At 66.0% G+C, this 57,671-nt stretch carries 17 protein-coding genes (1 of these 17 running past the window's edge); 10 read left to right on the top strand and 7 right to left on the bottom strand.

Features of this window, described 5'->3' with window-relative positions; genetic code table 11:
• From IAE33_RS15500 to IAE33_RS15490, 3 genes are all read right to left on the bottom strand, one after another.
• Nucleotides 1-193 carry the start of an NAD(P)/FAD-dependent oxidoreductase gene (locus IAE33_RS15500; RefSeq protein WP_201164158.1) on the bottom strand. The gene continues 1,103 nt to the left of window position 1, outside the view, so 193 of the gene's 1,296 nt are visible here — the first part of the coding sequence; its start codon is at nt 191-193; its stop codon lies off the left edge, out of view.
• Nucleotides 194-206: 13 nt separating this feature from the next.
• Entirely contained in the window at nt 207-1,295 is a 1,089-nt protein-coding gene (locus tag IAE33_RS15495) for a polyamine ABC transporter substrate-binding protein (RefSeq protein ID WP_201164157.1), read from the bottom strand.
• A gap of 66 nt (nt 1,296-1,361) precedes the next feature.
• Nucleotides 1,362-2,720 carry a glutamine synthetase family protein gene (locus IAE33_RS15490; RefSeq protein WP_201164156.1) on the bottom strand — a complete coding sequence of 453 codons (1,359 nt, stop codon included), beginning with the start codon at nt 2,718-2,720 and terminating at the stop codon, nt 1,362-1,364.
• A gap of 152 nt (nt 2,721-2,872) precedes the next feature.
• Between IAE33_RS15490 and IAE33_RS15485 the strand changes: the two genes are divergently transcribed.
• Together IAE33_RS15485 and IAE33_RS15480 are read left to right on the top strand one after the other, a co-directional pair.
• Entirely contained in the window at nt 2,873-3,781 is a 909-nt protein-coding gene (locus tag IAE33_RS15485) for a helix-turn-helix domain-containing protein (protein ID WP_201164155.1), read from the top strand.
• Between the two features lie 62 nt (nt 3,782-3,843).
• Nucleotides 3,844-5,754: an AAA family ATPase gene (locus IAE33_RS15480; RefSeq protein ID WP_201164154.1), complete on the top strand. Its 1,911-nt coding sequence runs from the start codon at nt 3,844-3,846 to the stop codon at nt 5,752-5,754.
• A 36-nt stretch (nt 5,755-5,790) separates the two neighbouring features.
• Here the strand turns inward: IAE33_RS15480 and IAE33_RS15475 are convergent, their stop codons facing one another.
• Nucleotides 5,791-7,176 (bottom strand): aldehyde dehydrogenase family protein, encoded by a 1,386-nt coding sequence (locus IAE33_RS15475; RefSeq protein ID WP_201164153.1) that lies wholly within the window; start codon nt 7,174-7,176, stop codon nt 5,791-5,793.
• 106 nt (nt 7,177-7,282) lie between these two features.
• Between IAE33_RS15475 and ptrR the strand changes: the two genes are divergently transcribed.
• The gene (gene ptrR, locus IAE33_RS15470; RefSeq protein WP_201164152.1) at nt 7,283-8,152 is read left to right on the top strand and encodes a putrescine utilization regulator PtrR; all 870 of its coding nucleotides are present in this window, start codon (nt 7,283-7,285) and stop codon (nt 8,150-8,152) included.
• Between the two features lie 225 nt (nt 8,153-8,377).
• A complete protein-coding gene (locus IAE33_RS15465; protein ID WP_028634057.1) occupies nt 8,378-8,899 on the top strand; it encodes an acyloxyacyl hydrolase in 522 nt (173 codons plus the stop codon).
• A gap of 48 nt (nt 8,900-8,947) precedes the next feature.
• Here IAE33_RS15465 and IAE33_RS15460 read toward each other — a convergent pair whose 3' ends face one another.
• Nucleotides 8,948-11,086, bottom strand: a complete 2,139-nt coding sequence (locus tag IAE33_RS15460) for a TonB-dependent siderophore receptor (RefSeq protein WP_201164151.1) — start codon at nt 11,084-11,086, stop codon at nt 8,948-8,950.
• A gap of 111 nt (nt 11,087-11,197) precedes the next feature.
• Nucleotides 11,198-11,977, bottom strand: a complete 780-nt coding sequence (locus tag IAE33_RS15455; RefSeq protein WP_201164150.1) for a helix-turn-helix transcriptional regulator — start codon at nt 11,975-11,977, stop codon at nt 11,198-11,200.
• 416 nt (nt 11,978-12,393) lie between these two features.
• Here IAE33_RS15455 and IAE33_RS15450 point away from each other — a divergent pair, with 416 nt between their 5' ends.
• The 5 genes from IAE33_RS15450 to IAE33_RS15430 all read left to right on the top strand — a co-directional run bounded on the left by IAE33_RS15450 (nt 12,394) and on the right by IAE33_RS15430 (nt 55,855).
• Nucleotides 12,394-18,732 carry a non-ribosomal peptide synthetase gene (locus tag IAE33_RS15450; protein WP_201164149.1) on the top strand — a complete coding sequence of 2,113 codons (6,339 nt, stop codon included), beginning with the start codon at nt 12,394-12,396 and terminating at the stop codon, nt 18,730-18,732.
• A gap of 280 nt (nt 18,733-19,012) precedes the next feature.
• On the top strand, nt 19,013-41,350 hold the full coding sequence (locus IAE33_RS15445; protein ID WP_201164148.1) for a non-ribosomal peptide synthase/polyketide synthase: 22,338 nt from the start codon (nt 19,013-19,015) through the stop codon (nt 41,348-41,350).
• Entirely contained in the window at nt 41,347-52,662 is an 11,316-nt protein-coding gene (locus tag IAE33_RS15440) for a non-ribosomal peptide synthetase (RefSeq protein ID WP_201164147.1), read from the top strand. Before IAE33_RS15445 ends, IAE33_RS15440 begins: the two co-directional genes overlap by 4 nt.
• Nucleotides 52,663-52,688: 26 nt before the next feature.
• Complete coding sequence (gene macA / locus IAE33_RS15435) at nt 52,689-53,846, top strand: macrolide transporter subunit MacA (RefSeq protein WP_201164146.1); 1,158 nt, start codon at nt 52,689-52,691, stop codon at nt 53,844-53,846.
• A 2-nt stretch (nt 53,847-53,848) separates the two neighbouring features.
• Nucleotides 53,849-55,855, top strand: a complete 2,007-nt coding sequence (locus IAE33_RS15430) for a MacB family efflux pump subunit (RefSeq protein ID WP_442967380.1) — start codon at nt 53,849-53,851, stop codon at nt 55,853-55,855.
• A gap of 14 nt (nt 55,856-55,869) precedes the next feature.
• On the opposite strand, the gene IAE33_RS15425 is transcribed toward IAE33_RS15430, so the two are convergent.
• The gene (locus IAE33_RS15425) at nt 55,870-56,502 is read right to left on the bottom strand and encodes a helix-turn-helix transcriptional regulator (protein WP_201164145.1); all 633 of its coding nucleotides are present in this window, start codon (nt 56,500-56,502) and stop codon (nt 55,870-55,872) included.
• Nucleotides 56,503-56,718: 216 nt separating this feature from the next.
• On the opposite strand from IAE33_RS15425, the gene hisN reads away from it, so the two are divergent.
• Complete coding sequence (hisN, locus tag IAE33_RS15420; protein ID WP_201164144.1) at nt 56,719-57,510, top strand: histidinol-phosphatase; 792 nt, start codon at nt 56,719-56,721, stop codon at nt 57,508-57,510.
• Nucleotides 57,511-57,671 lie beyond the last annotated feature (161 nt).

The following is a 57,671-nucleotide window of genomic DNA, read 5'->3' as shown; positions in this document are numbered from 1 at the left end:
CGATGCGCCGGCCTTCCAGCAGCACCACCGACAGCCCGCGCTCAGCCAGCTCCAGGGCAGTGTTCACCCCGGTGAGGCCGCCGCCGACCACGCACACATCGGCGCTCAGGTCACCCGCAAGGCTGGGGTAGGGCGCCGGTTGCCGGGCGCTGGCGGCATAGTACGAGGCAGTGTGTTGGCTCTGTGCAGACATGGGTATTCTCGGCTCAGCGGTTGGACTTGATCTTGGTCCAGGACCGGGTCATCAGGCGCATGATCTTCGGGCTCTGGGTGGTGGAGATGTACAGCTTGTCGAGCACCTCCTGCGGCGGATAGATCTCGGGGTTGTTTACCAAGGCTGCATCCATGAAGGCCTTGGCATCCGGGTTGCCGTTGGCGTACCCGATCGTGTCGCTGACCTTGGCGATCACCTTGGGGTCCATCAGGTAGTTGATGAAGGCGAGCGCCTGTTCCGGGTTGTTGGCATCCTTGGGGATGGCCAGCAGGTCGAACCAGAGGTTGCTGCCTTCCTTGGGGATGCTGTAGGCGATTTTCACACCGTTCTTGGCCTCGGCGGCGCGGTGAGCGGCCTGGAACACATCGCCGGAGTAGCCGAAGGCGATGCAGATGTTGCCGTTGGCGAGGTCTGACACGTATTTGGAGGAGTGGAAGTAGGTAATGTACGGGCGCAGCGCCAGCAGGCGTGCTTCAGCCTTGGGGTAGTCGGCCGCGTTTTCGCTGCGCGGGTTCATGCCCAGGTAGTTGAGCATGGCCGGGAACAGTTCATCCGGGGAGTCCATGAACGCCACACCGCACTGCTTGAGCTTTTTCAGGTTCTCGGGCTCGAACAGTACCGCCCACGAATCGATACGGTCGATGCCCAGGGCGGCCTTGACCTTGTCGACGTTGTAGCCGATGCCGTTGGTGCCCCACAGGTAGGGCACGGCATAGCGGTTGCCGGGGTCGTTCTGTTCCAGCAGCTTCAGTAACTTGGGGTCTAGGTGCTGCCAGTTAGGCAGCTTGCTGCGGTCCAGCGGCATGAACGCGCCGGCCTGGGCCTGGCGGGCGAGGAAGTGGTTCGAGGGCACCACCACGTCATAGCCGGTGCGCCCGGCCAGCAGCTTGCCCTCCAGGGTTTCGTTGGAGTCGAATACGTCATACACCACCTTGATGCCGCTGCTGGCCTGGAAGTCGGCCAGGGTGGTGTCACCAATGTAGTCGGTCCAGTTGTACACGCTGACGCTGGATTCGGCGTGGCTGGTGGTGGCGAACAGCAGGGTGAGTGCAGCCGCCGTCAGGCTGTGCAGATGACGCATGGGAACACCTCGTTGGTCTTGTTGTTCGAAGTCGGTGTGGCGGGGCTGCGGCGCAGCCCCGTTGGCTCAGACGCTCAGCATCAGGAACTCGCGCTCCCATGAGCTGATGACGCGCTTGTAGTTTTCATGCTCGGCACGCTTGACCGCCACATACCCCTGGACGAACTGCTTGCCCAGGTACTGTTGCACGGTTTCGCAGTCCTCCATGTGCTGCAGGGCGTCTTCGATGGTGATCGGCAGGCGCAGGTTGCGCCGCTCGTAGGCACGGCCCTGCACCGGTGCGCTGGGGTCGATCTGTTCGACCATGCCCAGGTAGCCGCACAGCAGGCTGGCCGCGATGGCCAGGTAGGGGTTGGCGTCGGCGCCGGGCAGGCGGTTTTCCACGCGCATCGACTCGGGGCTGGAGGTGGGCACCCGCAGGCCTGCGGTGCGGTTTTCTTCACCCCACTCCACGTTCACCGGTGCCGAGGTGTCTGGCAGGAAGCGGCGGAACGAGTTGACGTTGGGTGCGAACATCGGCAGCAGTTTGGGGATGTACTTCTGCAAACCGCCAATATGGTGCAGGAACAACGTGCTCATGCTGCCGTCTTCGTTGGCGAAAATCGGCTTGCCCGTGGCGATGTCCACCACGCTCTGGTGCAGGTGCATGGCGCTGCCGGGCTCGTCGGTGATCGGCTTGGCCATGAAGGTGGCGGCCACGTTGTGCTTGAGCGCAGCTTCGCGCATGGTGCGCTTGAACACCGTGATCTGGTCAGCCAGGTCCAAGGCGTCGCCGTGGCGGAAGTTGATCTCCATCTGCGCCGGGCCGTCTTCATGGATCAAGGTGTCCAGGTCCAGGCCTTGCAGCTCGCACCAGTCGTAGACATCTTCGAACAGGGGGTCGAATTCGTTGGCGGCGTCGATGGAAAACGACTGGCGGCCACTTTCGGCGCGACCAGAACGGCCCAGCGGTACCTGCAACGGCAAGTCTGGGTCTTCGCAGCGCTTGGTCAGGTAGAACTCCATCTCCGGAGCGACGATCGGCTGCCAGCCTTTGTCGGCGTAGAGCTTGAGTACTTTCTTGAGCACGTTGCGCGGCGACAGCGCAATGGGGTTGCCCTGTTTGTCGAAGGTATCGTGAATCACGATCGCGGTGGGTTCGATGGCCCAGGGTATCTGGTAGACCGCGGTGGGGTCGGGGCGGCACACCATGTCGATGTCGGCCGCGTCCAGCAGGCTGTAGTAGATGTCGTCATCCACGTAGTCGCCGGTCACGGTCTGCAGCAGCACGCTCTCCGGCAGGCGCATGCCACGTTCATGCAGAAACTTGGCGGTCGGGGCGATCTTGCCGCGGGCGATGCCGGTCAGGTCGCTGATCACGCATTCGACTTCGGTGATGCGGTGTTCTTTCAGCCAGGCGGACAGCTGATCGAAAGGGGCGTTCATACAGACCTCTTGGTTGGGTTTCAGGCGGGTAGCAACGCAGGCAGGTGCTTCCCAGGTGACGCGCTGAGGGCTATCTTGGCGACTGATGACTGGGTGATCTATCCACTTTTACCACTTACCAATGCACCAAAAGAGTGCAGTCAGGATATTGCGTGACAACCGCCAATGCGATGCAGGTTCAGGCGTTTCACACCACCGACGTCACTGAGCAAGTGCGTGCCACCCCTGGCTGGCAGCAGCAATACCGGCAGATGTCCCCGGGGCTTTTCAATGGTGAGCTGCGCAGCCTGGGCCTCGATGGCGTGCAGGTGTACGAGGAGCGCCTCAATACCCGGGTGGAGCAGTTTTTCCGTGCGCCGCCGGGTTCCCTCACGTTCTGTTTCGACCGCAGCGATGACAGCCTGTACCTGCTGAACGAGCACAGCCGCAACATCTGGATCACGCCAGAGAACTACCAGGAGGTGGCAGTGGTGTTCGACCAGGCCTTCCTGGCGCAGCAGGGGCTGCACCCATCGCGGCTGGACGGCCTGTACATGATGCCACTGGGCAGCAGGCAGAACGCGTTGTTCGGCAGTTGGCTCAGTGCCACATTGCGGCAACTGGCCGAAGCGGGCTGCCCGCACCAGGGCCAGGCCCTGGCGCCGCAATTGCTGGAGGACTGCCTGTTCATTCTGGACAACGCCTGCCAGCGCCTGCAGGGCGCGGCCCTGGGCCGGCGTGACGAGGCGCGGGCGATCATGCGTTCGGTCAGTGAATGGGCAGCCGATTGCCCTGAAGAAACGCTCAACCTGGTGGAGCTGGCAGACGTGGCCGGGGTGTCGCTGCGTCAGTTGCAACAGGCGTTCCGCGCATTTACCGGTATGCCACCTGCACAATGGTTGCGCTTGCGCCGGCTCAATGGCGCCAGGCGCGACCTGCTGCGTGACAGTGGCGTCACGGTGGCAGAGGTCGCCATGCGCTGGTCGTTTTGGCATTTAGGAAGATTTTCAGAGAGTTACAGGCAGTTGTTCAAGGAGTTTCCAAGCGAAACGTTGAAGCGGGTGAGGGTGGGGATGGCCTGACATTGGCCTGCATTCCCCCCTGAAAATTGCTATGGTGCCGCCCTGATCAACCCGAGGTGCCGATGTTCTATCTGCCTTTGTCCGGCGAACAGGCTGACCGCCTCGCCAACGACACCCCTGCCCACTTCCTGGCCACGGCCTCGCTGCTTCAGGCTGCGGCTGCCGTGTTCGTGCAGAACCTGCCGCGCCAGCCGGCTACTGCCACAGCAGACGCACAAGAGCGCAGGTTTGCCGAGGTGGTGCGTATCGCCAGCCAGGTCGAGGCCGCCGCACCTGGGCGTTTTCAAGGCCAGGTGCAGCAGCAGTTCGACCGCGAGGCGTTTGCCATGGGCCTGGGCATGCTGGGCGAGAACGGCATCGCCCTGCTGGCGGACGATGTGCCCTGCAACGCCGATGAACTGCTCGATGAGCAGGGTGAGTGGCGGTTCCAGTTCGCCGACCTGTATCGCCAGCGTGTGACACCGCTGCACCCCGTGTACCTGCCAGCCCTGGCCAGCGACCTGATGCTCAGTGACCAACAAAACCGGCTGTTGCGCGAGTTCCTCAGTGGCGTCGACGAATCGGTCGCCGTGCAGGGCTTCGCCGGTACCGGCAAGACCTTCCTGATCCATCAGTTCGCCCGCCTGCTCGACCCCAAGCGCACCCTGCTGCTGGCCTTGACCGAAGGCCAGTTGCGCGCATTGCAGGCACGGGTGAAGGATGCCGCCGCGTACACCGCGCTCACCTTCGGGCAACTGGCCGACGAGCTACTCAACCGCGACCTCACCAGCAATGGCTTCCGCCTGCGTGACGCCTACCGCACCAAACGGTCCTGGCGCCCCCAGGAGGCTCAGGTGGTGCGTTGGTTGGGGATTCCCGACATCGGCCCGCTGGCAGCCCGCGACGTGGTTGCGCTGTGCATACGGGCGGTACGCTCCTTCTGTTACAGCGCCGACAGCCAGCTGCAACTGCAGCACCTGCCCTGGGCCGGGGCGGGCACCACGCCTCTGGACCAGGAAGTGCTGCTGGAAAAGGCCCGCCTGTACTGGCAAGAGCTGATTCGCCCATCGGCGCGGGACATCCAGCTGCCCCTACGCGACTACCACCGGATCAAGTTGTTGTCGCTCACTGGCTACATGATTGATTCACGCTACACCCACGTTATCGTCGATGAGGCCCACGAGCTGTCCGCGCCCATGCTGGCTGTGCTCGACCGCACTCCGCAGTCGGTCATCGCGCTGGGCGACGAGTTGCAGAACCTCAATGGCCTCAGCCCGCACCATGGCGGTTTCATCCGCCAGCGCTACATCGATCATTCGCTGCGTGCGGGCCCCGCCATGGACAACGTGCTCAACCCGCTGATACAGGCGCACCCGGCGTCCATCCAGGCCGCGTTCAGCGGCAGTGCCGAGCACTACACCCGCGTCAGCTTCTTTGACACCGTGACGGTACCGGAGCAGCCCACCGCCTTGATCGTCGATGACGAATGGGGGCTGTTCGGCTGGTTCCAGCGCCTGACCCACCAGGGCGTGCCCTTTGTGCTGCTGCCAAGTGCGCGCAAGGATTTCGAACTGTTCGTCGAAGACTGCATCGAGCTGTACCGCCATGGCACACGCCCGCGCCACCCCATGCTGTTCCGCTATGCCAGCTGGCAGGCACTGGCCCAGGACAAGGGCGACGACAAGGCGTTCATCGCGGTGCACAACATGCTGGGCAAAGGCTACACGCCAGCGCATTTCGCCAAGGCCAAAAGCCGTTACCGCTGGGACAAGGCGCCCACGTTGTTCCTGGGCCGGGTGCGGGATGTGAAAAACAGGGAGTTCGCCCGGGTGATGGTGTCGCCGGAGCTGATGGTGCCCCCGCAGGTGGCGGGTAATCGCCATGAGCGGGCACGCATGCTGGCGGGGTTGTACACCGCCTGCTCGCGCGCCCGGCACGAGCTCATCGTGCCAGGTGGGATGCTGGACTGGGTCAAGGACCAGGTTCGCGATTGAGCCTCAGGGGCTGTGCCACAGCCCCTGAGGGAAGGGTCAGTTGCGGTCTAGCCAAACGGTTTGGGCGTTGGTGAACTCACGCACGCCGAAGTGTGACAGCTCACGGCCAAACCCGCTTTTCTTCACCCCGCCGAAGGCCACGCGGGGGTCGGACGCGCAGTAGCCGTTGATGAACACTGCGCCGGTATCCAGGGCCGTGGTCATGCGCTCCGCCAAGGCGTAGTCGGCGGTATAGATGGTCGAAGCCAGGCCAAAATCGCTGTCGTTGGCCAGCTCCACCGCATGTTCCGCATCGCGGGCCGTGATAATGGCGGCCACCGGCCCGAACAGCTCCTGCTTGAAGGCAGTCATGTCCCGGGTGACGTCGCCCAGTACCGTGGGCGCATAGACGTTGGCAACGCCTTCTACCTTGCTGCCGCCCAGCAACAGCGTGGCGCCCTCCGCCAAGGTAGCCTGTACCTGGCCGTCCAGCTCATCACGCAGGTCGTAGCGGGCCATCGGCCCGACGTAGGTGTCGTCCTGCAGCGGGTTACCGACCTTGAGTGCGCGGGTAGCCTCCACGAACTTGCGGGTGAAGGCATCGGCGATGCCCTGTTCCACGATCAGGCGCTTGGCAGCTGCGCACACCTGGCCGGTGTTCTGGTAGCGGCCGATCACGGCGGCCTGCACGGCAGCATCCAGGTCGGCATCGGCCAGCACGATGAACGGGTCGGAACCGCCCAGCTCCAGCACGCACTTCTTCAAGGCAGCACCGGCTTGTGCGCCGATGGCCATGCCGGCACGCACGCTGCCAGTCAGGGTGACCGCGGCGATACGCGGGTCGTTGATAGCGCGGGTAACACCGTCCGGGGTCACGTTCAGCACCTCGAACACGCCATCGGGCAGGCCAGCATCCTTGAACAACTTGCCCAGCAGGTAGGCGCTGCCCATCACGTTCGGGGCGTGCTTGAGGGCATAGGTGTTGCCGGCCAGAATGGCTGGCACGGCGCCGCGCAGCACCTGCCAGATAGGGAAGTTCCAGGGCATCACAGCCAGGATCGGCCCCAGCGGGCGATACTCTATACGGGCCTTCTCAACTTGGGTCGGTTCCGGGGCCAACATGGCCGGGCCGTGCTCGGCGTACCAGCGGCACAGGCCGACGCACTTGGCCACCTCGCCACGGGCCTGGGTGATCGGCTTGCCGATCTCACGGCTGATCATCTGGGCGAAGGTTTCTGCCTGGCGTTCCAGTGCGTCACCCAGCGCCAACAGGTATTCGCTGCGCTCTGCCAGCGATACCTGGCGCCAGTGCGCATAACCCACCTTGGCACGTTGCAGCGCCGCTTCCAGTGCGGCGTCGTTGTCGAACGGGTAGGCACCGATCTGCTCGCCGGTGAACGGGTCGAGGGAGATGGCGTGGGTCTGGCTGCTGATCGCACTCATGGCAAGGATCTCTCGCTGTTATTAGGCAGTGGAGCCAGACTAGCGGGCTAGGGGTTTAATGAAAACTGAATAATAATGAGCGAAACATTCACGTTTGGAGAATGCAGTGGACCTCGTGCAACTGGAAATTTTCAAGGCTGTGGCGGAGCAGGGCAGCATCAGCGCTGCCGCCCAGCACATTCACCGTGTGCCGTCCAACCTCACCACACGTATTAAGCAGTTGGAAGAAGACCTGGGCGTTGACTTGTTCATTCGGGAAAAAAGCCGCCTGCGGCTGTCACCCGCTGGCTGGAACTTCCTTGAGTACACCCGCCGCATTCTCGACCTAGTGCACGAAGCCCGTGCTGCGGTAGCGGGTGAAGACCCTCAGGGCACGTTTGCCCTGGGTTCGCTGGAAAGCACTGCAGCGGTACGTATCCCAGCGCTGCTGGCCGCTTATAACCAGCGCTACCCCAAGGTGGACCTGGACCTGTCCACCGGGCCCTCGGGCACCATGCTCGAGGGGGTGCTGTCGGGGCGGCTGGTGGCTGCATTTGTCGATGGCCCCATACTGCACCCCACGCTCGAGGGGATGCCGGTGTTCGAAGAGCAAATGGTGATCATCTCGCCACTCAACCACCCACCGGTCACCCGGGCCCAGGATGTGAATGGCGAAAGCATCTACGCCTTTCGCGCCAACTGCTCCTACCGGCACCACTTCGAGAACTGGTTTGTGCAGGACCAGGCGGTGCCAGGCAAGATCCACGAGATGGAGTCCTACCACGGCATGCTGGCGTGCGTCAGTGCAGGCGCAGGGTTGGCCATGATGCCGCGCACCATGCTGGACAACATGCCCGGGTGCAGCACCGTGAGCGCATGGCCCATGTGTGAAGACTTCCGCTACCTCAAAACGTGGCTGGTGTGGCGGCGGGGCACCGTGTCGCAGAGCCTGAGCGCATTTGTGAAATTGCTTGAGGAAAGTAGTACAACCAGCTGATATGAATGAATTATTTTTCAAACATCAGGTATGGTGGCTTGGCCACTCGTTCCTCAGGGAAGTTTTTTGGCGTCAATGATGGCATTTTCCTTTCTTCTTCCTGAACAAGTGGACAATAATCAGGAAAGTATTACTTGTTGTGACCAAAAAAAGCTTAAGGGTCACCCCATATTTCGAGGGGCCAAAGCCCCCGTTTGCCGTGTACACCATCAGGAGATGTCGTCGATGAAAACCCGTATTGCAGCGTCGCTCGCCGCCGCTTTGCTTGCGTTTGCGGGGGCCAACCTGGCCCAGGCCGCGCAGATTTCCGGCGCTGTAGGCGCGACCAGCCAAGGCGACATGACCTACCGCATCGGCTTGTCCTTCGACTGGGACAAGAAGTGGCTAGAGAGCAGTGTCGGCCACCTGACCGGCTACTGGGATGCCGGCTACACCTACTGGGAGGGCGGTGACGCCAGCGGCGCGCACTCCCTGTCGTTCGCCCCGGTATTCACCTATGAATTCAGCGGCTTCACCTACACCCCTTACATCGAGGCGGGCATCGGCATCGCGGCCTTCTCCAAGACCAACGTGGGTGACCAACACCTGGGTTCGTCGTTCAACTTCGAAGACCGCATCGGCCTGGGCCTGAAACTGCCGTCGGAGCAGAAGGTCGGCATCCGTGCCATTCACTACTCCAACGCCGGCATCAAGCAACCCAACGACGGCATCGAGTCGTACTCGCTGTTTTACAGCAAGGGCTTCTGATAGCAGCAGGCCTGTGGGTGGGCTCGCTGCCCACAGGCCTGGCGCACCTTAGAACGTGTAGGAAACCCCCGCCTGCAACGTACGCGGTGCACCCGGGTACACGTAGCTGTTGAATGAGCCTTCGTCGTAGCCTTTGTTGAACACGTTCTTCAAGTCCAGGTTCACACGTACGTGTTCGTTGACCTTGTAGAAGCTCAGCAAGTCGACCACGTTGTAGCGCTCCATGGTGTACGTGGTTGCGGCAGTCTGCCCGGCGCGGTCATCCACATATTTCACACCCACACCCAGCCCCAGGCCCTTGGCCACGCCGTCCTGGAATTCGTAGGTGTTCAGCAGGCTGAAGGTGTTGCGCGGAATGTTGGCCAGTCGCGTGCCCGAGGGCAGGGTGGTGTCCTTGGTGACCTCGGCATCCACATAGGAATAGCCGCCGATTATCCGCCATTCGGGGGTCAGGTTGCCGGCCACGTTGATATCCAGGCCACGGCTGCGGACCTCACCGGCCGCTACCTTGAAGGTGCCCGTCGGGTCGTTGGGGTCGTTGGCCAGCACATTTTCCTTGACGATATGGTAGATCGCAGCGTCGACGCTGAGCTGCCGATCCAGCGCTTCCCACTTCACGCCCAGCTCGTAGGACTTGCCTTTTTCCGGGTCGAAGCCACTGCCGCCACTGGCAGGGGTGCCGGTGTTGGGTTTGAACGAACGCGCCGTGTTGGCATACACCGCCACAGTGTCAGTCAGGTCGTAGAGCAGGCCCAGACGGGGTGTGACGCCATTTTCGCCCTTGCTGAAATCGCGGTTGGTCGGCAGCTTGTCGTCGTAGTCATGCTCGAAGCGCTCGAAGCGTACGCCGGCCAGGGCCTTCAGGCGGTCGGTGAGGGCAACCTGGTCCTGGATGAAGAACGCCCAGGTCTGCAGGTTTTCCTTGTCCCAGGTGGTGGTGCGGGTGAGCGCGGGGCGTGGCTGGCCCAGCACGGGGTGGTAGATATCGATCGGGTAGGTGCCATCTTTTGCCGACGAGCGCTGGATGATCGAGTTGTAGTCGTAATTTTCGTACTCCACGCCGGTGAGCAGCGTGTGGCTGAACGTGCCGGTGTCGAAGTGCCCGGTCAGGTTCAATTGCCAGTCGCGGTCGGTCCACTCCAGCTTGCGGTAGTTGAAGTTGCGCTGCAGGGTATGGCCGTCGGCGGGCGCCTTGTTGGCCTCTACCGCGTTGCCCTTCAGGCTGCCGTCCAGAAACTGGAAACCACCGGCCAGGGTCCAGTTGTCGTTGAGCAAGTGCTCGAAGCGGACCTGGGCCATGTTGTTGTCGTTGTGCAGCAGGTTGTCGCTGCCTTTTTCCCAGATGTAGGTGTCACGCGAGGCGCTGCGCGTCTGCGTGGCGTATCGGGTGAGGCCACGGTCCAGCGGGTGGTTGTTGCGCATGAAGTCGCCTTCGAAGACGATCTTGGTGCTGTCGTTCACCTGCCAGCTGAGCACCGGGGCCACGTCGTAGCGCTCGCTCTGCACATCGTCGCGAAAGCTTTCACCCCCTTCACCCAGCACGTTCAGGCGGTAGGCCAGGGCGCCGTCCTGAGTCAGTGGCCCAGTGGCGTCCAGCGTGGCGCGGTGCATGCCCTGGTCATCCACCTGGGTGCCCAGGGTTACTTTCGGATCTGCCAGCGGCTGCTTGCTGACCACATTGAAGGTACCGCCAGGGTCGCCACGGCCATACAGGCTGCTTGCCGGGCCGCGGATTACCTCCAGGCGCTCGACGGTGTTGGCGTCTGGCGCGTTGGGGTAGCCGCGGTTGATCGGGAACCCGTTGCGATAGAACTCGCCGGTGGTAAAGCCGCGAACGGTAAAGGTGGTAAGGCCCTGGCCACCAAAATTGTTGGCCCGGCCGACACCGCCGGCGTAGTCCAGGCCATCTTGCAGGCGGGTGGCACCGGTGTCCTGCAGCACATCCTTGGGCACCACGCTTAGCGACTGGGGCGTGTCGTGCAAGGCGGTGTCGGTGCGGGTGGCGCTGGCTGAGCGGCTGGCCTTGTAGCCGTCCACCGGGCCATCAGCCCGCTCGCTGTCGGCGCTACCGGTGATGCTCAAGGCCTGGAGTTCGACCTGGGCCGCGTCACCCGGGGCACCCGGTGCGGCAAAAGCCAGGGGGGAAATAGCATGAAGAACACAAAGCGAAACGAACGTGCGACGCATCGACAGTACGGTCCTGAAAGAGGGCAGTGAAGTGGAAGTTATAACTGCGCCGCGAAAGTACTACGAATCATTATCAAATGCATTATTTAGTTACACGATGCCGCTTTCAGGTTAGGAGGCCCCGGCCATCCACTTGGCCAGGCCATGTCGGCCACTCACACCGAGCTTGGCGGTGGCGCGCTTGAGGTAGGTCTCCACCGAGCTGTTCTTCACATTCAGGCGCTGGGCCATTTCTGGAACGGTGCCCCCGGTGAGCAGGCCCAGGCACACTTCCTGTTCCCGCACCGACAGCCTCACCGCTTCCTTGCTCAAGCGCTCGGCAAAGGCCTGGCGCAGCGCAGTGGGTTCCGAATCGTTCGGTGCGCTACCAGGAGGGCGAATACTGTGGTCCAGTAACTGGCCGTGGTGTTCCACCAAGGGCAGCAAGGTTTCGCACAGGTTCTTGAGCTGTGACAGGTCGCCGAGGGAGAAGGCCGGCTGGCTGGGCTGCCGGTGAAAGCTGATGACCCAGCGCTTGCTCCCGCTGCAGGACACCACATGGCACTGGTGGCTGTTGTGCTGCTGGCAACTGCCGTGAGAAGCCTTGAACTCGATCAGCAGCGGGTCGTGCATCTGCCGGATGCGTTGCAGCAGCGGCTGACGCAAGCAGCGGCCACTGTGCTGCACAGGATCCAGCCCGGCGCTGCCCAGTACCTGGATAGTGCTGGGCTCGGCCTGGGGCAGGTCGAGTGTCCATTCACTGAGCTCCAGCCAATGCACGAACACCTGGGCCTGCACCAGCCGCAGCATCTGCCCGGCAAAGCCTGCGCCACCGGTGCCGGCGATGAGTTCGCCCAACTGCAGGTACAGTTGCGGGTCGGGGCGGTGTTCGCGGGGGCTGCTCAGCATCATGTCTGTTTTCCTGTAGCCAAAGGTGTGCGGCAGGTGCGCGCTCAGGCGTTCCTCGACGTTGGGGCGGATGTGTGGTTGGCACCTATTCAAGCCCGCCAGGGCCTGGGCGTCTGTAATGGGAATCGGGGACAGAAAATGCCATGGTCTGCCGCTGATGAAAGGCCGGGCCGAGCGTGCGGCGACCTGTGAGGTTGCAAGATGCCAGCATTTTGACGTCAGAACTGCGACGGTTGCGACCGGATCGCGACGCATACGGTATGCCGTGCGCCATCACACGCGCAGGGTTATAGCCAATGTCCTACACAACATTAAGCCAACGGCTGCAACTGGCGGGATGTCCGGGTTTAACAGGCCATACAGCGCGCAGGGCCAGTGGTTGAATCGGCGGATGATCAATCAGAAGGACCTGCCGAATCATGCCCGTCGCCGACACTTTCGACCTGACCGTTGCCCAGCAGGACATCTGGCTGGACCAGCTCAGCCACGGGCCTTCGCCGCTGTATAACATTGGCGCCTACCTGCATGTGCACGGCCCGGTGGACCAGGCACGGCTGGAGCAGGCCATTGCGCACTTGGCGCGGCTGCACGATGGGCTGCGGGCTGCGCTGGTCACCGACCAGGGCATCGCGCGCCAGTGCTTTGCCGGCGCCACGCCTGTGCGCTTTGCAGTGGATGACGTGCAGGCCAGGCAAGACCCGCTACAGGCAGCACGCGCCCTGCTACAGGGCTGGATGCAAACGCCTTTCGAACTGAGCACAGCGCCTCTATGGGGGGTGATGCTGGTGCGCATCGACGAGCATCAACACCTGTTGGCGCTCAAGGCTCACCACCTGGTGCTGGACGGCTGGGGTGTCGATCAATGGTTCAAGCAGCTTGCCCACCTGTACCGGCAGCTTGAACTGGGCCAGCCCCTACCGGGCAGCGCACCGTCCTACACAACCTTCATCGAAGACGATGCCCGCTATCAGGCCTCTGCGCGCCACGCCAAGGACCGTGCCTACTGGCTGGCCCGGTATGCAAGCCTACCCGACCCGCTGTTGCAACCCCGCCAACAACCTGAGCACGCCCCCTCGCCGAGTGGCGCGCTGGAACTGGCGTTTGCCCCAAGCCTGCTGGCACGCATGCGCGGGCTGGCCGCGCCGCTGAACGCCTCGCCATTCCACGTATTGCTGGCCGCGCTGCACGTGTGTGTGAGCCGCACTTGGCAACGCGATGAATGGGTGGTGGGCTTACCTGTGCGCAACCGCAGCAATGCACAGTTCAAGGCCACGCTTGGGCTGTTCACGCAAGTGAGTGCATTGCGCATGGGCTTCGGTCGCGCGTTGGCGTTTGCGCCGTTGGTCCAGGGCATTGCCGAGGCGCTGAAACAGGACTTTCGCCATCAACGCTACGCCCTTAGCGCGTTGCAGCGCGAACTGGCAGTTCAACCTGGCGGGCGAGCACGGCTGTTCGAAGTGCTGGTGTCGTTTGAGGAGGACACCAACGCCCTGTGCATCGGTGACACCGCCAGCCATACCGTGATGATCAGCAACGGCCATGAACCTGCACCGCTGAGTATTCACCTGCGCTGCAACACCCACACCGGCGCAGCGCGCCTGCACCTGGTACATGACCGCGCATGGCTGGCGGACGACGAAGTGCAGGCCCTGGCGGCGCGTCTGCTGCATGTGCTGGAGCAAGGCCTGGCCCAGCCGCAGCTGGCGGTGGCTGCGTTCGAGGTGCTGACCGAGGCAGATCAACACAGCCTGCGGCACTGGAACGACACGGGGCGCACGCTGGCCACAGGCGACGCGGCGTTGATCCAGCGGCGCATCGAGTGGCAGGCCAATACCCGCCCGCACACCATTGCTGCGCGCTTCGGTGAACACCAACTGAGCTATGGCGAACTGGACCGCCGGGCGACCTTGCTGGCCCAGCACCTGGCAAGCCTGGGCGTCACCCCCGAGCAGCGGGTGGCGGTGGTAGGCCAGCGCGGGCTGGACACCTTGGCCGGGCTGCTGGCGGTGCTCAAAAGCGGGGCTGCTTACGTACCGATTGATGCCACTCACCCCACAGAGCGCATTGCCTACCTGCTGCGCGACAGCGCGCCGCAGGTGGTGCTGACCCTGTCGCGCTTCAGTGAGCGCCTGCCTGCCCATGGCCGGCCGCAGATCGAGTTGGACCGGTTTGCATGGCAGGGCCAGCCCGCCGCCGGCTTCAGGTTCCTGCCGCAGTCACCCGAGCACCTGGCCTACGTCATTTATACCTCCGGCTCGACCGGGCAACCCAAAGGCGTGATGGTGGAGCAACGCATGCTGGCCAACCTGGTGGATTGGCATTGCAGCCGCTTCGACCTCGGCCCAGGTCGCCATCAGTCCAGCGTCGCCGGCTTTGGCTTCGACGCCATGGCCTGGGAAACCTGGCCGGCACTGTGCTGCGGGGCGACCTTGCACCTGGCGCCTGTGCGCGACGGCGCCGAAGACATCGATGCATTGCTGGCCTGGTGGCGTGCCCAGCCACTGGACGTTAGTTTTCTGCCAACCCCTGTGGCCGAGCACGCCTTTGCCCAAGGCCACCAGCACCCGACCTTGCGCACCTTGCTGGTGGGGGGCGACCGCTTGCGCCGCCTTGGCCGAGAGCGCGGCTACCAGGTGATCAACAACTACGGCCCCACCGAAACCACGGTGGTGGCGACGTCGGGCCTGGTAGTACCCGGCGGCCCGTTGCACATTGGCGGCCCGGTAGCCAACACCCGGCTGTACGTGCTGGATGCGCAGCGCAACCTGCTGCCGGTTGGCGCGGCTGGTGAGTTGTACATCGGTGGCGAAGGCGTTGCCCGTGGCTACCTGAACCAGCCGCAGATGACCGCCGAGCACTTTCTGCACGACCCGTTCAGCCCGCAGCCGGGGGCGCGTATGTACCGCACCGGCGACTGGGTGCGCTGGCAGCCAGATGGCGCATTGCAGTACCTGGGGCGCAACGACGACCAGGTGAAGATCCGCGGGGTACGGGTAGAGTTGGCCGAAATCGAGGCGGCGCTGTGCAGCCACACAGCAGTGGGCGAAGCAGTAGTCATGCTGCGTGACGGGCAGTTGCAGGCCTGGTTCATGGCAGACCAGGCGGTCGCGCCCCGCGAACTGCATGATTACCTGCGTGACCGCCTGCCCGTCGCGTTGCTACCGGCGGCCTACGTACGCGTTGCTCGCTGGCCGTTGACGGCCAACGGCAAGCTGGACCGGCGCGCCTTGCCGGCAGCAGACGAAGCCGCCAGCGTACGGCGTGAACATGAGCCGCCGCAGGGCGAGGTTGAGTGCTGCCTGGCACAGTTATGGGCCGAGCTGTTGCAGGTTGAACGTGTGGGCCGGCGTGACCACTTCTTCGAGCTGGGCGGCCACTCGCTGCTTGCGGTGCAATTGATCGAACGCATGCGTCAGCAAGGCCTGCAAGCCGATGTGCAGGTGCTCTTTGGCCAATCCACCCTGGCCGCGCTGGCGGCCAGCGCTCGCCCCATCGACACCGTGGCCACGCCGGCGCCCGCCGTACCCCCGGGGTGCCAGCGCATTACCCCGTCGATGTTGCCGCTCACCTCCCTGGGCCAGGCCACCATCGACCACATCGTGGGCACCGTGCCGGGCGGCGCCGCCAATGTGCAGGAAATCTACCCCCTGGCGCCCTTGCAGCAGGGGCTGCTGTACCACCATGTGACCGATGTGCGGGACCCGTACCAGCAGCAGGCGCTGTTTGCCTTCACCACGGCCGAGCAGTTGCAGGCGTTCGCCGAGGCGCTGCAGCAGATCATCGATCGCCACGACATCCTGCGCACCAGCCTTGTCTGGGAAGGCCTGCAGGCACCCCAGCAGGTCGTGTGGCGATCCGCTCGCTTGCCGGTGCAGCATTGGCACGGACCGGCTGAACGGTTGCGCAGCCACTTTGACCCACAGCTACAGCCGTTGTCGTTGCTGGCAGCGCCCATGCTGGCCCTGGTGTATACCGAGGATGCCGCGCAAGGCCGTTGGCTAGGCCTGCTGCGCTTCCATCACCTGGTCAACGACGCGGTTTCGCTCCAGGTGCTGCTGGGCGAACTGCGGGCCTGCATGGCCGGGCAGGCGCAACAGTTACCAGCGCCGGTGCCCTACCGCGACTACGTGGCCGTCAGCACCCGCCCCGAGCGCCAGGCCGCCCATGAGGCGTTTTTCCGCAAGCAGCTAGCCGAGCGCCAGCCGCAGCCACCTTTGCAAGGGTGGGGCGGGGCAACGCTGGACGAACAGGACGTGGAAAGCCGCACCCTCGACCTGCAGCCTGAACTGATCGCTGGGCTGCGCCTGCAATCCCGTAGGCACGGTGCCAGCCTCGCCAGCCTGCTGCACCTGGCCTGGGCCCAGGTGCTGGGTAGCCTCGGCGGCCGCGACCAGGTGGTGCTCGGCACCGTGTTGCTGGGGCGCAGCATGGCCGGGCCCGGCGCCGACCGTGCCATGGGCATGTTCATCAACAGCCTGCCGCTGTGCGTCCAGCTGGCCGACCGCTCGCCCCAGCAGGCGCTGAGCGATACCCACGCGGGGTTAGCGGCGTTGCTTGCCCATGAAGATGCACCGTTGATCCTCGCCCAGCAATGCAGTGGCCAGCCCGCGGGCACGCCGCTGTTCGACAGCCTGGTGAACTACCGCCAGGGCGGCGTGGGCTTTGGCCAGGTGCTGCCCGGGGTGGAACTGGTGGAGGCCAGCGAAGTGCACAGCCACGGTTTGGTACTGACCGTGGATGACCTTGGCGATGCGTTGCAACTGGCCGTGCGGGCGCCCTGCGCCCTGGGTGCACAGCGGGTACTGGGCTTTCTGCTCGAGGCCTTGGGCCAGCTCAACCACGCCCTGGCGTCCCAGAACACCGCCGGGCTGCACACGCTGTGCCCGATCCCGGAGGGCGAACTGCAACTGCTGCTGCACGGTTTCAATGACAGCGAGGACCGCAGTAGCCCGTATGGCCAGACACTGCCTGCATTGTTCGAGGCACAGGTCCAGCGCACCCCCGATGGCATCGCCGTACAGGACGAGCAAGGCAGCCTGAGCTACCAAGGTCTGAATGAACAGGCCAACCGGCTGGCCCATCATCTGATCGCATTGGGTGTGGGCCCGGACCGCCGGGTGGCGGTGTGTATAGAGCGTGGCATCTGCCTGATGGTGGCCTTGCTCGGGGTGATGAAGGCGGGCGGCGCCTACGTGCCGCTGGACCCGGAATACCCTGAAGAGCGCCTGCGCTTCATGCTGCAGGACAGTGAACCGCTGGTTGTGCTGGTACAGGGCGCTACCCATGGCTTGTTCAGCAACGTGCCGTGCCCCGTGCTCGACCTGGACACTGATGGCTGGCAAGCCAGCGCAGTCGGCAACCCGCAGGTGGGGGGCCTGGGGCCCAGGCACTTGGCCTATGTGATGTACACCTCAGGCTCGACCGGCATACCCAAGGGCGTGATGATCGAACACCGCGGCCTGTGCAACCTCATGCACTGGGGCTCGCACATTCGCCCACCACGGCCGGGTGACGCGTTGCTGCAAAGGGCGCCGTGCACCTTCGACGGCTCGGTGTGGGAACTGTTCTGGCCGCTCACCGCCGGGTTGCGCCTGGTACTGGCCCGCCCGGATGGCCATCGTGACCCGGCTTACCTGGTAGCGCTGGTGCAGGCCCGGCGGGTGACGGTGGTCAAGTTCGTACCCGCGTTGCTGCACCCGTTTCTGGAACAGCCCGGCGTGGAGCGTTGCACCAGCCTGACCGACATTTTCTGTGGCGGCGGCGACCTGACCGTGGCCTTGCTGCGCAGCGTGCGCCAACGCCTGCCCAAGGTGCGGGTGCACAACGTGTACGGCCCCACCGAGGCAACGGTGGACAGCACCGCTTGGACCTTGCAGCCCCACGAACCCGTACCCGAGCAGGCGCCGCCGATCGGCAGGGCGATTGCCAATACCCGTTTGTACGTGCTCGATCAACATGATCGCCCGGTGCCGGTGGGGGCGGTGGGGCAGCTGCACATTGGCGGGGTTGGCGTGGCGCGCGGCTACCTGGGGCTGGCGCAGTTGCAGGCCGAGCGCTTCATCGCCAGCCCGTTCGTCGACGGCGACCGGCTGTACCGCACGGGTGACCTAGTGCGCTACCGGGCCGATGGCCAGCTGGATTTCATCGGGCGCAATGATTTCCAGGTCAAGTTGCGTGGCTTGCGCGTGGAGCTGGGTGAAATCGAAGCCTCCCTGGCGGCCCACCCCGCGGTGGACCAGGCGGTGGTGCTGATGCGCGACGAGCGCCTGGTGGCGTATTTCACCTGCCGCCCCGGTACGTCGGCACCCGCCCTGGCAGTACTGCGCAGCCACCTGCTGGGGTGCATGCCCGAGTACATGGTGCCCCAGGCGTTCGTGGCGTTGGCGCACCTGCCACTGAGTGCCAACGGCAAGCTGGACCGCGCTGCATTGCCAGAACCGGATGCACACGCGGTGATCAGCCGCGCCTACCACGCGCCGCAGGGGGAGGTGGAAGCAGCGCTTGCAGCGATCTGGGCCGAGGTGCTGAAAATCGAGCAGGTCGGCCGGGATGACAACTTCTTCGAGTTGGGCGGGCACTCACTGCTGGCGGTCGGCCTGGTCGCACGCATGCGCCAGGCCGGCCTGCACGTCGATGCCAGGACCTTGTTCAGCCAACCTACCTTGTCGGGCCTGGCAGCCAGCACCCGGCCGGAGCAGGAGCAGACCGTGATCCCGGCGACCACCATCCCCAGCCTGGGCAAGCGCAGGCGCCTGTGACATCTGCTTAGGCAAACCAGGCGATCGCGCGCGTCTGTCACAGGCGTTACTGGCCCGAAACAAACGTAGGAGCGAGCGCAGCTCGCGATGCGCCGCGCGGGCGGCGCTCGATCTTACAAGCGCCGCACCCGTCACGACGCACACCTCTCAGCGCACACCTCTCAGCGCCCATCCCATCAGGCATATCCCCCTTGTCCCCGCTTCCCATGTCAGACCGCCCAGTCCCGATCCATTAGCGTGTCGGCCACTACCCATTCCAGGCAAAGCAGGATGCTTACCGATGCACTTCAGCGAACTGATGGCTGCTCTTTCCACCCGTGCAATCCGACTCCAGCGTGAAGACCAGGACCTGATCGTCCTGGGCGACGACGAAACCCTGGACGACCAGCTGTGGGAGGCGCTGTCGCGGCACAAGCCGGCGTTGCTGGAGATGCTTGCGTCACAGGATGACGACTGGCTCAGCCCGGCCTTGCGCATCACCCCCGACATGCTGCCGCTGGTCACGCTGGAGCAATCGGCCATCGACCGCATCGTCGACAGTGTGCCGGGCGGTGCTGCCAATGTGCAGGACATCTACCCGCTGGCTCCCCTGCAGCAGGGCATGCTGTACCACTACCTGTCTGCCACCGATGGCGACCCCTACCTGTCACAGGTGCAACTGCGCTTTGCCAGCAAGGCCCACCTGGACGCATTCGCCCACGCCCTGCAGTGGGTCATCCAGCGCCACGACATACTGCGCACCGCGCTGCACTGGGAATACCTGGACGCGCCCGTCCAGGTGGTATGGCGCGAAGCCGCGCTGGTGCGCGAAGCGTTGCCGCTGAAGGGGCCCGATGCCCTGGCAAGCCTGTGCGAGCGCTTCAACCCGCGCCGTTATAGCCTCGACCTGCGCCAGGCGCCCTTGATGCAACTGGCCCATGCCCAGGGTGAAGGTGAGCAATGGGTTGGCCTGCTGATGTTCCATCACGTGATCATGGACCACACCGCGCTGGACATCGTACGCCGGGAAATCCAGGCCCACCTGGCGGGGGCCGAGGCCCAGCTAGCGCCCCCCATGCCATTTCGCAACGTGCTGGCGGCTTCGCGCCAGGCGCTGGATGAGCAGGCTCATGCCGGGTTCTTCGAAGCCATGCTGGGTGATATCGACGAGCCCACCCTTGCATTCGGCGTGCAGGCCAGGACCGACCAGCCTCTGCAGCAGGCGCGCCTGACCCTGCCAGCCACCTTGGCGCAACGCCTGCGCAGCCAGGCCCGGCAGTTGGGTGTCAGCCCTGCCAGCGTGCTGCACCTGGGCTTTGCCCGACTGGTTGGCCAGCTGTCTGGCCGCCAGGCCGTGGTGTTCGGTAGCGTCCTGCTCGGGCGCATGACCACCGGCGAGGGCGGCGAGCAAGCGCTGGGCATGTTCATCAATACCCTGCCATTGCGCATCGACCTGGGGGCACTGGGCGTGCGCGACGGGCTGCTGGCTACCCATAAGCGTCTGTGCGGCCTGCTGGCCCATGAACAGGCCTCGCTGGCACTGGCCCAGCGTTGCAGCGGCGTGCCCGCACCGGCCCCGCTGTTCAACAGCATGCTCAACTATCGCCACAGCGACGCCGGTGATGCTGACGAGATCATCCCCGTAGCGCCAGGCATCGACATCGTCGGCGCCGAGGAACGTACCGACTACCCGCTGACCGTTAGCGTGGATGACCTGGGCGAAGACCTGCGCCTGACCGTGCAGAGCCTGCCCGAGTGGGGCGCGCACCGTCTGTGCGGGCAGTTCCAGCAGGTACTGACCAGCCTGGTGGACGCCCTGGAGCAGGCGCCAGATGCACAACTGCAGTGCCTGCCGGTACTGCCGCACGGCGAGCGTGAGCAGGTGTTGCGCCGGTTCAACGACACGGTCAGCGTGTATCCCCAGGGCAATACGGTGCACGCGCTGGTCGAGGCCCGCGCAGCCCAGGTGCCGGCCGCCCTGGCGGTGGTGCAGGGCGAACATGCGCTTACCTACGCGCAGCTCAACCAGCAGGCCAACCAGCTGGCCCACCGCTTGATGGCGTTGGGTGTAACCGTTGGTGACCGTGTCGCCCTGTGCCTGCCGCGCAATTGCAACAGGCTGGTCGGCGTACTGGGTGTACTCAAGGCCGGCGCTGCCTACGTGCCGGTAGACCCCGGCTACCCTGCCGACCGCATCGCCTACCTGCTGGCAGACAGCGCGCCGGCGTGGGTGCTGGCGGAGTCCAAACTGGCAGGCCTGCCGGCAGATGTGCCGCGCCTGAACATGGACCACGCCGACACCTACGCGGCCAACGTGGCCAACCCACAGGTGCCCGGGCTGGACGCCCAGCAACTGGCTTACCTGGTGTACACCTCAGGCTCCACCGGCCAACCCAAGGGCGTAATGATCGAACATCAGGCCCTGGCCAACCTGGTGCATTGGCATTGCCAGGCATTCGCCGTAGGCGCAGGCGCCCAGGTCTCGAGCGTTGCCGGTTTCGGCTTCGATGCCTTTGCCTGGGAAGCCTGGCCGGCCCTGTGTGCCGGCGCCACCTTGCACCTGCCGCCGGCGCACATCGGCAACGAGCACGTGGAAGAACTGCTCGACTGGTGGCTGCAGCAACCCCTTACCGTCAGCTTTCTGCCCACTCCCGTGGCCGAGCAGGCGCTTGGCCGCGAGCAGCAGCACGCCACCTTGCGCACCCTGCTGGTAGGCGGTGACCGGCTGCGCCAGTTCGACCGCGACCCAGGCTTTGCCCTGGTCAACAACTACGGCCCAACCGAGGTCACCGTGGTGGCTACCTCCGGCCAGGTGCAACCAGGCGGCGCGCTGCATATGGGTACGCCCATCGCCAACACCCGTGCCTACGTGCTGGACACTGGCCTGCAACCGGTGCCCGTTGGGGTGGTGGGCGAGCTGTACCTGGGCGGTGCCCAGGTCGCGCGTGGCTACTTCAACCGCCAGGCCCTGACGCAGGAGCGGTTCATGGCCGACCCGTTCAGCGAACAGGCCAACGCACGTCTATACCGCACGGGCGACCTGGTACGCTGGAACGCGGACGGCACGCTGGACTACGTGGGCCGCAATGACGACCAGGTCAAGGTCCGTGGCGTGCGCGTCGAGCTGGGCGAAATTGAAGCAACCTTGAATGCGCAACCCGGCGTGAGCCAGGCTGTGGTGCTGGTGCGCGACGGGCGCCTGCTGGCCTGGTACACCCAGGCACAACCGCTTGACCCTGCGCTGCTACGCGACGCCTTGCAGGCCAGCCTGCCTGGGCACATGGTGCCGCAGGCCTTTATCGGCCTGGACGAACTGCCGCTGACCAGCCATGGCAAACTCGACCGCCGGGCGCTGCCAGACCCTTACACAACAAGCCTGGCCAGTGCCGCCTTCACCGCGCCGCTTACCCCAACCGAAGTCGCGATGGCTCAGGCATGGGCCCAGGTGCTGGGCGTGGAACGGGTAGGGCGGCATGACAATTTCTTCGAGCTGGGCGGCCACTCGCTGCTGGCTGTAACCCTGGTCGAACGCCTGCGCCGTGCAGGCATGGCCATAGACGTGCGTGTGCTGTTTGCCCAGCCCACCGTGGCAGCGCTGGCGGCAGTGGTGGGGGCAAGCCAGGAAGCCCAGGTGCCGCCCAACCGCGTACCCGAGCACGCCACCCACATCACCCCGGACATGCTCAGCCTGATCCAGCTGGACCAGGCGGCCATCGACCGCATCGTCACCGTTGTGCCCGGTGGTGCCAGCAACGTGCAGGAAATCTACCCCCTGGCGCCGTTGCAACAGGGTGTGCTGTACCACCACCTGAGCGCCGAGCAGGGCGACCCCTACCTGCTGCAGACCCGCCTGGCCTTCGACAGCATCGAGCGCCTGCTGGCCTGGGCCGGCGCCCTGCAACAGGTCATCGACCGCCATGACATCCTGCGTACCGCCGTGCTCAGCCAGGGGCTGCCGCAGCCGGTACAGGTGGTGTGGCGCAAGGCTGAGCTGAGCGTGCGCGAAGTGACGGACCTGCCCCACCAGCTCGGCATGGCCCGTATCGAGCAACTGCACGCCCGCTTCGACGCGCGCCACCACCGCCTGGACCTGGCCCAGGCGCCCCTGGCCCGCTTGTATTACGCCCTGGACCCAGACAATCACCAGGTGGTCGCGGTGCTGCTGTTCCACCACCTGGCCCTGGACCACACCGCCATGGACGTGGTCACCCACGAGATGCGGGCGCTGCTGTTCGGCCAGGGGCAGACCTTGCCGCCACCCGTGCCTTACCGCAACTACGTGGCCCAGGCCTGCCTGGGCGACCAACAGGCCCATGAAACCTTCTTCGACGCCATGCTCAACGATGTGAGCGAGCCGACCCTGCCGCTGGGGTATGCCGACGTGCAGGGCGACGGCGGCGGAATCGAGCACGCGGCATTGGCACTGGACGCTGCCTTGGCCGTTGACGTGCGCAGCCAGGCCCGGCGCCTGGGTGTCAGCGCTGCAAGCCTGATGCACCTGGCCTGGGCACGGGTGCTGGGCGTGCTGGCCAACCGCAGCGATGTGGTGTTCGGCACGGTGCTGATGGGTCGCCTGCAGGGCGGCGAGGGCGCCGACCGGGCACTGGGCATGTTCATCAACACCTTGCCCCTGCGCATCGACACCACGCTGGGTGCAAGCAGCGGGGTACTGGCCACGCACCGCAACCTGTCGGCGCTGCTGGCCCACGAACATGCGCCCCTGGCGCTGGCCCAGCGCTGCAGTGGGGTGGCGGCAGGGGTGCCTTTGTTCAGTGCGCTGCTCAACTACCGGCACAGCAGCGACGCTGGCGCGGCGTCGGAGGGTTTGTGGGAGGGCGTGCGCCTGTTGGGCGGTGAGGAGCGCAGCAACTACCCGCTCACCCTCAGCGTCAACGACCTTGGCACCGGGTTCACCTTCAACGTGCTGGCCGTGCCTGGCATTGGTGCGCAGCGGGTGGCCAACTGGATGGTCACCGCGGTGCAACAGTTGGTGCGTGCGCTCGCACAGCAGCCGCTGGCGCGCGTCGATGGCTTGTCGATCCTCGATGACGACGCCCGCCGCCAGGTGCTGGGCGCGTTCAATGCCACCGCGCAGCTGTACCCACAGGGCCAGACCGTGCATGGCCTGGTCGAAGCCCGCGCCGTGGCCACCCCGGAGGCCACGGCGGTGTGCCAGGGCGATGAGGTACTGACGTATGGCGAGCTCAACCAGCGTGCCAACCAGCTGGCCCACCGCCTGATTGCGGACGGTGTGCGCTGTGGCGACCGCGTCGCTTTGTGCCTGAACCGCACCGTGGAGCGCATCGTTGCCCTGCTGGCCGTGCTCAAGGCCGGCGCCGCCTATGTGCCGGTCGACCCGGCCTACCCGCCAGCGCGTATCGCCTACCTGCTGGCCGACAGCGCACCGGTGCTGGTGCTCACCCAGTCGGGCATCGGCGGCCTGCCTGCCCAATTGCCGCGCCTGGACCTGGACAACCCCGATACCCGCTTCAGCCGCGCCGATAACCCGCAGGTGCCCGACCAGACTCCGCGCTCATTGGCTTACCTGGTCTACACCTCGGGCTCCACGGGCCAACCCAAGGGCGTGATGATCGAACACCACGCCCTGGCCAACCTGGTGCACTGGCACTGCCAGGCGTTTGCCGTGCAGGCCGGCACCCGCACGTCCAGCGTGGCCGGTTTTGGTTTCGACGCCATGGCCTGGGAGGTGTGGCCAGCCCTGTGTGCAGGTGCCACGCTGCACCTGCCGCCTGCCTACCTGGCCAACGAGCACGTCGAGGCCTTGCTGGACTGGTGGCTCGAACAACCGCTCACCGTCAGCTTCCTGCCCACCCCGGTGGCCGAACACGCGCTGCGCCGGCCACGCCAGCATGCCACCTTGCGCACCCTGCTGGTGGGCGGTGACCGCCTGCGGCATTTCGACCGCGACCCAGGGTTTGCCGTGGTCAACAACTACGGCCCCACCGAAACCACGGTGGTGGCCACCTCGGGCACCCTGCTGCCAGGGGGCGCGCTGCATATCGGCCAGCCCATCGCCAATACCCGGGTCTACGTGCTGGACGAACAGCGTCAGCCGGTACCGGTTGGCGTCACTGGCGAGCTGTACATCGGCGGCAGCCAGGTAGCTCGTGGTTATTTCAACCGCCCCGAGCTGACCGAGGAGCGCTTCCTGGCAGACCCCTTCAGTCGCCTGCCAGGGGCGCGCATGTACCGCTCCGGCGACCTGGTGCGCTGGAACCCCGACGGTACCCTGGACTACCTGGGCCGCAACGATGACCAGGTGAAAGTGCGCGGCATGCGCGTGGAGCTGGGCGAGATCGAAGCCGCGCTCAAGGCGCAGCCGGGCATCAAGGATGCCGTGGTGCTGGTGCGTGGCGAGCGCCTGTTGGGCTGGTTCACGGAAACCGCACCCGTGGCCGTAGAGCACCTGCGCCTGGCCTTGCAGGCTTGCCTGCCGGGCCATCTGCTGCCGCAGGCACTGATGCGGCTGGGCACGCTGCCGCTGACCAGCCATGGCAAGCTCGACCGCGCGGCCTTGCCCGAGCCACAAGCAGGCGACCTGGCCCAACAGGGCTATGAGGCGCCGCTTGGGCCAACAGAAACAGCCATGGCCCAGGTATGGGCGCAGGTGCTGGGCGTAGAGCGGGTAGGGCGGCACGACAACTTCTTCGAGCTGGGCGGCCACTCGCTGCTGGCCGTCAGCCTGATCGAGCGCCTGCGCGAGGCCGGTTTGCCCACCGATGTGCGGGTGCTGTTTGGCCAGCCGACCGTGGCCGCACTGGCGGCCGAGCTGGGCGGCGCGCGGCAGGTGGTCATCCCCGAACCGGGCATCCCTGCAGGCTGTACCCAGATCACCGGCCACATGCTGGCGCTGCTGGAGCTGGACCAGGCAAGTATCGACCGCATCGTCGGCGCGATCCCCGGTGGTGCTTCCAACGTGCAGGACATCTACCCCCTGGCGCCGCTGCAGGAAGGCATCCTCTATCACCACCTGAGCGCGGCCGACGAAGACCCCTACCTGCTGCAATGGCGCATCACCTTCGACAGCCTGCCAAGGTTGCAGGCCTTTGCCGGCGCCCTGGACCAGGTGATCGCCCGCCATGACGTGCTGCGCACCGCGGTGCTGTGGGATGGCCTGGCGCAGCCTGTGCAGGTGGTGCTGCGCAAGGCGCGCAGCGTCGTAGTGCAGGTCGATTCGCTCGATGACGCAGGCCGCCTGCCGTTCGACCTGGCGGCAGCACCCTTGATCCGCCTGTTGCATCAGGCAGGTGAGGGGGCCGTTGAGGCGATGCTGCAATTCCACCATATCGTGCTCGATCACACCGCGATGAAGGTGGTCTTGCAGGAGATCCGCGACCACCTGCAAGGCACCGTGCCCGCCCAGGCCCCGGTGCCCTACCGCAACTACGTGGCCCAGGCCCGCCTGGGCATCAGCGAGGCGGAGCACGAAGCGTTCTTCCGCGCCGAGCTGGCCGATATCGACGAGCCCACCCTGCCTTACGGGCTGGCCGGCGTGCACAACGGCGCCAGCGAGTTCCACCTGGCCCAGGCGGCGCTGCTGCCTGAGCAGTACCAGCGCTTGCGCCACCTGGCCCGCCAACTGGGGGTGAGCGCCGCGAGCCTGGTACACCTGGCCTGGGCGCGCTGGGTGGCAGCCACCAGCGGCAAGGCTGACGTAGTGCTTGGCACCGTGCTGCTGGGGCGCCTGCAAGGCGGCGAAGGTGCCGGCCGCGCCTTGGGCATGTTCATCAACACCTTGCCGTTGCGCCTGAACCTGGACGGCGTGAGTGTGCAGGCCGGCGTGCAACTGGCCCATCAGCGCCTTGCCGGCCTGCTGAGGCACGAGCACGCCCCCTTGGCCCTGGCCCAGCGCTGCAGCGCCGTGGCGGCGCCCACGCCCCTGTTTGGCGCGCTGCTCAACTACCGCCATGGCGCCAACGCCGAAGAGCGCCAGGCATGGGACCAAGCCCTTGCCGGGGTGGCTGTGCACGCTGCCGCCGGGCACGGCCACTACCCCATCAGTGTCAACGCCGATGACCTGGGCGACGGCCTGCGCATTACCGCACAGGTGTGTGAGCCGGTGCAGGCCGGGCAGGTCTGCGAGCAATTGCTGCAGGTGCTGGCAGGCCTGCTCGACGCGCTCGAACAGCAGCCTTCGCTGCCCGTGCAACAGCTGCCGTTGCTGGATGCGCAGGCGCGTGCGCCGTTGCTCGGCAACCACGCCGCGTACCCACATGACCTGGAGCAGACGCTGCATGGCCTGTTCGAGGCCCAGGTGCGCAGCACACCAAACGCCATCGCCGTGGTGGAGGGTAACCAACAGCTCACCTACAGCCAGCTCGACGGGCGCGCGAATACCCTGGCCCATCACCTGATCGCCCTGGGTGTGCAGCCGGATGACCGCGTGGCCATTTGCGTCGAGCGTAGCGCGCCCCTGGTGGTCGGCCTGCTGGGCATTCTCAAGGCAGGTGCCGCCTATGTGCCGGTAGACCCTGGTTATCCAGCTGCGCGCCTGCGCCACATGCTGTGCGACAGTGCACCGCGGGCCGTGCTGGTGCAGGGGGCAACGGTGACGGTGCCGCTTGCCGCCCAGGCACCTGTGGTCGACCTGGATCACCCGTCCCTGGCGCAGCTGCCCACCACAGCCCCGCAGGTACCCGGCCTGAATGCCCGGCACTTGGCGTACGTGATCTACACCTCTGGCTCAACCGGCCTGCCCAAAGGGGTCATGGTGGAGCACCGCAACGTGGTCAACCTGGTGCACTGGAGCCGTCGCCTGTGGCCGGCGTCGGGTGAGCGGGCGGTCATGCACAAAACGCCGATCAGCTTCGATGCCTCGGTGTGGGAGCTGTTCTGGCCGCTGTGCAGTGGCCTGCGCCTGGTACTGGCGCGCCCTGAAGGTGAACGCGACCCGGCCTACCTGGCGCAGTTGATCCAGGCCCAGCAGGTGAGTGCGGTGCAGTTCGTGCCCGCATTGCTCCAGCAATTCGTTGAACAGCCCGAAAGCCGCCACTGCTCATCGCTCACCGATATTCTGTGCGGCGGCGGGGAGTTGACCGCCGCCCTGGCTGCGCAGGTACGGCAGTGCCTGCCCCAGGTTCGCCTGCATAACGTGTACGGGCCCACCGAAACCACGGTGGATTGCAGCCTGTGGACACTGAAGCCAGATGCGCCAGTACCCAGTGGTGCACTGCCCATCGGCAAACCCATCGACAATACCCGCCTCTACGTGCTCGATGCCTACGACCAGCCCGTGCCCGCTGGCGTGGCCGGGCACCTGCACATTGGTGGGGCCGGGGTCACCCGCGGTTACCTGGGCCTGCCCGAGCAGCAGGCCGAGCGGTTCATCGCCAACCCGTTCGTGGCCGGTGAGGGGCTGTACCGCAGCGGCGACCTCGCGCGCCTGGACGCCGACGGCAACCTGGTGTTCCTCGGCCGCCTGGACCAGCAGATCAAACTGCGCGGCCTGCGCATCGAGCCGGGCGAAATCGAGGCGTGCCTGTTGCAGGTGCAGGGCGTGCGCGAGGCGGTGGTACTGGCTGTAGACGGCACACGCCTGGTGGCCTGGTACACCGGCACGGCACTGCCCGCAGACACCCTGCGCCAGGCGTTGGCGGCGCAGTTGCCCGAGCACATGGTGCCAGCCGTATACATCCCGCTCGAGCGGCTGCCATTGACCCCTAACGGCAAACTCGACCGCCAGGCACTGCCGGCGCCGGACGTTGCAGTGCAGGGGCGACGCTACGAGGCGCCAGTAGGCGCAACCGAGACGTTGCTGGCACAACGCTGGGCCGAGCTGCTGGGTGTGGCGCAGGTTGGCCGGCATGACAACTTCTTCGAACTGGGCGGCCACTCGCTGCTGGCAGTGAGCCTGACGGCGCGGCTGCGGCTGGAAGGCCTGCAGGTGGACGTGCGCACCCTGTTCGGCCAGCCGACCGTCGCCGCTCTTGCGGCCACGCTCAGCCGCAGTGAGCAGGTGCAGGTGCCCGAGAACCGCATCCCGCCTGATTGCGCCCACATCACGCCCGACATGCTGAGCCTGATCAACCTGGACGCTGCAGCCATTGCACGCATCGTTGCCCAGGTACCCGGCGGCGTGGCAAACATTCAGGACATCTACCCCCTGGCACCGCTCCAGGAAGGCATTCTTTACCACCACCTGTCCGCCGAGCACGACCCATACGTGCTCTATTCACGCCTGCGCTTCGCCAACCTGGACCGCCTGGATGCCTTTGCCAGCGCCCTGGACAAGGTGATCGCCCGGCATGATGTGCTGCGTACCGGCATCTTGTGGGAAGGCCTGCCGCAGCCGGTGCAGGTGGTGGTGCGCCAGGCCAGCCTGGCGCGCATGGCCTGTAGCGACCCGTGGAATGCTGCGAATGAAGCCCCGCTGCTGGGCATCGCCCAGGCGCCGTTGATTCGCCTGTTGTACGGCGAACGTGATGGCGAGGTCCAAGCCACCCTCCAGTTCCACCATATCGTGCTCGACCACACGGCCCTGGAAGTGGTGGGTGAAGAGCTGACTGCGTACCTGGGCGGCGCGCCAGCACCGGTGAAGGCCTCGGTGCCATACCGGAACTACGTGGCCCAGGCACGCCTGGGTGTCAGCCAGGGCGAGCACGAAGCGTTTTTCACCGGGCAGCTGGCGGATATCGATGAGCCGACACTGCCGTTTGGCCTGAGCGACGTGCAAGGCGATGGTCGCCACCTGGACGAGGCCAGCCTCACACTTGCGCAAGCGCTCGCCAGCGGGCTGCGGCAACAGGCGCGCCTGCTGGGTATCAGCGTTGCCAGCCTGTTCCACCTGGCGTTCGCCAGGGTTCTGGCGGCTGCCAGTGGCAAGGCACCGGTGGTGTTCGGCACCGTACTGCTGGGCCGCCTGCAAGGCGGTGAAGGGGCCGAGCGTGCCCTTGGGATGTTCATCAACACGCTGCCGCTGCGTGTGGAACTGGCCGGCCACGGCGTGCGCGATGCTGCCCGTGATGTGCATCAGCGCCTGAGCGGGCTGCTGGCCCACGAACACGCCTCGCTGGCCCTGGCGCAACGGTGCAGCGCTGTGGCCGCGCCGTTGCCGCTGTTCAGCGCCATGCTCAACTACCGCCATGGTACCCAGCCGGGCGCCGACCGCGGGGCGGCTTGGGCAGGCATCGAGGTACTGGACGGGCAGGAACGGACCAATTACCCGTTGAGCCTCAATGTGGATGACCTGGGGCAGGCCTTCCGCCTGGTGGCCACGGCGCCTGCCGAGGTAGGCGCACTGCGCATCTGTGGCCAGGTGCACCAGGTGCTGGAGGCGCTGGTTGACGCACTGCAGCAGGCGCCGGACCTGCCGGTGCAGCAACTGCCTGTGCTCGAAGCCGAAGAGCGCAACCGGGTACTCACCGGCTTCAATGACACTGCCGTGAATTACGACCTGGAGCACACGCTGCACGGCTTGATGGAGGCGCAGGTACAACGTACACCAGAGGCCATCGCGGTACAGGCCGAGGAGGGCACGTTGACCTACGCGCAGCTCAACGCCCAGGCCAACCGCCTTGCTCACCATTTGATCAGCCTTGGCGTCAGACCCGATGACCGGGTGGTGATCTGTGTCGAACGCGGGTTGGCGATGGTGGTAGGCCTGCTGGGCATTCTCAAGGCAGGCGCCGCGTATGTACCGGTGGACCCGGACTATCCAGCAGAACGTATCCGCCATATGGTCAGCGACAGTGCGCCCGTCGCCATCCTGGTACAGGGTGCAACGCGTTACGTGCTTGAGCAGGGTGTGCGGGTTGACCTTGACGCCCCCCTGGACCGTGGGCTCCCCGATACCAACCCACAGGTTGCAGGGCTCACGCCGCAGCATCTGGCCTACTTGATCTACACCTCAGGCTCGACCGGCTTGCCCAAAGGCGTGATGAACGAACACCGCGCCGTGGTCAACCGCCTGCTGTGGATGCAGGATGCGTACGGCCTGGGTGCCGAGGACGTCGTCCTGCAAAAAACGCCGTTCAGCTTCGACGTGTCCGTATGGGAATTGCTGTGGCCACTGCAAACGGGTGCCAAGCTGGTGATGGCGCGCCCGGGCGGGCATCGTGATCCGCAGTACCTGCAACACACCCTCGAGCAGGAGCGCGTCAGCACGTTGCACTTCGTGCCGTCGATGCTGGAAGTGTTCCTGTCTGCGCTTGCCGCGGGCTGGCAGGCCCCTGAGCTGAAACGCGTGGTGTGCAGTGGTGAAGCGCTGCCGGGCAGCCTGGTACGCCGGTTCCACGCGCAACTGCCGCAGGTGGAGCTGCACAACCTGTACGGCCCGACCGAAGCAGCGGTAGACGTCAGCGCCTGGCACTGTGTGACGGCCCCGGATAACACTCCAATCGGCCAACCCATCGCCAACACCACGCTGTACGTATTGGACGAACAACGGCAACCAGTACCACACGGCGTCGCCGGGGAGCTTTACATCGGCGGTGTCCAGGTGGCCCGGGGCTACCTGAACCGCCCAGAGCTCACCGCTGAGCGCTTCATCGATGACCCGTTCAGCACGCAACCCGGTGCACGCCTGTACCGCACCGGCGACCTTGCACGGCACTTGCCGGATGGCAACCTGGAGTACCTGGGCCGCAACGACGACCAGGTGAAGCTGCGCGGCCTGCGTATCGAACTGGGTGAGATCCAGGCGGGGCTGACCCGCATCGAGGGCGTCAACGAAGCGGTGGTCGTCGCCCGCGATCAGCGTCTGGCGGCCTACTACACGGGTGAGCCGCAAGCGGTCGATGCCCTGCGTAGTGCCTTGCTACTGCACCTGCCGGAATTCATGGTGCCGGCGCAGTTCATGCACCTGCAGGCATTGCCGCTGAGCCCCAATGGCAAGCTGGACCGCAAGGCCCTGCCAGAGCCCGGCGCCGTGGCTGATCGCCCTTATGAAGCGCCCGAGGGCGATACCGAAACCCTGCTGGCGGCACTCTGGTGCGAATTACTGGGCGTGGAACGGGTAGGCCGCCACGACAACTTCTTCGAACTCGGCGGCCACTCGCTGCTGGCCGTAACCCTTACTGCACGCCTGCGCGAGCAGGGCTTGCAGGCCGACATCCGGGTGCTGTTCGGCCAGCCAACGCTGGCGGCCCTGGCAGCTGCACTGGGCAGCGACAGTGCCGTGGTGGTGCCGGCCAACCGCATCGTACCGGGCTGCACTCGCATCACCCCGGCGCTGCTGCCACTGGCCAGCCTTTCGCAAGCCGCTATCGACGGCCTGGTCAGGCAGATCCCGGGCGGCGTCGCAAACATTCAGGACATTTATGGCCTGGCGCCCCTGCAACAGGGCATTCTGTACCACCACCTGGCCAGCGAGGGCGTGGACCCCTACGTGCTGCAGGCCCGTTTCAGCTTCCCGACCCAGGCCGAGCTGGACGCCTTCGCCGCAGCGCTCGACCAGGTCATCGCCCGGCATGACGTGTTGCGTACCAGCATTCACTGGCACGCGCTGGAAGAGCCGGTACAGGTGGTATGGCGCGAGGTGCCGGCACTGCAAACCGCACACCGCGGCGCCCAGGCAGACCAGGGGCTGAACCTGAACCAGGCGCCGCTGCTGCGGCTGGTGCCCGAGCAGAGCGACGCGGGGCTGCAGGCAACCCTGCTGATCCACCACATCCTGCTGGACCACGCCGCCGTCGATCAGCTGGTGGCTGAAATCACTGCCGTGCTGCAACACCAACCGCTGGCCTTTGCCAGCGTGCCGTATCGCAACTACGTGGCCCAGGCACGGCTGGGCGCGGACACGGCAGCGGACGAAGCGCTGTTCAGCGAACTGCTGGGGGATATCGACGAACCTACGGTGGTGTTCGGCCTCACGGATGCCCTGGCCAGTACCCGCGAGGTGCTGGAAACGCGCCATACGCTGCAACCGCAGGTGTCGGCGCAACTGCGCGCGCAGGCCCGGCAGTTGGGCGTCAGTGTCGCCAGCCTGGTGCATCAGGCCTGGGCACAGGTACTGGCGCAACTGAGCGGGCGCGAAGAAGTGGTGTTCGGCACCGTGCTGCTGGGCCGCCTGCAAGGCGGTGCAGGGGCCGAACGGGCGCTGGGCATGTTCATCAACACCTTGCCGCTGCGGGTCAGCACAGGCGGGGCAGCAGTGGCCGACGGCGTGCGCCTGACCCACCAGCGCCTGGCCCGGTTGCTGGCCCACGAGCAGGCCTCGCTGGCACTGGCCCAGCGCTGCAGCGGTGTTGCGCCTGGGCAGGCACTGTTCACCAGCCTGCTGAACGTCCGCCATAGTGCAGCGCCCAAGGCCGCGCTCAGCGACACCTGGCGCGGCATCGAGCAGGTCGCGGCCATCGAGCGCAGCAATTACCCGCTGGTGGTCAACGTGGACGACACCGGCGACGGCTTCACCCTCACCGTACAAGCCGTGCCACAGGTCGACGGCGCACAGGTCTGTCACCTGCTTAGCCTGGCCCTGGCGCAATTGGCCGAGGCGCTGCACCACACGCCCGGCACACCGCTGTGGCAGCTGCGGCAGTTGTGCGCAAGCGACCGTGAGCAGGTGCTGGAGCGCTTTAACGCCACCACCCGCGATTACCCAGCCACGCAGCCGGTGCATCAGCTGTTCGCGGCCCAGGCCGCGCGAGCGCCCGAGGCCTGCGCGGTGGTTCACGGCCAACAGCAGTGGACCTACGGCCAGCTGCAGCAGCACGTCAATCAGCTGGCCCATCACCTGCTCGGCCTGGGTGTGGCACCTGGCGATGCGGTGGCCCTGCTGCTGCCACGCGGGTTCGACCTGCTGGCCGCGCAACTGGCCGCCAGCACCTGCGGCGCGGTGTATGTGCCGCTGGACAACAACGCACCCATCGAGCGCCTGGCCTATATGGTCGGCGACTGCGGCGCCCGGGTATTGCTCACCCTGGCCAGCGAGCCGCAGGTAGCATGCACCGTACGTGTAGAACTGGACCGCTGCCCGCTGGCGGGCTACGCGGCTAACGCCCCAGGCATCACCGTCAGTGCACAGGGCCCGGCCTATGTCATGTATACCTCCGGCTCCACGGGTGCGGCCAAAGGCGTGCTGGTGACGCACCAGGCCATTGCCCGCCTGGTGATCAACAACGGCTTCGCCACCTTCAACGCCCAGGACCGGGTGGCCTTCGCCTCCAACCCGGCGTTCGATGCCAGCACCCTGGAAGTGTGGGCGCCGCTTCTCAACGGGGGTGCCGTTGTGGTGGTAGACCAGCATCAGGTGCTGTCGCGCGAGGCGTTGCGCGAGGTGCTGATGGAGCAGGCCGTCAGCGTGCTGTGGCTCACCGCTGGCCTGTTCCATCAGTTCGCCGATACCCTGCTGCCAGCCTTTGCCCAACTGCGTTACCTGATGGTGGGCGGTGATGTGCTGGACCCGCAGGTGGTGCAGCGTGTGCTGCAAGGCGGCGCCCCGGCGCATCTGCTCAATGGCTACGGGCCGACCGAAGCGACCACGTTCAGCACCACCCATGCCATAACCGCAGTCGATAGCGGCAGCATTCCGATCGGCAAACCCATCGGCAACAGCCGCTGCTATGTGCTCGATGCCCACCAGCAACCGCTGCCTGTGGGGGCGGTGGGCGAGTTGTACTTGGGCGGCGACGGCGTGGCCCTGGGCTACCTGGGCCAACCCGAGCTCACCGCCGAGCGTTTCAGCGCCGACCCCTTCAGCAGCAACCCGGCAGCGCGCATGTACCGCAGTGGCGACCTGGCCAGCTGGCAGGGCGACGGCACCTTGCGCTACCTGGGCCGGGCCGACCAGCAGATCAAGCTGCGTGGGTTCCGCATCGAACTGGGTGAGATCGAGGCGCGGCTGGCGCTGTGCGACGGTGTGCGCGACGTCGCCGTGGTGCTGCGTGAAGACCCGCCGGGTGGCAAGCGGCTGGTGGCGTATTTCACCGCCGCTGCCACCGTACCTGACATTGCCGAACTGCATACCCGCTTGCAGGCGCAGTTGCCCGACTACATGCTGCCGGCTGCCTACGTGCACCTCGACGCACTGCCGCTCACGGCCAACGGCAAGCTCGACCGCCGCAGCCTGCCGCTACCGGGCCGCGATGCCGTGGTGAGCCGTGGGTTCGAGGCCCCCCAGGGCGAGGTGGAAACCACCCTTGCAGGCATCTGGGCCCAGGTGCTGAACGTGGAGCAAGTGGGGCGCCACGACCACTTCTTCGAGCTGGGTGGCCACTCACTGCTGGCTGTGACCCTGGTCGAGCGCATGCGCCAGGTTGGCTTGAGCGCTGATGTGCGCGTGCTGTTCGCCCAACCGACCCTGGCGGCACTGGCCGCGGCGGTTGGCGAAGGCCGCGAGGTACAGGTGCCGGCCAACGCAGTGCCCGCCGATGCCTGCAGCATTACCCCGGCCATGCTCAGCCTGATCGACCTCGACCAGGCCAGCATCGATCGCATCATCGCGACTGTGCCGGGCGGGGCGGCGAATGTTCAGGAAATCTACCCCCTGGCACCCTTGCAGGCGGGCATCCTGTTCCACCACCTGAGCGCCGAGCACGGCGACCCCTACCTGCTGCAGTCCCGCCTGGCGTTCGACAGCCTGGCGCACCTGCAGCGCTGGGCCGATGCCCTGCAAGTTGTGATCGAGCGGCATGACATCCTGCGCACGGCAGTGGTCAGCGAAGGGCTAGACCAGCCGGTGCAGGTGGTGTGGCGTACCGCCCACATGAGCGTGACCGCCATCTCTGGCCTGGGTGAGCAGGGCGTGCTGGCCGCCTTGCAAGCACGTTTCGACGCGCGTCAGCAGCGGCTGGACCTGACCCAGGCACCGATGATGCGCCTGGTGCATGCAGCTGACCCTGTCAACCAGCGCGTGGTGGCCATTTTGCAGTTCCACCACCTGGCCCTGGACCACACGGCCATGGAGGTGATCGCCGGCGAGATGCAGGCGCTGTTGACGGGCCGGGCAGACCAACTGGCAGCAGCGGTGCCCTATCGCAACTATGTGGCCCAGGCGCGGCTGGCCGCAGATGAAGCTGCGCACGAGGCGTTCTTCCGCGACATGCTGGGCGACCTGGACGAGCCGACGCTGCCGTACGGCCTGGCCGATGTGCAGGGCGAAGGGCATGCCATCGAAGAAGCTCACCTGGGTATCGACACGCAACTGGCCCTGCGCCTGCGCGAGCAGGCCCGGCACCTTGGGGTAAGCCTGGCCAGCCTCGCTCACCTGGCCTGGGCGCGGGTACTGGGCGCCCTGGCCAACCGCACGGATGTGGTGTTCGGTACGGTGCTGATGGGCCGGTTGCAGGGCGGCGCAGGGGCGGACCGGGCATTGGGGGTGTTCATCAACACCTTGCCCCTGCGCATCGACCTGGCCGTGCCGGTAGCCCAGGCAGTCAGCATGGCCCACCAGCGGCTTTCGGCGCTGCTGATGCACGAACATGCTTCGCTGGCATTGGCCCAACGCTGCAGCGGTGTCTCCCCGTCGCTACCGCTGTTCAGTGCACTGTTCAACTACCGTCACAGCAGCCCGGTGCACAGCGACGCCGCGGGTGCGCTGCAAGGCATGCGCCTGCTGGGCGGCGAGGAGCGCAGCAACTACCCGCTGACCCTCAGCGTCGATGACCATGGCGAAGGCCTGAGCCTGAGCGTGTTGGCCCAGCGAGGGATCGAAGCCACGCAGGTTGCCAAGTTGATGAACCAGGCACTCGGTGCCCTGGCAGATGCCTTGCAACGTCCGGGCGATAGCGTGGCAGCCGAGTTGCCGGTGCTCGACGCCGGCGCCCGCCAGCAGGTACTCGAAGGCTTCAACGCCACTGCCCGGGCTTACCCTGTCGGGCACACCGTGCATGCCCTGGTCGAAGCCCGGGCAGCGCGCAGCCCGCAAGCGGCTGCCGTGGTGCAGGATGGCCAGGTGCTGAGCTACGGCGAACTCAACCGCTGCGCCAACCGCCTTGCCCATCATTTGATCGACGGCGGTGTAGGGGTGGGTGACCGGGTCGCCCTGTGCCTGCCACGCAACCCGCAGCGGCTGATCGCCTTGCTGGCTGTTCTGAAAACCGGCGCGGCCTACGTGCCTGTCGACCCGGCGTACCCGGCCGAACGCATCGCCTACCTGCTGGCAGACAGCGCCCCGGCACGGGTGCTGGTGGATTCCACCACCCGCGATCGGGTGGGCGGCGCGGCCTGCACGGTGCTCGACTGCGAGCGCTGGCAAGGCATGGCCGACCACAACCCGCAGGTAAACGGCCTGGATGCCGGGCAACTGGCCTATATCATCTACACCTCCGGCTCTACCGGGCAGCCCAAGGGCGTGATGGTGGAGCACGCGACCCTGGCCAACCTGGTGCACTGGCACTGCGAGGCGTTTGCCGTGGGTGCAGGCACCCACACCAGCACGGTGGCCGGGTTTGGCTTCGACGCCGTGGCCTGGGAAGTGTGGCCTGCATTGTGTGCCGGGGCCGCGTTGCACCTGCCGCCGGCGTGTATTGCGGGCGAGCACGTGGACGAACTGCTGGACTGGTGGCTGGAACAACCGCTGGCGGTGAGCTTCCTGCCCACCCCGGTGGCCGAGCAGGCCCTGCGCCGGGAGCGTCAGCACCCGACCTTGCGCACCTTGCTGGTCGGTGGCGACCGCCTGCGCCAGTTCGAGCGCGACCCGGGCTTTGCGCTGGTCAACAACTACGGCCCCACCGAAACGACGGTGGTCGCGACGGCCGGGCACTTGATGGCGGGTGGCCCGCTGCATATTGGCAAGCCCATCGCCAATACCCGGGCCTACGTGCTGGATGCCCACCGGCAACTGGTGCCGGTGGGCGCGGTGGGTGAGTTGTACATCGGTGGCGCCGGTGTGGCCCGTGGCTACTTCCAGCGCGAGGCCTTGAGCACCGAGCGCTTCCTGGCGGACCCGTTCAGTGATGTGGTCGGGGCACGTATGTATCGCACGGGCGACCTGGTGCGCTGGAACCCGGAGGGCACCCTGGACTACCTGGGCCGCAACGATGACCAGGTGAAGGTGCGTGGCGTGCGCGTGGAGTTGGGCGAAATCGAGGCCACACTGGCCGCACAGCCTGACGTGGACAATGCCGTGGTGCTGGTACGCGAAGACCGGCTGCTGGCCTGGTACACCGGGTCTGCGGCCGTGGCCACCCTGCGCCAGGCGTTGCAGGCGAGCCTGCCCGCACACCTGGTGCCGCAGGCCTTCACCCCGATGGCTGCACTGCCCCTGACCAGCCACGGCAAGCTGGACCGCAAGGCCCTGCCGGCCCCGGACCTGGCGCAGCTGGCAAGCCGCACCTACGAGGCGCCGCGCGGCCCAGTGGAGGTTGCGCTGGCACAGGTTTGGGCTGAGCTGCTGGGTGTCGAGCAGGTGGGCCGGCATGACAACTTCTTCGAACTGGGTGGCCATTCGCTGCTGGCTGTAAACCTGACGGCACGTTTGCGCCGCGACGGCCTGCAGGTGGATGTGCGCACGCTGTTCGGCCAGCCAACCATCGCCGCGCTGGCCAGCACCCTTGGCCAGGCTGGCACCGTGGAGGTACCGCCCAACCTGATCCCCGCAGGCTGCGAGCAGATCACCCCGGCGATGCTGCCCCTGATAACACTGCAGCAGGCGGCCATCGAACGCATCGTTGCCCAGGTGCCAGGTGGGGCCGGCAATGTGCAGGACATCTACCCCCTGGCTCCGCTGCAGGAGGGCATCCTGTACCACCATCTCAGCGCAGCGGGGCACGACCCGTATGTGTTGCAGACACGGTTCGTGTTCGACAGCCGCGCCCACCTGGACAGGTTCGCGGCAGCGCTGGACAAGGTCATCGCCCGGCACGACGTGCTGCGTACGGCCATTTTCTGGCAGGGGCTGCCGCAACCGGTGCAGGTGGTCCTGCGCCAGGCCCGCCTGCCTCGGTTACTGCAGCAGACAGAGCCCGAGGCGTATCCGCAGGCATTCGACCTTGGCCAGGCGCCATTGATGCGCTTGCTGTACAGCGAGGCGGCAGGGGAGCAGGCCGTGGAGGCGACCCTGCAGTTCCACCATATCGTCATGGACCACACGGCCATGGAGGTGGTCGCCCAGGAGTTGATCGGCTTCCTGCAAGGCGATGGCGAACCCGCACGCCCCTCTGTGCCCTATCGCAACTACGTGGCCCAGGCACGCCTGGGCATCAGCCAGGCCGAACACGAGGCGTTCTTCCGGGCGCAACTGGGTGCGGTCGACGAACCGACCCTGCCGTTCGGCCTGGGCGATGTGCACGGCGATGGCCGTGCGCTGGAGGACGCCCAGGCATGGCTCGACCCCGCCTTGGCCGGGCGCTTGCGCGCTCAGGCACGGCAGGCGGGCATCAGCGTGGCCAGCCTGTTCCACCTGGGCTGGGCGCGCCTGTTGAGCGCCGCCAGCGGGCAGGGCAGTGTGGTGTTCGGCACTGTGCTGCTGGGTAGGCTGCAGGGAGGTGAAGGTGCTGAACGGGCCCTGGGCATGTTCATCAACACCTTGCCACTGCGTGTCGACCTGGCGGATCTGGGGGTGGCAGCCGCTGCCCGCGCCGCGCATCAGGGGCTGAGCAAGCTGCTGGCCCACGAGCATGCCTCGTTGGCCCTGGCCCAGCGCTGCAGCGGCGTGGCTGCACCCTTGCCGCTGTTCAGCGCCATGCTCAACTACCGCCACAGCACCCAGGCCAGCGCTGACCAGCGCCAGGCCAGTACGGGCATGGCCATACGTGACAGCCAGGAGCGTAGCAACTACCCACTGAGCCTGAACGTGGACGATGTGGGTGATGGCTTCCGCTTGGCCGCCACGGCGCCCGCCGAGGTGGGCGCCCAGCGGATCTGCGGGCAGATGCAACAGGTACTGCAGGCACTGGTGGAGGCATTGGAGCAGGCGCCGAGCCTGCCAGTGCAGCATTTGCCCGTGCTGGAGGTCGCAGAGCGGGAACGGGTGGTAGGCGGCTTCAACGCCACCGCTGTCGGCTACGACCTGGAGCAGACCCTGCACGGTTTGATCGAGTCGCAGGTGCGACGCGCACCTCAGGCCATTGCCGTGCAGGCCGAGGAAGGTGCGCTGACGTACGCCCAGCTCAACGCCCAGGCCAACCGCCTTGCTCACCATTTGATCAGCCTTGGTGTCAAACCCGATGACCGGGTGGTGATCTGTGTCGAACGAGGGCTGGCGATGGTGGTAGGCCTGCTGGGCATCCTGAAGGCAGGCGCCGCGTATGTACCGGTGGACCCGGACTACCCGGCTGAACGTATCCGTCACATGGTCAGCGACAGCAACCCGGTGGCGGTCCTGGTGCATCGCGCTACGCGGCTTGCGCTTCAGCACGAACAGCTCATCGACCTGGACGAGCCATTGCCCAGCGAGCTGCCCGACAGCAACCCCGCCGTGCCGGTGCTCACGCCACGGCACCTTGCCTATGTGATCTACACCTCAGGCTCGACCGGCTTGCCCAAAGGCGTGATGAACGAGCACCGCGCCGTGGTCAACCGCCTGCTGTGGATGCAGGATGCGTACGGCCTGGGTGCCGAGGACGTCGTCCTGCAAAAAACGCCGTTCAGCTTCGATGTGTCCGTGTGGGAATTGCTGTGGCCACTGCAAACCGGTGCGAAGCTCGTGATGGCGCGCCCGGGCGGGCATCGTGATCCGCAGTACCTGCAACACACCCTCGAGCAGGAGCGCGTCAGCACGTTGCACTTCGTGCCGTCGATGCTGGAAGTGTTCCTGTCTGCGCTTGCCGCGGGCTGGCAGGCCCCTGAGCTGAAACGCGTGGTGTGCAGTGGTGAAGCGCTGCCAGGCAGCCTGGTACGCCGGTTCCACGCGCAACTGCCGCAGGTAGAACTGCACAACCTGTACGGCCCGACCGAAGCAGCGGTAGACGTCAGCGCCTGGCACTGTGAGACAGCGCCAGACAACACCCCAATCGGCACACCCATCGCCAACACCACGCTGTACGTGCTGGACGAACAACAGCAACCGGTGCCACACGGCGTAGCCGGGGAGCTGTACATCGGCGGTGTCCAGGTGGCCCGGGGCTACCTGAACCGCCCAGAGCTCACCGCTGAGCGCTTCATCGATGACCCGTTCAGCACGCAACCCGGTGCACGCCTGTACCGCACCGGCGACCTTGCACGGCACTTGCCGGATGGCAACCTGGAGTACCTGGGCCGCAACGACGACCAGGTGAAGCTGCGCGGCCTGCGTATCGAACTGGGTGAGATCCAGGCGGGGCTGACCCGCATCGAGGGCGTCAACGAAGCGGTGGTCGTCGCCCGCGATCAGCGTCTGGCGGCCTACTACACGGGTGAGCCGCAAGCGGTCGATGCCCTGCGTAGTGCCTTGCTACTGCACCTGCCGGAATTCATGGTGCCGGCGCAGTTCATGCACCTGCAGGCATTGCCGCTGAGCCCTAATGGCAAGCTGGACCGCAAAGCCCTGCCAGAACCTGGCGCCTTGGCTGATCGCCCGTATGAAGCGCCCGAGGGCGACACCGAAACCCTGCTGGCGACACTCTGGTGCGAATTGCTGGGTGTGGAACGGGTAGGGCGCCACGACAACTTCTTCGAACTGGGCGGCCACTCGCTGCTGGCCGTGACCCTCACGTCCCGCCTGCGTGAACACGGCCTGGAGGCCGATGTACGCGCCCTGTTCGACCACCCAACACTGGCAGGCTATGCGGCCATCACAGACAGAATGGAGATCGTCCTGTGAGCATCAATCAATTACTGGCCACCCTGGCCGACCTTAACGTTCAACTGGCACTCAAGGATGGCCAACTGGCCGTGCAGGGCAACCGTCAGGCATTGACCGATACGGCGTTGGTGGCCCAGTTGCGGGCACACAAGCCAGCACTGCTGGGCATGATCGAGCGTGGCGAATACGTGGCCAGCAAGCAGGGGCCGGTCGAGGCGCCGGCCAACCTGATCCCGGCAGGCTGCACGCACATCACCCCGGCCATGCTCAACCTGGTGACGCTCGACCAGCAGGCCCTCGATGAGCTGGTCGCCCAGATCCCCGGCGGTGCGGCGAACGTTCAGGATATCTACCCACTGGCGCCGTTGCAGCAAGGCATGCTGTTCCATCATGCCAGTGCTACCGGGCATGACCCCTACGTGATGCAGGCGCGCTTCGTGTTCGCCAGCGAGGCCCGCCTGCAGGCGTTCGCCCAGGCGTTGCAGGGGGTGATCGCCCGGCACGACATCCTGCGCACCTCGGTGCACTGGCAGGGGCTGGCAGCGCCGCTGCAGGTGGTGTGGCGGCATGCCGAGCTCGCCGTGTTGACGCGGGCCGGCAATGACCCCGAACACGACAGCTTCGACCTGACCCAGGCGCCGTTGATCCGCCTGTTGCGCGAGGCCCCGCAGGCAGATGGCAGCCTGACCGCCACGTTGCAGTTCCACCACATTGCGCTGGATCACAGCGCCCTGGATGTGGTGCGCCAGGAACTGATCGCCTTTCTCACCGGCGAGCAGGCGCACCTTGGCACGCCGGTCCCGTTCCGCAACTACGTGGCCCAGGCGGTGCTGGGGGTGACCGAGGCCCAGCACGAGGCATTCTTCCGCGACATGCTGGGCGATATCGACCAGCCCACCCTGGCGTACGGCCTGCTGGAAGTGCAAGGTGAAGGCCCGCCGCACGTCGAGCATCAGCTTGATCTGCCGCCGCCGCTCTGCCTGGGCCTGCGCAACCAGGCGCGGGCCCAGGGTGTAAGTGTGGCCAGCCTGTTCCACCTGGCCTGGGGCCGGGTGCTGGGTGGGCTCACAGGCCGCGACCAGGTGGTGTTCGGCACGGTGATGATGGGCCGCCTGCTGGGGGCGGAGGCCACCGACAGAGCATTGGGCATCTTCATCAACACCTTGCCGCTGCGCGTCGACCTGGGTGCAGGCAGCGCGCAAAGCGCCGTTCTGGCTACCCACAAGCGCCTGACAGCACTGATGCGCCATGAGCATGCGCCGCTGGCGCTGGCACAGCGCTGCAGCCAGGTGGCTGCGCCCGCGCCGCTGTTCAACGCCTTGCTCAACTACCGGCACAGCGCCGTCGACGCCGCCCAGCCCCGGCGTGCAGCACTTGCTGGCATCGATGTGGTGGAGTCGGTCGAGGCCACCAACTACCCCTTGACACTGAGCATCGATGACCTGGGGGCGGGCTTTCGCCTGACCCTGTTGGCGGCGGCGCAAATCCCAGGGGAACGGGTGTGCGCCTACCTGCAACACACCCTTGAAAGCCTGTTGAACGGGCCAGAAGTAGCGGCCCACAGCCTGCCGATGCTGCCAGCTGATGAGCGTGAACTGCTGCTGGACGGGGTCAACGCGTGCAGCGCCGGTTACCCGCAGCCCATCACCTTGCATCAGCGCATCGAGCAGCAGGCCGAGCGTTTTCCGCACGCAGTGGCCGCCGTCAGCGGTCAGCAACAACTCTCGTATGCCGTGCTGAACCAACAGGCCAACGCCTTGGCGCACCATCTACTGGCGTTGGGTGTGCAGCCCGATGACCGCGTCGCGGTGCTGGCACGCCGCGGGCTGGATACCTTGGTGGGCCTGCTGGCGGTGCTCAAGGCGGGGGCAGGGTATGTGCCCATCGACCCTGCCCACCCTGACGAGCGCGTGCACTACCTGCTGGAGGACTGCGCACCGGTGGCGGTGCTGACCCAGCAGGTGCTGCTGCCCAGGGTCGGGCTTGCAGAACTGCCGGTGCTGGTGCTGGACCAGCCGGGCTGGCCAGTGCGGCAAGACAACCCCCGTGTCCCGGGCCTTGGCCCGGGGCACCTGGCCTATGTGATCTACACCTCTGGCTCTACCGGCCAACCGAAAGGGGTGATGGTAGAGCACCAGGCGCTGAACAACCTGGTGGACTGGCATTGCCGCGCCTTCGACCTGTGCCAGGGGCGGCACACCTCGAGCCTGGCCGGCTTTGGCTTCGATGCCATGGCCTGGGAAGTGTGGCCGGCCCTGTGCGCCGGGGCCACGCTGCACCTGGCACCCACCTCCGAAGGCAACGATGACCTCGACGCCGTGCTCGCCTGGTGGCAGGCGCAGCCGCTGGATGTGAGCTTCTTGCCCACCCCGGTAGCGGAATACGCCTTCAGCCACCAGCTGGAGCACCCGACCCTGCGCACGCTGCTGATCGGCGGTGACCGGCTGCGCCAGTTCAACCGCACCCAGCGTTTTACCGTGGTGAACAACTACGGCCCCACTGAAACCACAGTGGTGGCCAGCTCCGGCGCAGTGCAGGCCGGTGGCCACCTGCACATTGGCAAGCCAGTGGACAATGCCCGGCTGTACGTGCTCGACAGCCGCTTGCAGCCGGTGCCCCTGGGGGTGCCTGGCGAACTGTTCATCGGCGGGGCCGGTGTGGCGCGTGGTTACCTGCACAGGCCGGCGCTCACGGCTGAGCGCTTTCTCGAAGACCCGTTCGTGGCACCGGGTGGCGGGCGCATGTACCGCACCGGCGACCTGGTGCGCTGGAACACCGACGGCACCCTGGACTACCTGGGGCGCAATGACGACCAGATCAAACTGCGCGGCCTGCGCATTGAACCCGGCGAGATCGAGAGCCGCCTGGCCGCCTTGGCCGGCATTGCCGAAGCGGTGGTGGTGGCCCGCGAAGACCAGCCCGGGCACCCGCAGCTGGTGGCGTACTACACCGCCACGGCAGATGTGCAACCGCTGGCAGGTGAAGGCCTGCGCGCGCAGTTGCAGGCCCACTTACCCGAATACATGATCCCGGTGGCCTTCGTCGAGCTGGCGGCGCTGCCGCTGACCGCTAACGGCAAGCTGGACCGCCGGGCGCTGCCGGCGCCTGACCGGGCGGCACTGCTGCAGGGGTGCCATCAGGCGCCGGTGGGTGAGCTGGAACAGGCCCTGGCGCAGATCTGGCAGCAACTGCTGCAAGTCGACCAGGTTGGCCGCCAGGACGACTTCTTCCGCCTGGGCGGGCATTCGCTGCTGGCCATGCGCATGGTTTCACAGGTGCGCGTGCGCCTGGGTGTGGAGCTGACCCTGGCAGGGCTGTTCGCCAACCCACAACTGGCGGCAGTCGCCAGGTTGCTGGAAGATGCCGCAGCCAGTGACCTGCCGGCGATTCTGCCCGTGACTGGCGCACAGCCGTTGCCCATGTCGTTCGCCCAGCAACGCATGTGGTTCCTGGCGCAGATGGAAGGCGGCAGCCAGGCCTACAACGTGCCACTGGCACTCGGGCTGTGTGGTGCACTGAATGTCGATGCACTGGAAGGCGCGTTGCTGGCAATCCTTGAGCGTCATCAGGTACTGCGCAGCCAGTTCGTGGCGACCGAAGACACCGCCGAAGTACTGATCGCCGCCACCCCCACGCACGGCTGGCTGCAGTGTGAAAACCTCCCTGCCGAAGCGCTGGCCGAGCGTCTGCAGGCCTTGGCCGCTGCGCCATTCGACCTGGCCAGCGGGCCACTGATGCGCGCTCACCTGCTGCGCCTGGGCAGCGAGCACCAGGTGCTGGCACTCACGGTCCACCACATCGTTGCAGACGGTTGGTCGCTGGGTGTGTTGACGCAGGAGCTGAGCGTGCTCTATGGGCAGTTGTGCAAGGGGGCGAGCGGGGCACTGCCCGCACTGCCCATCCAGTACACCGACTACGCGCTGTGGCAACGCCGCTGGCTGGCGGGTGAGCGCTTGCAGCGCCAGGCTGACTACTGGCGGCAGGCGCTGGAGGGTGCCCCGGCGCTGCTCAGCCTGCCCAGCGACCGGCCCCGCCCGGAGCACCAGGACTATACCGGGGCCAGCCTGCCGGTGTTGCTGTCACCCCGGCTGACCGCTGCACTGCGCACCCTGGCCAACCGCCACGGTGTAACCCTGTACATGACCGTACTGGGGGCCTGGGCGGCGTTGCTTGCACGCCTGGCTGGCCAGGCCGAGGTGGTGGTCGGCTGCCCGGTGGCAGGGCGCGGCCGTGCCGAACTCGAGCCGCTGATGGGTCTGTTCGTCAATACCTTGGCCTTGCGCATCGAGCCTGGCATCGCGTCCACCACTCAAGGCTTGCTGCAACAGGTGCGGGGCAGGGTGCTTCAGGCCCAGGCTCACCAGGACCTGCCGTTCGAGCAGGTGGTAGAAGCCGTGCGGCCGGTGCGCAGCCTGGCGCATACACCGCTGTTCCAGACCACCCTGAACTGGCAGGCCACCGAAGCAGTGGTGCTGAACCTGCAAGGTGTACAGCTGCAGGCAGTGAGCCAGGCCGCCGCCGTGGCCAAGTTCGACCTCACGCTTAACCTCGGCGAGCAAGGGCAGCACCTGGCCGGCAGCCTTGACTACGCCACGGCACTGTTTGACGAGGCCACCGTGCAGCGCTACCTCGGCTACTTCGAGCGCTTGCTGTGGGCCATGGCTGACGACGGCCAGCAGCCCCTCGACCAGATAGACCTGCTGGACGATGCCGAACGCCATGCCTTGCTGCACACCTGCAACCAGACCGCGTATGCCTACCCCCGAGATACGCCTGTGCACCGGCTGTTCGAGCAGCGTGCAGCGCTGCACCCGCAGGCATTGGCTGCGGTGGAGGGGGCCCAGGCCCTGACCTACGGCGAATTGAATGCCCGTGCCAACCGCCTGGCCCATCACCTGCTGGCCAGCGGGGTGAACCCCCAGGCTCGGGTGGCCATGCTGCTGCCACGCTCGCTGGACTTGCTGGTGGCGCAACTGGCGGTACTCAAGTGCGCGGCCTGCTACGTGCCGCTGGACCTGCATGCGCCCGCAGATCGTCAGGCATTCATGCTGGACGATTGCCAGGCAGTCGCCCTGTTGACCTTGGCCGGCATGGGGGGCGAGCACCGGGTGGCACGCCTGGCGCTGGACGCCCTCAGGCTCGATGACCAGCCCTCGCATAACCCCGACCTGGCGCAGGATGCCGGCAGTGCCGCCTACGTGATGTATACCTCCGGCACCACAGGCAAACCCAAGGGTGTATGCGTGCCGCACCGCGGCATCGCACGGCTGGTAATGAACAACGGTTACCTCGAATTGCTGGGCAGTGACCATATTGCATTTGCCTCCAACCCTGCGTTCGATGCCAGCACCTTGGAAACCTGGGGGGCACTGCTCAATGGTGCGCAGCTGCGCGTTATCGAGCACACCACACTGCTCGACCCTGATCGCTTCGCCGCGGCCCTCGCGCAGCAGGGCGTCAGCGTACTGTTCCTGACCACGGCGCTGTTCAACCAGTACGTACAGCAGATACCAGACGCGCTATCAGGCCTGCGAGCCCTGCTTACCGGTGGCGAGCGGGCCGAGCCTGCAGCGTTCCGCGCCCTGCTGGCCAGGGCCCCTGGGGTGCGCCTGTTCAACGGCTATGGCCCTACCGAAACCACCACCTTCGCCAGCACCTGCGAGGTGCGCAAGGTACCGGCGCATGCTACCCAAGTGCCCATTGGCCGGCCAATCGGCAATACCCAGGTGTATGTACTGGATGCCCGGCAGCAGCTGGTGCCGCAGGGTGTCGTGGGTGAGCTGTACATCGGCGGTGATGGCGTGGCACTGGGTTACCTGAACAGCGCAGCGCTCACGGCCGAACGATTCATCGACGACCCTTTCAACCAGCAACCTGACGCCCGGCTGTACCGTACCGGTGACCTGGTGCGCTGGCGCGCCGACGGTGAACTGGAATGCCTGGGCCGCACCGACGACCAGGTGAAGATTCGTGGTTTCCGTATCGAGCCCGGCGAGGTCCAGCAGCAACTGGCCCAGGCGCCAGGTGTTGGCGAGGTGCTGGTCATGGCCGTCACCCAGGGGCAGGGGCCACAGCAGCTGGTGGCGTGGTACACCCGCAGGGCCGCCGAGGTGGATGCAGCAGGGCTGCGGGAATACCTGCGCAACCACTTGCCTGACTACATGGTGCCCTCGGCGTTCGTGGCCCTGGAGCGCATGCCGCTGACCAATAATGGCAAGGTCGACCGCGCCAGGCTGCCAGCCCCCACTGCACAGGACATCGCCATGGCAGCGTTCGAGGCGCCTGAGGGTGAGCAGGAGCATGCCTTGGCACTGCTGTGGGCACAGCTGCTGGGGGTGGCGACTGTAGGCCGTCAGGACCGCTTCTTCGAGCTGGGCGGCCACTCCTTGCTGGCCATGCGCATGCTGGCGCAGGTGCGTCAGACCCTTGGCTGCGAACTGCAACTGGCGGACCTGTTCGCGGATGATCGGCTCATGGCTGTTGCGGCTTGCCTGCACCCTGAGCGTGATGCCCTGCCGGCCATCGAACCGTTGCCCAGAGAAGGCCAGCTGCCGCTGTCGCTAGCCCAACAGCGCCTGTGGTTCCTGGGACGCATGGACGCCGACAGCGCGGCTTACCACATCCCCGTCGCGCTGCAGCTCAACGGGCACCTGAACAAACAGGCGCTCGCACGCAGCCTGGCGCGTTTGGTGGAGCGTCACGAGAGCCTGCGCAGCCAGTTCATGGCGCCTGACGGTGAACCGTACGTTAAAATTTCCCACGATCCGCTGGTCCCGAGCTGGCATGACCTCACGCAGCAAGATGAAAGCGCATTCGAAGCCTGGCTGCGTGAAGAGGCGGTAAAACCCTTCGCCCTGGACCGTGAATTGCCCATCCGCGCCGCCGTGGTACGCCGCGGGGCTGACTGCCATGTGCTGCTGTTGGTGGTGCATCACCTGGTTGCCGATGGTTGGTCGCTAGGGGTGATGCTGGGGGAGCTGGGGGACCTGTATCAGGCGTTTGCAAATGACTGTGACGACCCGCTGCCCGCACTGCCCGTGCAGTACCTCGACTACGCCTTGTGGCAGCGCCAATGGGCAAGCGGGCCCTTGCTGCAGCGCCAGGCAGACTACTGGCGTAGCCAACTGGCAGGCGCGCCCGCACTCATCAGCCTGCCTTATGACCGGCCACGGCCAGAACGCCAGCACGCTGCAGGCGATAGCCATGAAATCCACATCGCTGCAGACCTGAGCGAGGCGCTGAAAGCCGTGTGCAGGCGCCATGGCCTGACCCCGTACATGTTGTTCACCGCGGCCTGGGGGCTGCTGCTCGGGCGGCTGGCAGGGCAGCAGGAAGTGGTCATTGGCTCGCCCGTGGCCAATCGGCAGCACCCGCAGGTCCAGGGGCTGGTGGGCATGTTCGTAAATTCCCTGGCACTGCGCCTGGACCTGTCCGGCCAGCCGGATGTGAAAACGCTGCTGGCTCGGGCCAAGGCCACGCTGCTGCAGGCCCAGGCCCACCAGGACCTGCCGTTCGAGCAGGTGGTGGAAGTGCTGCGCCCAGCCCGCAGCCTGGCCTATACCCCCGTGTACCAGGTGTCGCTGGACTGGGAAGCCACCGCCGGCCACCAGGCCTTGCGCATGGGCGATCTGAAGGTCTTCGCCCTGGGTGGCCAGGCCCAGGTGGCCAAGTTCGACCTGAGCCTTAGCCTGGGCGAGCGCGCTGAGGGGTTTGCGGGTGGCATCGTCTATGCCACAGCCTTGTTTGACCGGGCGACCATCGAGCGCTTCGCCGGGTATTTCGAGCAGATACTTCGCAGCTTCGCTGCTGGCGACGCTGTGGTCCCGGGGCATTTAGCGCTGCCTGGCGCAGCCGAGCGCGAGTGCCTGCTGCACACCTTCAACGACACGGCGGTGGCCTACGACCTGGCGCAAACCCTGCACGGGCTGATCGAGGCGCAGGTACAGCGTACGGCAGATGCGGTAGCCGTAAGCGCGCAGGACGGCGAACTGACCTACGCGCAGCTCAACCAGCAGGCCAACCGCCTGGCCCACCATCTGATCGGCCTGGGGGTGAAGCCGGATGACCGGGTTGCCATTTGTGTGGAACGCAGCCTGGCGATGGTGGTGGGGGTGCTGGGCATTCTGAAGGCTGGTTGCGCCTATGTACCCGTAGACCCCGATTACCCGGCTGAGCGCATTGCCCATATGCTGACCGACAGCGCGCCTGCGGCCGTGTTGGTGCATGCCGCCACCCGGCACGTGTTGCAGCACACGCAACGCCTGGACCTCGACGCCCCTTGCTGGGCCGCGCTGCCAGACAGCAACCCGCACGTGGCAGCCCTCACGCCCCGGCACCTGGCCTATGTGATCTACACCTCAGGCTCCACCGGCCTGCCCAAGGGGGTGATGAACGAGCATGCCGGCGTGGTCAACCGCCTGCTGTGGATGCAGGACGCCTACGGTTTAGGGCGCGATGATGTCGTCCTGCAAAAGACCCCGTTCAGCTTCGATGTTTCGGTATGGGAGCTGCTGTGGCCGTTGCAGGCGGGTGCCCGGCTGGTGATGGCTAAGCCCGGTGGCCATCGCGACCCTCAGTACCTGCGGCAGGTCATTCAGGCGCAGGGTGTGAGCACATTGCACTTCGTGCCGTCGATGCTGGACGTGTTCCTGTCTGCCACCGCCGGCCAATCGGCGCACGGAGGATTGAAACGGGTAATCTGCAGCGGCGAAGCACTGCCGGGCAGCCTGGTACGGCGCTTCCAGACGCAACTGCCTGCGGTGGCGCTGCACAACCTTTATGGCCCCACTGAAGCGGCGATCGACGTCAGTGCCTGGCGCTGCACGACCACCCCGGACAACACGCCCATCGGCAAACCCATCGCCAACACCACCCTGTATGTGCTGGACGACCAGCGTCAGCCAGTACCCCAGGGCGTTGCCGGGGAACTGTACATTGGCGGCGTGCAGGTGGCCCGTGGCTACCTGAACCGTGCAGCGCTCACTGCCGAGCGCTTTGTTGAAGACCCTTTCAGCACAGTACCGAATGCACGCCTTTACCGCACCGGCGACCTCGCCAGGCACCTGCCGGACGGCAACCTGGAGTACCTCGGCCGCAACGACGACCAGGTGAAAATCCATGGGTTGCGCATTGAGCTGGGTGAGATCCAGGCCTGCCTGACCGCGCTTGACGGTGTCAACGAAGCGGTGGTGGTTGCACGGGAGGGGCAACTGCTGGCGTATTTCACCGGGGACGCCTACACGTCCGAGGATATGCGCGGTGCCCTGGGCAGCCAGCTGCCTGCCTTCATGCTGCCTGCGCAGTTCGTTCACCTGCCCGCGCTGCCACTGAGCCCCAATGGCAAGCTCGACCGCAAGGCGCTGCCCGTGCCACAGACACAGGCGCACCGTTCTTATGTAGCGCCAGAGGGGGGCGCCGAACGCCTGCTGGCTGCCATCTGGGGCGAATTGCTGGGGGTAGCGCAGGTAGGGCGGCATGATGATTTCTTCGAACTGGGCGGGCATTCCCTGGCGGCCATCCGCCTGGTGGACCGCATGGGCAAGGCGGGTATGCCGGTGACCCTGAACGACGTGTTCCAGCGGCCAAGCGTGGCCTTGCTCGCCGATCATGTCGGCGAGCCGACAGCGCGTGCACCGGCCGTCATTACCGTGCGCCCAGGCAGCGCCGAGGCGCCACTGTTCCTGGTGCACGAATTCTCCGGGCTGGACTTCTACTTCCCGGTGCTGGGCCAGCACCTGGCAGGTGAGTTTGCCATCTACGGCTTGCCTGGCGTCTCCGCCGACCAGCCGCAACCGAGCACGCTGGAGTGCCTGGCGAGTTACCACATCCAGCAACTGCGTACGGTGCAGCCCCATGGCCCGTATCGGCTGGCAGGGTGGTCGTTCGGGGGTGTGCTGGCGTTCGAAATGGCCAACCAGTTGCGGGGCGCCGATGAGGCGGTGGCGTTTGTGGGGTTGATCGACACCTATGTGCCGCGCCTGGCCGACCAGGGCAAAGCGCGTTGGGAGGGGCCCCGTGCGCTGGAGCGGCAGCTGTTGCTCAACTGCACGGCCTATTGGGAAACCCAAGGCCAGGCCGGGGTCGGCAAACGGGCGTTGTTGCAGCGCCTGGACCATGAGCAGGCTGATTTCGCCACACTGCTGGCCCACTGCCGCGAGCACGGGTTGCTGTACGGCCTGTGGGCGAGCATGAGCGACGGGCAGCTGCGCCACTACTTCAGCCGCGAACTCGCCCACGGCCGCGCGCTGGCCCACTACCGCCCTGCGCCTGTCGATGTTCCGGTGCATCTGCTGCGTGCCAGGGAGGGCGGGGAGGAACACCCGTCCCTGGGGTGGCGTGAAACGTTGCCAGGCCAGCAACTGGTGGTTGTGGACGTACCGGGTGACCACCGGACGCTGATGCAGGCCCCCCATGTAGCGACGGTAGGGCAGGCGTTGAGTGAGGCGCTATCCGGTTGCCTGCCAATACCGGCGCCTGGCCCGGCAGCACCGGTTGCCATCCAGGCCGGCGAGCCAGGGCATGCACCGTTGTTCTGCGTGCCTGGGGCGGGTGACAGCGTTACCAGCTTCATCGGCCTTGCCGAGGCGCTGGGGCCGCAGTGGCCGCTGCACGGCTTGCAGGCACGGGGGCTGGATGGCGCAGCAGTACCGCACAGCACGGTAGAGGCTGCCGCTGACTGGCATGTGCAGGCTATCGACGCCGTGTACCCCCGGGGGCCACTGAACCTGGTGGGGCACTCGTTTGGCGGCTGGGTGGCACACGCCATGGCTGCCCGCTTCGAAGCCAAGGGCCGCGCGGTGCAATCACTGACCCTGATCGACAGCGAGGGGCCGGGTGGCGGGGGTACCTGTGGCCAGCCCTACACCTTCACCCAGGCGCTGGAGCGGTTGATCGAGGCCTTGCAGCTGTCCACCGGCAAAGCGCTGGCCATCGACGCGAACACGTTTGCCCAGGCCAGTGACAGCCAGCAACTGCAACTGCTGCACGGGGCCATGGTGCAGTGCGGGCTACTGCCGCCACGCACAACGGCGCAGGTGCTGCAGGGCACGGTGCGCACCTTCGCTACCGCGCTGCGCACGGTCTATAGGCCAGGGCTTGGCTACACCGGCCCGGCGCGCCTGGTGCTGGTGGACGACCCTGGCCTGGACGCCGCCGGCAATGCCCGCGAGCACGGGGCCATGCAGGCCCAATGGATGGCGTTGATGCCACAACTGGCCGCCTGGAAGGCGCCAGGGGACCACTTCAGCATTTTGAAAGTGCCGGATGTATTCAGCCTGGCAGCCTGGTGGCACGACGGCCAGGCCCGCCAACCGGCCCGGTTGGCCCAATAGCCCGAGACAGAGGAAAACGCGTGTTCATGGAAAAGAAGACAGTGCGCAAGTGGGGCATCGGCGTGGCCGTTGCCCTGGCGGCAGGGCTGGGCCTGTATGCCGTGCAGGCCCCGGCCAAGCCACCGCAGTACATCACCGCCCAGGTGGAGCGCGGCGACATTGAAAACGCTGTGCTGGCGACCGGGGTGCTGGAGGGGATCGAGCAGGTGGACGTGGGGGCGCAGGTGTCGGGGCAGTTGAAGTCGCTGAAGGTAAAGCTGGGCGACAAGGTCAGTGCCGGGCAGTGGTTGGCCGAAATCGACCCGCTGGTACTGCGCAATACCCTGCGCCAGGCCGAGGTGGACGAGGACAAACTGCAGGCGCAACGGCGCTCGGCGCTGGCCCAGCTGAAGCAGGCGCGGCGGGTGTACGAGCGCTACCGGGAGCTGCAGGCGGACCAGTCGATCTCCCGCCAGGATTTCGACAACGCCGAAGCGGAGTACGAAGTGCAGCAGGCGGCCGTGCGCTCGCTCGACGCGCAGATCCAGAGCGCCCGGGTGGAAATCGACACCGCCCGGGTCAACCTTGGCTACACGCGTATCAACGCGCCCATCACCGGCCATGTGGTGGCCATCGTCACCCAGCAAGGGCAAACGGTGATCGCCAACCAGCTGGCACCGGTGCTGCTCAAGCTGGCCAACCTCGACACCATGACCGTCAAGGCGCAGGTGTCGGAGGCAGACGTGATCCATATCAGCCCGGGGCAGGCGGTGTACTTCACCATTTTGGGCGAAGACAAACGCTACCACGCCAAGCTGCGTGGCACCGAGCCGGCACCGCAGCATTACGCCCAGAGCACCGACAAGGCCGACGCCGCCGGCGGCAAGCCCAGCGGTGCGGTGTTCTACAACGCGCTGTTCGAAGTGCCCAACCCCGACCACCGGCTGCGCATCGCCATGACCGCCCAGGTGCACATCGTGCTCGACACCGCCGAGCAGGTACTGACCGTGCCAGTGGCGGCGCTGGGGGTGCGCAACGCCGATGGCAGCTACCCGGTGCGGGTGCTCGATGGCAAGGGCTTTGCGCAACAGCGCGTGGTGCAGGCCGGCATCAACAACAACGTGCGGGTGCAGATCAGCCAAGGGCTGGAGGAGGGTGACCGGGTAGTGATCGGCGAACCTGTCACCGGCGACGCGGGGGCTTGAGCATGAACATGAACGTGCACCCCAGCCCGCACCTGGCCGCTACCCACGCGTGCGATGAACCGCTGCTGCGTCTACAGGGGGTGACGCGCAGCTTTCAGGCAGGCGACCGCGCGTTTCTCGCGCTCAAGGGCATCGATTTGCAGATTCAGCGGGGCGAGCTGGTGGCGATCATCGGCGCCTCGGGCTCCGGCAAGTCGACGCTGATGAATATTCTCGGCTGCCTGGACAACGCCACCACCGGCAGTTACCGGGTAGGTGGCCAGGAAACCCGTGCGCTGGGCGCCGATGCCCTGGCGGCACTGCGCCGCGACCACTTCGGGTTCATCTTCCAGCGCTATCACCTGCTGCCACACCTGGATGCCCTGCACAACGTCGAAATCCCAGCCGTATACGCCGGCTTGCCCCTGGACCAACGCCATGCCCGGGCGCGTGACCTGCTGACGCGCCTGGGGCTGGGCGAGCACCTGCGCCATCGCCCCAGCCAATTGTCGGGGGGCCAGCAGCAGCGGGTGAGCATCTGCAGGGCACTGATGAACGGCGGGCAGGTGATTCTGGCCGACGAGCCTACCGGTGCGTTGGACACCGCCAGTGGCAAAGAGGTGATGAACATCCTGCTGGAGCTGCATGGCGCAGGCCATACGGTGATCCTGGTGACCCACGACCCGCAGGTGGCTGCCCATGCCCAGCGCATCATCGAGGTCAGCGACGGGCAGATTGTCAGTGACCGGTACAAACACGCCGCGCCGCCTGCGCTGGCAGCGCCAGGTACGGCGCACCCTGGCGGGCAAGGCGCGCGGCGGCTGTTGGCCAGCCTGGGCATGTTCCGCGAAGCGTTCAAGATGGCCTGGCTGGCGTTGGTTTCCCACCGCATGCGCACGCTGCTGACCATGCTTGGCATCATCATCGGCATTACCTCGGTGGTGTCCATTTCGGCCATCGGCGAGGGGGCCAAGGGCTATGTGCTCAAGGACATCCAGGCCATTGGCAGCAATACCATCGATGTCTATTCAGGCAGCAACTTTGGCGACAGCCGCGCGCGCAACATTGAAACCCTGGTACCGGCCGACGTCGCGGCGCTGAACGCGCTGTACTACGTCGACAGCGCCACACCGGTGATTGGCCAGGGCACGTTGGTGCGCTACCGCAACCTGGACGTGGACGTGCAATTGAACGGGGTCAGCGAGCACTACTTCCAGGTACGCAACATCCCGCTGGCGGCTGGCATCGTGTTCAGCGCCGATGACGCGCGGCGCCAGGCCCAGGTAGTGGTCATCGACCATAACACCCGCGAGCGGCTGTTCGGCACCAACGTCGACCCACTGGGGCAGGTGATTCTGGTAGGTAACCTGCCGTGCACGGTAATTGGCGTAACGGCGCGCAACAAGAACCTGTTCGTGGCCAGCAACCAGCTGAACATCTGGGTGCCCTACGAAACCGCTGCCGGCCGGGTGCTCGGGCAGCGGCACCTGGACAGCATCAGCGTGCGTGTGCGTGAAGGGGTACCCAGCAAGCGGGTGGAAGAGGAGGTGAGCCGGGTGTTGCTGCAGCGCCATGGCACCAAGGACTTCTTCACCAACAACCTGGACAGCATCATGCAGACGGTGCAGAAGACCAGCCGCTCGCTCACCCTGCTGTTGTCGCTGATTGCCGTGATCTCGCTGGTGGTGGGCGGTATCGGGGTGATGAACATCATGCTGGTTTCAGTCACTGAACGTACCCGCGAGATCGGTATTCGCATGGCTGTCGGGGCGCGTCAGGTGGACATTCGCCAGCAGTTTCTGGTGGAGGCCGTGATGGTGTGCCTGCTGGGTGGCGTGATAGGGGTCGGGTTGTCGTATGCCGTGGGGTACCTGTTCGAGCTGTTCGTCAAACAGTGGGAAATGGTGTTCTCCCCCGGCTCGATCATCATGGCCTTCGCCTGCTCGACGTTGATCGGCGTGGTGTTCGGCTTCGTGCCGGCGCGCAATGCCGCGCGCCTGGACCCGATCGAGGCCCTGGCGCGGGACTGAGGGCCGCCGGTGGCTCAAGGCTGGGCGTACATCCAGCGCATCAGTGAGTGCCGCCCGCCAATGCCCAGCTTGATGGCTGCCCTGCGCAGGTAGCTCTCCACGGTGTTGGCCCGCAGGCCCAACTGCTCGGCCTGCTCTGGGGCGGTGCGCCCGGCCAGCAGGCCGAGGCACACCTGGCGCTCGCGCTCAGACAGTTTCAGGCCGGTCTGGGCCAGGCGGTCGATGAAGCGTTGCTCCAGGCTTTCGGGGCTGGAACGGCCCGGCGCTGGCTGCAGGGCGTGGACGTGTTTTTCGAGCATGGGCAGCAACAGCGGGGAGATAGCGTCCAGGCGGCTGCGCTCGAATGCGGAGAAACCATAGGTGGAGCCTGCCCGCAGTACATGAATTTCCAGCCTGGCTGGCCCGCTGCCGCGGATCCGGTGCAGGCGTGAGGGGTCGTCGAAGCCGGCCTCGGGCTGGGTGGCTGATGAATACACGGTTTCGCTGAGGCCTGCGCCTTCACAGGGTGTGAGCGGCAACTGGCGGATTTGTGTGGCATCGATGCACAGGTGGGCCTGGATGAGGTCGTGCAACAGGCGGGGGAAATGGCGGCTGCCGGTACTGGCAATGACTTTGCCGATTTGCGGGTAGATCGAGTGGGTATTCATCGTGTCGTCCATGAGTCCGGAACAAGCCTGCCCCGCGCGGGTGCCTGCCCGAATCCTGGGCGTGCGGCGGGGCCTGATAGGTATCCTAGTACAACGAACTGCCTGAGGGTAAATCTAGCCCGATAATGCCACAATGATGGCACTGTTGCGCCCCATGCCGATGAAGGGCGGGTGGGGTATGATGCGGCCCTTCCACCTGTCACGAGGCCCTCCTGCATGTCCCTGTGTGCTGAACAGATTGGCGAATTCCGTGCTTTCGCCGAGCAGCTGGCCGACGCCGCTGCTGACGCGATTCAACCCTACTTCCGCGCAAGCCTGGCGGTCGAGGACAAGGGCGGGCGCCTGTACGACCCGGTGACCGTGGCCGACAAGGCCGCTGAAGACGCCATGCGTGCACTGATCCAGGAGCGCTACCCCACCCACGGCATTCTGGGCGAAGAGGCGGGTGTAGCAGTGGGTAGCAGCCCGCTGACCTGGGTGCTCGACCCCATCGATGGCACCCGTGCCTTCATCACTGGCCTGCCGCTATGGGGCACGCTGATCGCCCTGAACGATGGCAAGCGCCCGGTGGTGGGTGTGATGAACCAGCCGTTCACCGGTGAACGCTTCATCGGCACGCCCGACGGCGCCTGGAGCGGCGACAAGCGCCTGGCCACCCGCGCCTGCGACAGCCTGGCCCAGGCCACGCTGATGTGCACCACCCCTGACATGTTTGATAGCGCCGCCCGCAAGGCTGCATTCGAATCCGTCGCCGGGCAGGCGCGGCTGATGCGCTATGGCGGCGATTGCTACGCTTACTGCATGCTGGCTTCGGGGTTCGTCGACGTGATTGTGGAAGCCAGCCTGCAGCCCTACGACGTCCAGGCGCTGATGCCCATCATCGAAGGTGCCGGCGGCGTCATCACCGCCTGGGATGGCAGCAGCGCGCAACAGGGCGGCTGCGTGGTCGCTTGCGGCGACCCGGCATTGCATGCGCAGGTGGTGGAGATGCTTCGTCACGCGATGTAAGCGGTGACACGCTGGACATCGCTTCTTGTGTTTTCCACAAAATCTCTAAGTTGGCGCAATCCTTGTAGGAGCAACTGTCTTCCACAACAATCTACAAGTTAGCGCAATCACTGGACTGCCCCACAAAAGTTGGACACCTATCCAATTTTTGAGGTGTTCAC

This window comes from Pseudomonas sp. S60 (assembly GCF_016647865.1).
Taxonomy (GTDB): domain Bacteria; phylum Pseudomonadota; class Gammaproteobacteria; order Pseudomonadales; family Pseudomonadaceae; genus Aquipseudomonas; species Aquipseudomonas parafulva.
Note: the sequence above shows the minus strand (reverse complement) of the source record. Positions and strands in the feature narration are given on the sequence as shown.

Bases quoted from the DNA above. Each gene is read 5' to 3' on its own strand.
- IAE33_RS15495 (WP_201164157.1), bottom strand. From the start codon at position 1,295: ATGCGTCATCTGCACAGCCTGACGGCGGCTGCACTCACCCTGCTGTTC.
- IAE33_RS15490 (WP_201164156.1), bottom strand. From the start codon at position 2,720: ATGAACGCCCCTTTCGATCAGCTGTCCGCCTGGCTGAAAGAACACCGC.
- IAE33_RS15480 (WP_201164154.1), top strand. From the start codon at position 3,844: ATGTTCTATCTGCCTTTGTCCGGCGAACAGGCTGACCGCCTCGCCAAC.
- IAE33_RS15475 (WP_201164153.1), bottom strand. From the start codon at position 7,176: ATGAGTGCGATCAGCAGCCAGACCCACGCCATCTCCCTCGACCCGTTC.
- IAE33_RS15465 (WP_028634057.1), top strand. From the start codon at position 8,378: ATGAAAACCCGTATTGCAGCGTCGCTCGCCGCCGCTTTGCTTGCGTTT.
- IAE33_RS15460 (WP_201164151.1), bottom strand. From the start codon at position 11,086: ATGCGTCGCACGTTCGTTTCGCTTTGTGTTCTTCATGCTATTTCCCCC.
- IAE33_RS15455 (WP_201164150.1), bottom strand. From the start codon at position 11,977: ATGATGCTGAGCAGCCCCCGCGAACACCGCCCCGACCCGCAACTGTAC.
- IAE33_RS15450 (WP_201164149.1), top strand. From the start codon at position 12,394: ATGCCCGTCGCCGACACTTTCGACCTGACCGTTGCCCAGCAGGACATC.
- IAE33_RS15445 (WP_201164148.1), top strand. From the start codon at position 19,013: ATGCACTTCAGCGAACTGATGGCTGCTCTTTCCACCCGTGCAATCCGA.
- macA (WP_201164146.1), top strand. From the start codon at position 52,689: ATGGAAAAGAAGACAGTGCGCAAGTGGGGCATCGGCGTGGCCGTTGCC.
- IAE33_RS15430 (WP_442967380.1), top strand. From the start codon at position 53,849: ATGAACATGAACGTGCACCCCAGCCCGCACCTGGCCGCTACCCACGCG.
- IAE33_RS15425 (WP_201164145.1), bottom strand. From the start codon at position 56,502: ATGAATACCCACTCGATCTACCCGCAAATCGGCAAAGTCATTGCCAGT.
- hisN (WP_201164144.1), top strand. From the start codon at position 56,719: ATGTCCCTGTGTGCTGAACAGATTGGCGAATTCCGTGCTTTCGCCGAG.